General features: G+C 72.7%; 49 protein-coding genes, 2 tRNA genes and 1 pseudogene (2 of these 52 running past the window's edge). 35 read left to right on the plus strand and 17 right to left on the minus strand.

What is annotated here, in order from left to right:
* From ACQPX6_RS22130 to ACQPX6_RS22155, 6 genes are all read right to left on the minus strand, one after another.
* Positions 1-476 carry the 5' portion of a PfkB family carbohydrate kinase gene (locus ACQPX6_RS22130; protein WP_433782561.1) on the minus strand. The gene continues 964 nt to the left of window position 1, outside the view, so only the first 476 of its 1,440 coding nucleotides appear in the window; its start codon is at positions 474-476; the stop codon falls past the left edge of the window.
* Positions 473-1,105: a D-sedoheptulose-7-phosphate isomerase gene (locus ACQPX6_RS22135; RefSeq protein WP_433782562.1), complete on the minus strand. Its 633-nt coding sequence runs from the start codon at positions 1,103-1,105 to the stop codon at positions 473-475. The genes ACQPX6_RS22130 and ACQPX6_RS22135 overlap by 4 nt, the downstream gene beginning before the upstream one ends.
* Positions 1,102-2,355 carry a glycosyltransferase gene (locus tag ACQPX6_RS22140; RefSeq protein WP_433782563.1) on the minus strand — a complete coding sequence of 418 codons (1,254 nt, stop codon included), beginning with the start codon at positions 2,353-2,355 and terminating at the stop codon, positions 1,102-1,104. Before ACQPX6_RS22140 ends, ACQPX6_RS22135 begins: the two co-directional genes overlap by 4 nt.
* A gap of 105 nt (positions 2,356-2,460) precedes the next feature.
* Positions 2,461-3,549, minus strand: coding sequence for a glycosyltransferase (locus ACQPX6_RS22145; RefSeq protein ID WP_433782564.1), 1,089 nt, complete (start codon positions 3,547-3,549; stop codon positions 2,461-2,463).
* A 51-nt stretch (positions 3,550-3,600) separates the two neighbouring features.
* Entirely contained in the window at positions 3,601-4,677 is a 1,077-nt protein-coding gene (locus tag ACQPX6_RS22150; protein WP_433782565.1) for a glycosyltransferase family 9 protein, read from the minus strand.
* Positions 4,674-5,207 carry an HAD-IIIA family hydrolase gene (locus ACQPX6_RS22155; RefSeq protein WP_433782566.1) on the minus strand — a complete coding sequence of 178 codons (534 nt, stop codon included), beginning with the start codon at positions 5,205-5,207 and terminating at the stop codon, positions 4,674-4,676. Before ACQPX6_RS22155 ends, ACQPX6_RS22150 begins: the two co-directional genes overlap by 4 nt.
* A 215-nt stretch (positions 5,208-5,422) precedes the next feature.
* Between ACQPX6_RS22155 and ACQPX6_RS22160 the strand changes: the two genes are divergently transcribed.
* The 5 genes from ACQPX6_RS22160 to ACQPX6_RS22180 all read left to right on the plus strand — a co-directional run bounded on the left by ACQPX6_RS22160 (position 5,423) and on the right by ACQPX6_RS22180 (position 9,276).
* The gene (locus ACQPX6_RS22160; RefSeq protein WP_433782567.1) at positions 5,423-5,893 is read left to right on the plus strand and encodes an ATP-binding protein; all 471 of its coding nucleotides are present in this window, start codon (positions 5,423-5,425) and stop codon (positions 5,891-5,893) included.
* A 242-nt stretch (positions 5,894-6,135) separates the two neighbouring features.
* Positions 6,136-6,873 carry a SigB/SigF/SigG family RNA polymerase sigma factor gene (locus tag ACQPX6_RS22165; protein ID WP_433788325.1) on the plus strand — a complete coding sequence of 246 codons (738 nt, stop codon included), beginning with the start codon at positions 6,136-6,138 and terminating at the stop codon, positions 6,871-6,873.
* Between the two features lie 62 nt (positions 6,874-6,935).
* The gene (locus ACQPX6_RS22170; RefSeq protein ID WP_433782568.1) at positions 6,936-7,880 is read left to right on the plus strand and encodes a glycosyltransferase family 9 protein; all 945 of its coding nucleotides are present in this window, start codon (positions 6,936-6,938) and stop codon (positions 7,878-7,880) included.
* Positions 7,881-7,964: 84 nt separating this feature from the next.
* Positions 7,965-8,774: a DUF2127 domain-containing protein gene (locus ACQPX6_RS22175; RefSeq protein WP_433782569.1), complete on the plus strand. Its 810-nt coding sequence runs from the start codon at positions 7,965-7,967 to the stop codon at positions 8,772-8,774.
* A 22-nt stretch (positions 8,775-8,796) separates the two neighbouring features.
* Positions 8,797-9,276, plus strand: a complete 480-nt coding sequence (locus ACQPX6_RS22180; RefSeq protein ID WP_433782570.1) for a hypothetical protein — start codon at positions 8,797-8,799, stop codon at positions 9,274-9,276.
* Between the two features lie 61 nt (positions 9,277-9,337).
* On the opposite strand, the gene ACQPX6_RS22185 is transcribed toward ACQPX6_RS22180, so the two are convergent.
* A complete protein-coding gene (locus ACQPX6_RS22185; RefSeq protein WP_433782571.1) occupies positions 9,338-9,544 on the minus strand; it encodes a hypothetical protein in 207 nt (68 codons plus the stop codon).
* A 181-nt stretch (positions 9,545-9,725) separates the two neighbouring features.
* Between ACQPX6_RS22185 and ACQPX6_RS22190 the strand changes: the two genes are divergently transcribed.
* The 4 genes from ACQPX6_RS22190 (at position 9,726) to ACQPX6_RS22205 (ending at position 14,126) form a co-directional block, all read left to right on the plus strand.
* Positions 9,726-10,667 (plus strand): YhjD/YihY/BrkB family envelope integrity protein, encoded by a 942-nt coding sequence (locus tag ACQPX6_RS22190; protein WP_433782572.1) that lies wholly within the window; start codon positions 9,726-9,728, stop codon positions 10,665-10,667.
* A gap of 65 nt (positions 10,668-10,732) precedes the next feature.
* A complete protein-coding gene (locus ACQPX6_RS22195) occupies positions 10,733-11,500 on the plus strand; it encodes a carotenoid biosynthesis protein (RefSeq protein WP_433782573.1) in 768 nt (255 codons plus the stop codon).
* The gene (locus ACQPX6_RS22200; protein ID WP_433782574.1) at positions 11,497-12,621 is read left to right on the plus strand and encodes a glycosyltransferase; all 1,125 of its coding nucleotides are present in this window, start codon (positions 11,497-11,499) and stop codon (positions 12,619-12,621) included. The genes ACQPX6_RS22195 and ACQPX6_RS22200 overlap by 4 nt, the downstream gene beginning before the upstream one ends.
* A complete protein-coding gene (locus ACQPX6_RS22205) occupies positions 12,618-14,126 on the plus strand; it encodes a phytoene desaturase family protein (RefSeq protein ID WP_433782575.1) in 1,509 nt (502 codons plus the stop codon). The genes ACQPX6_RS22200 and ACQPX6_RS22205 overlap by 4 nt, the downstream gene beginning before the upstream one ends.
* Positions 14,127-14,150: 24 nt before the next feature.
* Here the strand turns inward: ACQPX6_RS22205 and ACQPX6_RS22210 are convergent, their stop codons facing one another.
* Positions 14,151-14,777, minus strand: a complete 627-nt coding sequence (locus ACQPX6_RS22210; protein WP_433782576.1) for a CDP-alcohol phosphatidyltransferase family protein — start codon at positions 14,775-14,777, stop codon at positions 14,151-14,153.
* Positions 14,774-15,757, minus strand: a complete 984-nt coding sequence (gene ligD, locus ACQPX6_RS22215; RefSeq protein WP_433782577.1) for a non-homologous end-joining DNA ligase — start codon at positions 15,755-15,757, stop codon at positions 14,774-14,776. The genes ACQPX6_RS22210 and ligD overlap by 4 nt, the downstream gene beginning before the upstream one ends.
* A 49-nt stretch (positions 15,758-15,806) precedes the next feature.
* On the opposite strand from ligD, the gene ACQPX6_RS22220 reads away from it, so the two are divergent.
* The 17 genes from ACQPX6_RS22220 to ACQPX6_RS22300 all read left to right on the plus strand — a co-directional run bounded on the left by ACQPX6_RS22220 (position 15,807) and on the right by ACQPX6_RS22300 (position 40,268).
* Positions 15,807-15,995, plus strand: a complete 189-nt coding sequence (locus ACQPX6_RS22220) for a hypothetical protein (RefSeq protein WP_433782578.1) — start codon at positions 15,807-15,809, stop codon at positions 15,993-15,995.
* Between the two features lie 56 nt (positions 15,996-16,051).
* Positions 16,052-18,073 carry an SDR family oxidoreductase gene (locus tag ACQPX6_RS22225; protein ID WP_433782579.1) on the plus strand — a complete coding sequence of 674 codons (2,022 nt, stop codon included), beginning with the start codon at positions 16,052-16,054 and terminating at the stop codon, positions 18,071-18,073.
* Positions 18,070-19,695: an AMP-binding protein gene (locus ACQPX6_RS22230; protein WP_433782580.1), complete on the plus strand. Its 1,626-nt coding sequence runs from the start codon at positions 18,070-18,072 to the stop codon at positions 19,693-19,695. Before ACQPX6_RS22225 ends, ACQPX6_RS22230 begins: the two co-directional genes overlap by 4 nt.
* Positions 19,696-19,753: 58 nt before the next feature.
* Entirely contained in the window at positions 19,754-20,260 is a 507-nt protein-coding gene (locus ACQPX6_RS22235; protein WP_433782581.1) for a PH domain-containing protein, read from the plus strand.
* The gene (locus tag ACQPX6_RS22240) at positions 20,257-21,738 is read left to right on the plus strand and encodes a PH domain-containing protein (RefSeq protein ID WP_433782582.1); all 1,482 of its coding nucleotides are present in this window, start codon (positions 20,257-20,259) and stop codon (positions 21,736-21,738) included. The genes ACQPX6_RS22235 and ACQPX6_RS22240 overlap by 4 nt, the downstream gene beginning before the upstream one ends.
* A 10-nt stretch (positions 21,739-21,748) precedes the next feature.
* Positions 21,749-22,423: an oligoribonuclease gene (orn, locus tag ACQPX6_RS22245; protein ID WP_433782583.1), complete on the plus strand. Its 675-nt coding sequence runs from the start codon at positions 21,749-21,751 to the stop codon at positions 22,421-22,423.
* 87 nt (positions 22,424-22,510) lie between these two features.
* A complete protein-coding gene (locus tag ACQPX6_RS22250) occupies positions 22,511-22,885 on the plus strand; it encodes a cupin domain-containing protein (protein WP_433782584.1) in 375 nt (124 codons plus the stop codon).
* Between the two features lie 76 nt (positions 22,886-22,961).
* Positions 22,962-23,034 (plus strand) — tRNA-His (locus ACQPX6_RS22255).
* A gap of 62 nt (positions 23,035-23,096) precedes the next feature.
* A tRNA-Lys gene (locus tag ACQPX6_RS22260) sits at positions 23,097-23,169 on the plus strand.
* 863 nt (positions 23,170-24,032) lie between these two features.
* A complete protein-coding gene (locus ACQPX6_RS22265) occupies positions 24,033-24,485 on the plus strand; it encodes a hypothetical protein (protein WP_433782585.1) in 453 nt (150 codons plus the stop codon).
* 1 nt (position 24,486) lies between these two features.
* Positions 24,487-25,425, plus strand: a complete 939-nt coding sequence (locus ACQPX6_RS22270) for a tyrosinase family protein (RefSeq protein ID WP_433782586.1) — start codon at positions 24,487-24,489, stop codon at positions 25,423-25,425.
* A 53-nt stretch (positions 25,426-25,478) separates the two neighbouring features.
* Positions 25,479-26,228: a DUF1326 domain-containing protein gene (locus ACQPX6_RS22275; RefSeq protein WP_433782587.1), complete on the plus strand. Its 750-nt coding sequence runs from the start codon at positions 25,479-25,481 to the stop codon at positions 26,226-26,228.
* Positions 26,225-27,037, plus strand: a complete 813-nt coding sequence (locus tag ACQPX6_RS22280; RefSeq protein ID WP_433782588.1) for a DUF2182 domain-containing protein — start codon at positions 26,225-26,227, stop codon at positions 27,035-27,037. Before ACQPX6_RS22275 ends, ACQPX6_RS22280 begins: the two co-directional genes overlap by 4 nt.
* 22 nt (positions 27,038-27,059) lie before the next feature.
* Positions 27,060-31,976, plus strand: a complete 4,917-nt coding sequence (locus ACQPX6_RS22285; protein ID WP_433782589.1) for a multicopper oxidase domain-containing protein — start codon at positions 27,060-27,062, stop codon at positions 31,974-31,976.
* Between the two features lie 1,666 nt (positions 31,977-33,642).
* Complete coding sequence (locus ACQPX6_RS22290; protein ID WP_433782590.1) at positions 33,643-35,442, plus strand: tetratricopeptide repeat protein; 1,800 nt, start codon at positions 33,643-33,645, stop codon at positions 35,440-35,442.
* Positions 35,443-37,371: 1,929 nt separating this feature from the next.
* Positions 37,372-38,958: a hypothetical protein gene (locus ACQPX6_RS22295; protein ID WP_433782591.1), complete on the plus strand. Its 1,587-nt coding sequence runs from the start codon at positions 37,372-37,374 to the stop codon at positions 38,956-38,958.
* Complete coding sequence (locus ACQPX6_RS22300) at positions 38,958-40,268, plus strand: hypothetical protein (RefSeq protein WP_433788421.1); 1,311 nt, start codon at positions 38,958-38,960, stop codon at positions 40,266-40,268. Before ACQPX6_RS22295 ends, ACQPX6_RS22300 begins: the two co-directional genes overlap by 1 nt.
* Positions 40,269-40,318: 50 nt before the next feature.
* On the opposite strand, the pseudogene ACQPX6_RS22305 reads toward ACQPX6_RS22300, so the two are convergent.
* Together ACQPX6_RS22305 and ACQPX6_RS22310 are read right to left on the minus strand one after the other, a co-directional pair.
* Positions 40,319-40,564: pseudogene (locus tag ACQPX6_RS22305) on the minus strand (RNA polymerase sigma factor); the annotation flags it as partial.
* A gap of 317 nt (positions 40,565-40,881) precedes the next feature.
* On the minus strand, positions 40,882-41,766 hold the full coding sequence (locus ACQPX6_RS22310; RefSeq protein WP_433782592.1) for a helix-turn-helix transcriptional regulator: 885 nt from the start codon (positions 41,764-41,766) through the stop codon (positions 40,882-40,884).
* Between the two features lie 188 nt (positions 41,767-41,954).
* Here ACQPX6_RS22310 and ACQPX6_RS22315 point away from each other — a divergent pair, with 188 nt between their 5' ends.
* The 4 genes from ACQPX6_RS22315 (at position 41,955) to ACQPX6_RS22330 (ending at position 44,662) form a co-directional block, all read left to right on the plus strand.
* The gene (locus ACQPX6_RS22315) at positions 41,955-42,677 is read left to right on the plus strand and encodes a DUF3159 domain-containing protein (protein ID WP_433782593.1); all 723 of its coding nucleotides are present in this window, start codon (positions 41,955-41,957) and stop codon (positions 42,675-42,677) included.
* A gap of 69 nt (positions 42,678-42,746) precedes the next feature.
* Positions 42,747-43,742 (plus strand): SDR family oxidoreductase, encoded by a 996-nt coding sequence (locus tag ACQPX6_RS22320; RefSeq protein WP_433782594.1) that lies wholly within the window; start codon positions 42,747-42,749, stop codon positions 43,740-43,742.
* 163 nt (positions 43,743-43,905) lie between these two features.
* Positions 43,906-44,127 (plus strand): SDR family NAD(P)-dependent oxidoreductase, encoded by a 222-nt coding sequence (locus tag ACQPX6_RS22325; protein ID WP_433782595.1) that lies wholly within the window; start codon positions 43,906-43,908, stop codon positions 44,125-44,127.
* Positions 44,087-44,662: an SDR family NAD(P)-dependent oxidoreductase gene (locus ACQPX6_RS22330; RefSeq protein ID WP_433782596.1), complete on the plus strand. Its 576-nt coding sequence runs from the start codon at positions 44,087-44,089 to the stop codon at positions 44,660-44,662. Before ACQPX6_RS22325 ends, ACQPX6_RS22330 begins: the two co-directional genes overlap by 41 nt.
* Before the next feature lie 684 nt (positions 44,663-45,346).
* Here the strand turns inward: ACQPX6_RS22330 and ACQPX6_RS22335 are convergent.
* The 4 genes from ACQPX6_RS22335 to ACQPX6_RS22350 form a co-directional block, all read right to left on the minus strand.
* Positions 45,347-45,946 carry a hypothetical protein gene (locus tag ACQPX6_RS22335; RefSeq protein WP_433782597.1) on the minus strand — a complete coding sequence of 200 codons (600 nt, stop codon included), beginning with the start codon at positions 45,944-45,946 and terminating at the stop codon, positions 45,347-45,349.
* 74 nt (positions 45,947-46,020) lie between these two features.
* Positions 46,021-47,097, minus strand: coding sequence for a helix-turn-helix domain-containing protein (locus ACQPX6_RS22340; protein WP_433782598.1), 1,077 nt, complete (start codon positions 47,095-47,097; stop codon positions 46,021-46,023).
* Between the two features lie 70 nt (positions 47,098-47,167).
* Entirely contained in the window at positions 47,168-48,154 is a 987-nt protein-coding gene (locus ACQPX6_RS22345) for an alpha/beta hydrolase (protein WP_433782599.1), read from the minus strand.
* A gap of 103 nt (positions 48,155-48,257) precedes the next feature.
* On the minus strand, positions 48,258-49,103 hold the full coding sequence (locus ACQPX6_RS22350) for an alpha/beta hydrolase (RefSeq protein ID WP_433782600.1): 846 nt from the start codon (positions 49,101-49,103) through the stop codon (positions 48,258-48,260).
* A 508-nt stretch (positions 49,104-49,611) separates the two neighbouring features.
* Between ACQPX6_RS22350 and ACQPX6_RS22355 the strand changes: the two genes are divergently transcribed.
* Positions 49,612-51,978: an arylsulfatase gene (locus tag ACQPX6_RS22355; protein ID WP_433782601.1), complete on the plus strand. Its 2,367-nt coding sequence runs from the start codon at positions 49,612-49,614 to the stop codon at positions 51,976-51,978.
* A gap of 29 nt (positions 51,979-52,007) precedes the next feature.
* Here ACQPX6_RS22355 and ACQPX6_RS22360 read toward each other — a convergent pair whose 3' ends face one another.
* Complete coding sequence (locus ACQPX6_RS22360) at positions 52,008-52,751, minus strand: YhjD/YihY/BrkB family envelope integrity protein (RefSeq protein ID WP_433782602.1); 744 nt, start codon at positions 52,749-52,751, stop codon at positions 52,008-52,010.
* A gap of 177 nt (positions 52,752-52,928) precedes the next feature.
* Here ACQPX6_RS22360 and ACQPX6_RS22365 point away from each other — a divergent pair, with 177 nt between their 5' ends.
* On the plus strand, positions 52,929-53,054 hold the full coding sequence (locus ACQPX6_RS22365) for a hypothetical protein (RefSeq protein ID WP_433782603.1): 126 nt from the start codon (positions 52,929-52,931) through the stop codon (positions 53,052-53,054).
* A gap of 176 nt (positions 53,055-53,230) precedes the next feature.
* A complete protein-coding gene (locus ACQPX6_RS22370) occupies positions 53,231-53,707 on the plus strand; it encodes a DUF7144 family membrane protein (protein WP_433782604.1) in 477 nt (158 codons plus the stop codon).
* Positions 53,708-53,797: 90 nt separating this feature from the next.
* Here ACQPX6_RS22370 and ACQPX6_RS22375 read toward each other — a convergent pair whose 3' ends face one another.
* A complete protein-coding gene (locus tag ACQPX6_RS22375) occupies positions 53,798-56,131 on the minus strand; it encodes an arylsulfatase (protein ID WP_433782605.1) in 2,334 nt (777 codons plus the stop codon).
* 410 nt (positions 56,132-56,541) lie between these two features.
* Here ACQPX6_RS22375 and ACQPX6_RS22380 point away from each other — a divergent pair, with 410 nt between their 5' ends.
* The gene (locus ACQPX6_RS22380) at positions 56,542-57,072 is read left to right on the plus strand and encodes a potassium channel family protein (protein WP_433782606.1); all 531 of its coding nucleotides are present in this window, start codon (positions 56,542-56,544) and stop codon (positions 57,070-57,072) included.
* A 195-nt stretch (positions 57,073-57,267) separates the two neighbouring features.
* A protein-coding gene (locus ACQPX6_RS22385) for an HdeD family acid-resistance protein (protein ID WP_433782607.1) crosses the window boundary here: on the plus strand, positions 57,268-57,671 show its 5' portion. The gene runs 208 nt beyond the window's last position; 404 of the gene's 612 nt are visible here — the first part of the coding sequence; its start codon is at positions 57,268-57,270; its stop codon lies beyond the right edge, outside the window.

Raw genomic sequence — 57,671 nt, forward strand, 5'->3', positions numbered from 1 at the left:
GCCTTCTCCAGCGCCTCGCGCACCACGGGGTCGGCGGTGAGCCCGCGGCCGTAGTCGCTGACCAGCACCACGCCGGCGGACGCGATCGCGTCGAGCAGCGGGTCGTCCGGCGCCACGATCACCGGGTCCAGGCCACCCTCGTCCACGCGCAGCAGCACGCGGTCGTCGGCGAGCATCCTGGTCTTGGCCGGCGTGGTCCCGCCGGCGGTCACGGCGACGACGTCGACGCCGGCGAGCAGCGCGCGCACCTCCGCCGCGTCCTCGCCCAGCACGGTCGCGAGCGTCACGGGGCGCGTGGTGCTGCCCGCGGCGAGCAGGGCGGTGAGGCCCGCGCCGCCGGGGCGCTCGCGGCGCCGGTCAGCGGCGAGCACGGGGGCGGGCGCGTCGGGGCACAGGCGCTCGACGGCGCCGTGCACGTCGACGTCGCGCAGGCAGTCGCCGACCACCACGATCGCGTCGCGGGTCCGGGGGCTCACGGGACGAGCTCCTCGGCCTTCGTGCGCTCCGCCGGCGCGACGACCGAGCGGCCCAGCGTCCGGTCGACCACCTCGCACAGCAGGTGCACGGTGACCAGGTGCGCCTCCTGCACCGAGGGCGTGGCCCCGGGCAGGCAGAGCGCCTCGCTGCTCGCCGCGGCCAGCGGGTTGGGCCCGGGCCCGGTGAGCGCCCAGACGGTGAGCCCGAGCGAGCGGCCAGCCTCGGCGGCGGCGACGAGGTTGGGGCTGCGCCCGCTGGTGGACAGCAGGATCAGCACGTCGCCGGGGCGGCCGTGCGCCCGCACCTGGCGGGCGAAGACCTCCTCGTAGCCGTAGTCGTTGCCCAGCGCGGTGATCGTGGAGGTGTCGGCGTGCAACGCGATCGCCGAGAGCGGCTCGCGCTCCCCGCGGTAGCGGCCGACCAGCTCGGCGGTGAGGTGCTGGGCCTCGGCCGCGCTGCCGCCGTTGCCGGCGGCGAACAGGCGCTGCCCGCGGCGCAGCCGGGTCGCGAGCTCGGTGCCCCACCGCTCGACGCGCCGGGACTCCCCGGCCAGCCCGTCGAGGGTGGCGCGCAGCCCGCCGAGGTGGGCGTGCACGACGTCCTCGATCGGCTCTCCCGCGGCGCTCACGCCGGGCTCCCCGAGGTCAGGGCCCCGACGCGGGGCGCCGCCGACGGGCCGGTGGCCGCGGCGGCCACCTCGGCGTAGACGCGCTCGTGCGCCTCGGCGACGCGTTCCCACCCGTACTCGGCGACCGCCCGGCGGCGCCCGGCGCAACCCAGCGCGCGGGCCCGGCGCGGGTCGCGGCGCAGCGCGTCGAGCGCGGCGGCGACGGCGACCGGATCGCCGGTGGGCACGTGGTGACCGGTGACGCCGTCGACGACGGTGTCGGCGAGCCCGCCCACGGCGGCGGCGACGACGGGTCGCCCGCACGCCATGGCCTCGAGCGGCACGAGGCCGAACGGCTCGTAGACCGGCACGCACGCCACGGCGTCCGCGGCGCGGTAGAGCGCGGGCAGGGCGTCCTGGCCGACCGCGCCGAGGAACGTGACGCGGTCCGCCACGCCCTCGGCCCGGGCGCGGTCGCGCAGCCGGGCGACCTCGGGGTCGTCGTCGAGGCTCGCGGCGGGCGGCCCGCCGGCGATGACCAGCTCGACGTCGCCGGGAAGGCGCCCGAGCGCCCCGATGACGGTGTCGACGCCCTTGCGGGGGACGAGCCGGCTGACGGTGAGCACGCGGAAGCGGTCGCTGCTGGACCTCGCCGGCCCGCTGGGCCGGAAGTGCCCGACGTCCACCCCGCACGGCACGACGGTGGCCTGGTCGGTGGCGACGCCGAGCGCGAGGAGCTCGTCGACCTCCTCGCGGCACGTGGCCAGCACGCGGTCGACCGAGGCACCGAGGTCGCTCTCGACGGCGACGCGGCGCGCGGGGCTGGTGTCCTCGGCGCCCTGGTGGCGGCGCTTGACCGAGCCCAGCGCGTGGAAGGTCTGCACGATCGGCAGGCCGAGGGCGCGGGCGGCGGGCAGCGCCGCCATCCCCGACATCCAGAAGTGCGCGTGCACGACGTCGGGCCGCTCGTCACGCCAGCAGGCCGCGAGCTCGTCGGAGAACGCGTCCATGTGGTCGACGAGGTCGTCCTTGGGCAGCTCGCACGGCGGGCCGGCGTCCACGTGGTCGACGACGGCGCCCGCGGCGAGCGGCACCCGGCGCGGGGTGGTCGTGTCGGTCCGGCGGGTGTGCACGACGACCTCGTGGCCGGCGTCGGCCAGGGCCAGCGCCAGCGCACGCACGGCGACGTTCTGGCCGCCCGCGTCGACGCCACCGAGACCGCTGGACGCGGCCAACGGGCTGGCGTGCTCGGACACCATGGCGATCCGCATGCGCACTCCTCCCTCGGTCCCGCGCGGGGACCGGGTGTTCTCTTCGGGCGGCGGCCGGGGGACACGCCGTCGACGCTGCGAGGGCCGGGGGTCCGGCCCGCGGCGTCAGACGGCGGGTTCCAGCCGGCCCGGGGACCGGGCGGACCCGGCGGCGGCGTCCTCGTCGACGGCGGCGCCCTCGACCGCCTCGTCGAGCAGGCGGTCCCAGTCGGCGAGGAACCGGTCCACGCCGTGTCGGGCGAGGGCCGACGCGCGACCCACGGCGCCGGCGGCGCGGGCGAGCTCGGGATCGTCACGATAGGTCCGGAGCCCGGCGCGCAGGACGTCGAGGTCGGTGGCGACGACGCCGGCCTCGGCCGGGACGTCGACGGCGGCCTCGGTGGTGGCGAGGGCCACCACCGGCATCCCCAGCATCATCGCCTCGATGAGCGAGAGCCCCAGCGACGTCCACCGCACGGGGTGCAGGTAGACGCGGTGCTGCGCCATCGCGGTGTGCAGTCGGTCCTGCGGCAGGTCGCCGCCGATCGCGATGCCGGGGTGGGTGACGGCCTCGCCGAGCCGCTCGCTGCCGATCCCGTAGACGTCGAGACCGACGTGGTCGGCGAAGCCGGCGAGCAGGTCGGTGCCGGTGACGCGCCCGCGGCGCACCGGCTCGTTGACCACGACGGCGGCCCGGTCGAGCTCGCCGGTGTAGCGCTCCCCCGGGTCGAGCACGCCGTGCTCGACCACGCGGATCGGCGCGCGGCCCGTGTCCCACATGAGGGCGTTGAAGTGGGTCACGTGCACCACCGGGATGTCGTCCCGGTCGGCCAGCGGGTGCCGGGCGTTCGGGACGTCACCCTTGGGCGTGTTGTGCTCGACGAACAGCGCGGGCACGTCGCGGCCGGGGCGTCGACCGGTCCAGCGCTCGGTGAGCTCGATCTCCTCGGGGCGCTGCAGCACCACGACGTCGATCTCGTCCGCCCGCTCCCGCAGCTGCGCGGGCGTGGCCTCCTCGGCCCGCGTGGGCCACTCCCACGCCGCCGGACGTCCGCCGCCCCACGCCCCGCCCTCGGGCAGCACCGGCAACAGGCACGTGTGCCGGCCCTGGACGAAGGCCGTGCTCCAGGAGCCGTGGACGTGCCAGTGCAGGACGGTCCGCGCCGGGCCCCGGGCTGTTCCCGGGACCGGCTGGCGGGAGGGCGGAAAGGTCACCGGCGAGGTATTGGTTGCGCGTCGAACCCATAAACTCCGCCCGGGGAACTACTACTCTCCGTACATCAATCGGGCGACGGCATCGACGATATGTGCACCCCGAACCGCATCCAGGCACGGGTGACCAGGCACGGGGCAGGTCCTGGCCCGGGTTCCGCGGCACGGGGCGTCCTGATCGCCCAGCAGAATCCGTCGCACTCCGTAGGGGGCCCACCGCTCCGGGGGCACGACGGGGGCGAACAGCGAGACCACCGGCACGCCCACCGCGGCGGCCAGGTGCGCGGGCCCCGTGTTGCCCACCACGACGACCCCCGCACCGGCGAGGACGGCCGCCAGCGCACCGAACGACGTGCGCCCGCCGAGATCGACACCACGGCCGTCCGGGACCGCCCCGGCCACCTCCGCGGTGAGCGCCCGCTCCCCCGGCGCGCCGGTCACCACCACCCGGTGGCCCGCCGCCGCGAGCGCCGCGGCGCCCTCGGCCGCGCGGTGCGGCGACCACGCCCGCGCGGGCACCGAGGCCCCGGGGTGGAGCACGACGTAGGGACCGTCCACGCCCTGTGCCGCGAGCACAGCGGTCGCCTCGTCGCGGGCGGCGGCGTCGACGGTGACGGCGAGGCGGCCGTCGTCGCCGTCGGGCAGCGCGTAGCCGGCGCGGGCCGCGACCGCGAGGGCCCGCTCGGCCTCGGGCAGGTCGTCGGGCAGGTCCACGGTCGGGTCGAGCGCCGGGTCGCCGGGGCGCAGGCGGACGTCGAGCAGGCTGCCGGCGTAGTCGACCGACGCGGCGGTGATCCGCGGCACGCCCGCCAGGCGCAGCACCAGCGCGGTCGGCAGCGGCGACTGGTGGAACGAGGTGAGCACCACCGCCTCGTCGGCGTCCAGGGCGGCGAGCGCGTCGACGAGCGCGTCGGTGTCCTCCTGCGTCACCGGGGGCGGCTCGCCGTCGACCCACGGGCAGCGCCACTCGACCACGGCGTCGACGCCCGGCAGCAGGCCGGCGGCCTGGCGTCCCTTCGGCCCGACGACGGCGACGACCTCGTCCGCACCCGCCGCCACCGCGCGGATCGCCGGGCCGGAGAGCAGGACGTCGCCGTCGCTGTCGAGCCGCACGACGAGGACGCGGGTCACGCGCCGAACCCCAGCAGCTCCACCGCGCCCAGCAGGTCGTCGGCGAGGATGCCGCGCTCCGCGGCGGCCGCGACCTCCTCGGGACGCGTCGCGGGGGTGGGCACGAGCACGGCCCGGGCGCCCGCCGCGTCCGCGGCCCCGACGTCGGCGGCGATGTCACCCACGACGGCGACGTCGGCCGGCGCGACGCCCAGCGCGGCGGCGGCGTCGAGCACCATCCCGGGCGCGGGCTTGCGGTACGCGCAGCCGTCGCCGGCGCCGTGCGGACACCACCGCCACACCGCGAACGGGCCGAGCAGCGCGTCGATGCGCGCGTTGACGGCCTCGACCTGCCCGGCGTCGAGCAGGCCCCGCGCGATCCCCGACTGGTTGCTCACGACGCCCACCGGGACACCGGCCGCGCGCACCCGGTCCAGCGCCGCCGCGGCCGTCGCGACGGGCTCCACGCGGGCCGGGTCGCCGTTGTAGGGGACGTCCACCACGAGGGTGCCGTCGCGGTCGAAGAGCACGGCGCGGGGTGGGGCGCTCACGGGCCGGAGCACACCACGGCCGCGCTCCCCCGGGCGAGCGGGGGCACCTCCCGGCGCGGGGGGCACCGGTTTGTGCCCTAGGGCCTCGGGTACACGCCGGGAGACCGGAGCCTCGCCGGTCTGTCCACTCCGCGAGTGGACGTGACCGATCGGGAGGAACCACGGTGATCCGCCCCCAGCCGCCGGAGGACCGGGGAACGGGTGCGCCGCGTGACGTGGAGGTCCGTGTCCCGGCCGTGCCGGAGGCGCTCGTCACCGTGCGCACCGTCGCCGGCGATCTCGCCCTGCGCGCCGAGTTCCCGCTCGACGCGGTGGACGACCTGCGGCTCGCCGTCGACGAGGCGTGCACCTGCCTGGCCGACCTCGCCCGCCCCGGGACGAAGCTCACCGGCACGTTCGCGGTCGACGAGCAGCGCATCTCGATGACGGCGTCGGTGTCCACCACCGGCCCGACCCGCCTGCCCACCGACACGTTCGCGTACCGGGTGCTGACGGTGCTGGCCGACGACGTCCGCGTGCTCGCCGAGACCCCGACCGCGCCGGGCGACGCGCACCGGCTGGCCCTGCGCCTCACGATGCGCCGCCCGGACACCAGCCGTCCGGGCGAGGCGCCTCCCCGCCAGGCCCCCCGCGACGTCCCCGCCGTCGCCTCGATGCACGACCGTCCCGGGACCTCCGGGTCGTGACGTCGCCCCACGCCGCCGCCCAGACCGGCGATGAGCAGGCGACGTCCGCCCCGACGGACCCGACCACCCCCGACACCACGGACGTGAGCTCCATCGACACCATGACCGAGACCGCGACGATCGACGGCCAGCAGGACGCTCCGCAGGACGGCACGACCGACGCGCCCGAGACGGCGACCGAGGGCCGTGAGCGCCGCCGCAGCGAGCGCCGCAGCTCGTCGCGGGGTGAGTACGACCACCTCATGCCGATGCTCGCCGAGCACGCCGCGCTGGAACCGGGCAGCGCGGAGCGCCAGGCCCTGCGTGACCAGCTGGTGCGCGGGCACCTGCCGGTGGCCCAGCACATCGCGCGCCGGTTCTCGCGCCGCGGGGAGCCGGAGGAGGACCTCGAGCAGGTCGCGACTCTCGGTCTGATCAACGCCGTCGACCGCTACGACCCGGCGCGCGGCACCGACTTCCTGTCCTACGCGGTGCCGACGATCACCGGCGAGGTACGGCGGCACTTCCGCGACCAGGCCTGGTCGATGCGCGTGCCGCGCCGGCTCAAGGACCTCAACGTCACCCTGTCCTCGGCGATGTCGCAGATGTCGCAGACGCTCGGGCGCGCCCCCAACGCCGCGGAGCTGGCCGAGCACCTGGGCATCGCGAAGGAGGAGGTGCTGGAGGCGCTCGAGGCCTCCAACGCCTACCGCAGCGGCTCGCTCGACGAGATGCTCGTCGACGACCCCGACTCGGGCACCGTGTCCGACCTGCTCGGCGAGGCCGACGCGGCCCTGGAGCAGGTGGAGTACCAGCAGTCGCTGGCCCCGCTGCTCGAGAAGCTGCCCCAGCGCGAGCGCACGATCATCATGCTGCGGTTCTTCAAGAACATGACGCAGTCCCAGATCGCCGAGCGCGTGGGCATCTCGCAGATGCACGTCTCGCGGCTGCTCGCCAAGACCCTGACCCAGCTGCGCGACGGTCTGGGCGACGCGCGCTGAGGCGTTGGCGCTGCGCGCTCGTGCGCGCTTGCCCGGCCCCTGACACGGGAAAGCACTCACACGTGCCCACCGCCCTCGTCCTGCGCGACCTCGGCCTGGGCGACCTGCTCGTCGCCGTCCCGGCCCTGCGGCTGCTGCGCGGGGCCCTGCCCGACCACGAGATCGCCCTCGTCGCCCCGCCCGCCCTGGCGCCCCTGGTCGAGCGGATCGAGGCGGTGGACGTCCATGTGCGTGATCTTCTGAGCTATAGCTCAGAAGATCACGCACGTACGGATGTGGCCGTCAACCTCCACGGCCGGGGCCCCGAGAGCCACGCGCGCCTCGACGCCCTCGCCCCGCGCCGGCGCGTCGGCCACGCCGCACCCGGCTGGGAGGGCCCGGCGTGGACCGACGACCCCGACCGCCCCGAGCGCCGCCGCTGGTGCGACCTGCTCGCCGCGACCGGCCTCGTCGACCCCGCCACCGCGGCCGCGCGCGCCGACGACCTGCGCCTTCCCGGTGGGCGCGCCGTCACCGGCGGGCCCGTCATCGTGCACCCCGGCGCCGCCTTCGGGTCCAAGCGCTGGCCGCCCGAGCGCTTCGCCGCCTGCGCGGTCGCCCTGCGCCGCGCCGGCCACGCCGTCGTCGTCACCGGCGGGCCCGACGAGCGCCCCCTCACCCGCGAGGTCGTCGCCCGCGCCGGCCTGCCGCCCGACGCCGACCTCGGCGGGCGCACCGACCTCGCCGGCCTGCTCGACCTCGTCGCCGCCGCCTCGCTCGTCCTCGCCGGCGACACCGGCATCAGCCACGTCGCCACCGCCTTCGCGACGCCCTCGGTGACCCTGTTCGGCCCCGTGCCCCCGACCCAGTGGGGTCCGCCGCCCGGCGGGCCGCACGTCCTGCTCGGCGACGACGCCGTCCGCCGCGGCGAGCGCTTCGCCGACGACCCCGACCCCGCCCTGCTCGCGGTCACCCCCGACGACGTCCTCGCCGCGATCCCGCACCTGCCCGGGGTCGTCCGCGCGTGACCCGCGCCGGAGATCGCAGGACAGGGCGACGGAGGAGCGCTGACGTGCGCATCTCCTGGCCGCGACGAATTAGAGTCACCTCGTGTGAAGGTCGGCTACGAGCTGCTCGGCTGTGCGCTGCACGGGCACGCGCTCGTCGGCACCGACGCGGCCACCGTCCGCGACGCGGACGCGCTCCTCGTGCGCGAGGACACCGCCGGCCTGCGCTGGCACCGGTGCCTGCGCTGCGACGCGTGGGTGCCGCGGGGAGTCCCGCCACAGCCGGCGCGGGACACCGTCCCCGGCGAGGACGAGATCGAGGTCCCCCTGCGCGGGCGCCCCCTGCGCGACCGCTACGTGCTGCGGCTCATCGCCCTCGACCGCGCGCTGCACGTCGTCGGCCTCGCCCTGCTGGGCACCGTCGTCCTGCTCTTCGCCGCCTACCGCGAGGCGTGGGGCCCCACCGCGGCCCAGATCCTCGGCATCCTGCAGGCCACGCTCGGCGGCCCGGTCGGCCACGGCGGCCCGACGCTGCTGGTCGAGGCCGAGCGGGCCTTCGAGGTCCCCGCCCGCACGCTCTACGGGCTGGCCGCCGTCCTCATCGCCTACGCCGTGCTCGAGGCGGTCGAGGCCGTCGGGCTATGGTACGCGAAGCGGTGGGCGGAGTACCTGACGTTCGTCGCCACCACCGTCCTGCTGGTGCCCGAGGTCTGGGAGCTGACCCACGGCCCGACGCCCACGAAGATCCTCGCACTGCTCGTCAACCTCGCCGTCGTCGTCTACCTGCTCGTCGCGAAGCGCCTGTTCGGGCTGCGCGGCGGCGGGCGCGCCGAGGCCGCCGAGCGGGCCCACGACACCGGCTGGGCGGCGGTGGAGCGCGCCGGTCCCGGCACCGATCGGCTGACCGCGCGCTGACGTCGGTCACACCTCACGGCAGGTGCGCGCCGCCACCGTCGGCTGCCGCTGGGTCGAGGGCCGCGGGCTGCGCTGGCGCAAGCGGATCGGCGCGCTGGCCAAGGCGCTCGGCGTCGGCGGCGTCGCCTTCCTCGGGGTGCGCTACCTGCTGCGCGACCCCGCCGACGCCGACACCCTGCGCGCCGTCACCGCCGGCGCCTTCGCGCTGCCCGGCGGACGCTCGCTCGTCCTGGCCGCCGCCGTGGTCGTGCTCGTCACGGCGATCTCCACCGCGGTGACCGGCATCCGCGCCACGTTCCTCGGTGACCTCGTCCCCGAGCGCCTCTCCCCGCGCCTGCGCCGCGTCGCGCGCTGGCTGGGCGCGGTGGGGAACCTGACACGCGCCGTCGCGTTCGGCGCCGTCGCCGTCCTCGGGCTGATCGCCGTGTGGCGCGACGACCCCGAGCAGGTCGGGGGCCTGGACATCGCCCTGCGCACCCTCGCCGACCACACCTCGGCGTGACCGTGCTCGCGGTCGTCGGCGTGGGCTTCGCCGCCTACGGCCTGTACTGCCTGGTCGACGCCTACGCCCGGCACCCCTGAGGCGCCACCGGCTCCGGGATCCGCCGTCCCGGCACGAACGCCCCCGCGACGGCGCCGGCGGCGTTGACCGTCCACTCCAGGGCCTCGACGCCGCCGCCGAGGTCTGCGCGGATGCTCGTCAGGGCGGTCGAGACCACCAGGGTGTCCAGGGCGCACATCAGCGAGGTGACCGACGCGAGCAGGAGCACCCCCCGTGCGCTGTCGCGGGCTCATGACCCGTCCTCCTCCGGCTGCCGGCGGGGCCTCTCCCCGCCCTCACGGGGTCCCGACCGGTGCCGGCGGGCGGGAATCATCGGCCGCTGTGGGATCCGTGTGCGGCGCCACCGGGGCCCTCGGTTGCCGTGCGGGGGCGACGGGTACGCAGGCCCGGTGCCGAGCCGCCGCCCCTCCTGGACGTCCGTGCCGGTGGAGCTCGCCCGCGACGTCGCGGCGACCCTGCGGGGCCGTGACCTGGCCGCCGTCGCCGCCGGACTGACCTACTTCGCCGGCCTCGGCGTCGTTCCGTGGCTGCTGCTCGCGGTGTGGGGCGCAGCGCTGATCAGCTCCCCGGCGACGGTCGCCGTCCACCTCGCCGACCTGCGCCTGCTCTTGCCCCCGGAGATGGGCGCGCGCTCGGTGTACGACGGGCTCGTGCGCGCGGGCCTCGAGCTCGGGCCCTGGGGCGCGCTGGTGACGATCTTCCCCGCGACGTTCTACGGCGAGGGTCTGCGCCGCGCGTGCCTGCGCCTCTCGCCGCGCAGCGACCGCTTCACCGGCTGGCGCGCGCGCCTGGGCCTGCTGCCGCTGGTACTCGCGGTGCCCGTGCTCGCGCTCGGGGTGTTCGCCAGCGCACCGCTGCTCGCGCACTTCGCGCGGATCGGCGGGGTCGGGGGGACCCTGGGCCAGGTGGTGGTCGCGTTCCACGTCTCCTTCGTCGCGATCGGCGTCGTGATCGCCTGGGGCTTCCGGGTCGTCGCGCCCGGCGGACCGGGGTGGGTCGCGACGCTCGTCGGCGCCTTCGGCACGTCCGCGGTGATCTCGGGCTTCCTCCAGGGCTTCCTGCTCTTCCTCGCGATCCCGATCGACGTCGGCGTGCCCTTCGGCGGGCTCGACGTCGTCGGCGCCACGGTGGCGATCGGGCTCTGGCTCTTCGTCCTGCACGTGCTGCTGCTCACCGGCTGGGCCGCCACCGACGCGCTCGACGGGCGCCTGCGGGGTCGGTCCCCCGGCCACGGCGAGCCCGTGTCCGACGTGGCGCCCGACGAGAACGGGCCGACCCCGGACGACCCGCGTCCCTCGCCCGCGGCGGTGGCCGTCGGGGCGGGACGGTGAGCCCCGCGACGCGAACCCGACCGGCGGTCCGTCCCCGCACCCCGGCTCGCGCGACGCTGCACGCGGTGCCCTGGGCGCTGGGCGCGGGCGTCGTCGGGGTGCAGATCGCGTTCCCGCTCACCGGCGGCGGCACCCCGGCGCTGACCGTGCTGGCGGTGGCGCTGTTCGCGTTCGCCTCGGTGGCCCACGCCCTGCTGACGCGCGGCCCGGCCGCGGCCGCCGGCCTCGTCCTCGTCGCCGGCGGCGGGGGTCTGCTCGTCGAGGCCGTCGGGCTCGCGACCGGCCTGCCGTTCGGCGAGTACCGCTACACCGGCTCGCTCGGCCCGGCCGTGCTCGGCGTCCCGGTGGTGGTGCCCGCGGCCTGGACGATGATGGCCTACCCGTCGCTGATCGTCGGCCGGCGTCTCGTCGCCACGCTGCGCCCGCGCCACCCGCGCCTGGTCACGATCGTGCTCGGCGCCTGGGCGCTGGCGACCTGGGACGTGTTCCTCGACCCGCAGATGGTCGAGGCCGGCCACTGGTACTGGCTCGACCCCACGCCGACCCTGCCCGGGGTGCCGGGCATCCCGGTGTCGAACTTCGCCGGCTGGCTGCTGGTCGCCCTGCTCATGATGGCCGCGCTCGACCGCGTCGTGCCCGCCCCGCACGCCGGGGACGACCGCCTGCCGCTGGCGCTGTGGGCCTGGACCTTCCTGTCCTCGACGATGGCCGCCGCCGTGTTCTTCGGGCGCCCGTCGGTGGCGCTGGTCGGCGGGCTGCTCATGGGGCTGGTCGGGGTGCCGCTGCTCGTGGTGCTGCGCCGCCACGGCTCCGGCCCGCGGGTCCCGGCGTGAGGACGCTCGTCGGTGTCGGGACGACCCTGGCGCTCGCGTCGCTGGGCCTGACCGTCGACAACCTCCGGCGCCTGCGCACCCCCGACCCCGCCGCCGCCCCGCCCGCCGAGTGCGTCGCCGTGCTCGTGCCGGCCCGCGACGAGGCCGCCGGCATCCGCGACTGCGTTCGCGCGCTGCTCGCCGCCGTCGACGGCTGGCCCGCGCCGGTCGAGGTGCTGGTCCTGGACGACGGCTCGACCGATGGCACCGGCGCGCGGGTGCGGGCGCTCGGCGATCCGCGGGTCCGGGTGCTGGACGGGGTCGCGCCCCCGGCCGGGTGGCTCGCCAAGCCCTGGGCGTGCCACCAGCTCGCCGGCGCCGCGCACCCCGACACCGGGGTGTACGTCTTCGTCGACGCCGACGTCCTCGTCACCCCGCACGGCCTCGCGGGCACCGTCGACCTGCTGCGCCGCGCCCGGCTCGACCTCGTCTCGCCGCACCCCCACCAGCTCGCCGAGGGCCCGGCCGAGCGCCTCGTGCAGCCACTGCTCGCGTGGTCGTGGCTCGCGACGCTGCCGCTCGGGCTCGCCGAGCGCTCGCCGCGCCCCACGCTCGCCGCTGCGAACGGCCAGGTGCTCGCCGTCGACGCCGCCGCGTACCGGGCGGCGGACGGGCACCCCCACGGCGAGGTCCTCGACGACATCGGCCTGCTGCGCGCGCTCAAGCGGGCCGGGCGGCGCGGGGTGGTCGCCGACGGCACCGACGTCGCGACGTGCCGGATGTACCGCGGCGCGGGCGAGCTGCGCGAGGGCTACGCGAAGTCGCTGTGGGCGGCGTTCGGCTCGCGCGGCGGGGCGGTGGGGGTGCTCGCACTGCTCGGTCTCGTGCACGTGGTGCCCGCGGTCGCGGCGCTGGGCGGGTCGCGGGTGGGCCTCGTCGGCTACCTCGCGGGCGTCGCCAGCCGGGCGCTGGCGGCGCGCCGCACGGGGATGCGGGCCGGCGACGCCGTCGCCCACCCCGTGTCCGTGCTCGCGGTGGCGGGGCTGACCGTCGACTCGTTCCGACGGCGGCGGGCGGGGACGCTGCGCTGGCGCGGGCGCCCGGTCGAGGCCGCGCCCGGGCAGCAGCCGGCCGCGGCGTGACCGACCCGCACGTCGTCGTCGTGGGCGGCGGACTCGGCGGGCTGGCCGCCGCCGCGCGGCTCGCCGCGGGCGGGCGCCGCGTGACGCTGCTCGAGCAGGCCGAGCGCGTCGGGGGCAAGCTCGGGACCGTCGAGGTCGGCGGGTTCCGCTTCGACACCGGCCCCTCGCTGGTGACCATGCCCCCGGTGCTCGAGCGGCTCTTCGCCGACACCGGCGCCCCGCTGTCCGACGTCCTCGACCTGCAGCGCCTCGACGTCGCCGCCCGCTACCGCTTCGGCGACGGGGTCGAGGTGGACGTGCCGGGAGAGCGCGCGGCGATCGGGCCGGCGCTGGACGCGGCGCTGGGCGACGGGGCCGGGGCCCAGTGGGAGGCGTTCCTGCGCCACGCCGAGCGGGCCTGGCACGCGACCCACGAGCACTTCCTGGAGTCGCCGGTGTCGCCGGCCGGGCTGGCGCGGCTCTCGCTGCGCGTGCGGGACCTGGCCGCGGTCGCGCCGTGGCGCAGCCTGCGCGGGGTCGGCGCGCGGTACCTGCGCGACGAGCGGCTGGGGATGCTGCTCGACCGCTACGCCACCTACTCCGGCTCCGACCCGCGGCGCGCGCCCGCCGCGCTGGCCGTCGTGCCGTACGTCGAGCAGGAGTTCGGGTCCTGGTACGTGCGCGGCGGGCTGCGCCGGCTCGCCGAGGCCGTCGCCGACCGGTGCCGCGCGCTGGGCGTGGAGATCCGCACCGGGACCCGGGTCACGGGCATCGACGTCGCGGGCGGGCGGGTCTCCGGGGTCCGGACGGACGACGAGGCGCTGCCGGCCGGGGACGTCGTCGCCAACGCGGACGCGGCGACGGTGTACGGCGGCGCGGGTCGGCCCGGCCTGCTGCCGCGCGGGGTCGGCGCGACGGCGCGGTGGCGGCTGGCGCGCACGACGCCCTCGTCGTCGGGGTTCGTGCTGCTGCTCGGGCTCGAGGGCCGCGACCCGGCGACCCCGCACCACCGCGTGCTCTTCCCGGCGTCGCGGGCGGCGTACGACGCGGAGTTCGACGCCTACCGGGGCTCCGCGCCGGCGGCCGCACCGACGGTCTACGTGCACGCGCCCGACGACCCCGCGCTGCGCCCCGACGAGCACAGCGAGGCGTGGTTCGTGCTGGTCACCGCGCCGCGGCACGACCCGGGGCGCGGCGTCGACTGGGACGCGCCGGGCCTGGCGGAGCGGTACGCGGACCGCATCCTGGACCTGATGGCCGAGCGCGGCGTCGACGTGCGCCACCGGATCCGGCACCGCGTCGTGCGCACCCCCGCCGACCTCGAGCGCGAGACCCTCTCCCCCGGCGGGTCGATCTACGGGACCTCGTCCGACGGCGCGCTGGCCGCGTTCCTGCGCCCCGCCAACCGCTCCCCGGTGTCCGGGCTGCACCTCGTCGGCGGCTCCTCCCACCCCGGCGGAGGACTCCCCCTGGTCACCCTGTCCGCCGAGATCACCGCGCGCCTGGTCCTGTCCCCACGTGCGTGATCTTCTGAGCCATAGCTCAGAAGATCACGCACGTAGGCGGCGGTAGACCGTCACGGTCACCTGGACGAAGCCCACCACCGCGAGCACCGCGGCGACGGCCACCGCGATCGTCGCCACCGGCAGCCTCGGCGTCACCGCCGTCCCGAGCAGGCCCAGCGACACCACGATCACGCGTGACGGCCGCTCCCACACGCTCACGACGCCGACGTCGGGCAGGCGTGCCGACGCCCGCACCGACTCCTGGAGCAGCGTCAGCACGCCCACCCCGACCGCGAGCCACCCCGGCGCCCCGGCCAGCACCAGGGCCACGAGGAACGCGACGTCGCCGACGCGGTCGACGAGCGGGTCGAGCACCCGCCCCCACGCCGACGCGGTGTCGGTGAGCACGGCGACCGCGCCGTCGAGCCCGTCCAGGAGCGCGCACCCGACCGCCAGCACCGCCCCGGTCAGCGCGCCCCAGCGCCCGGCCAGCACCGCGAGCGGCACCGCGACCCCGCAGACCCCCGACGCCGTGGTCAGCACCCACGGCGGCACGCGCCGGCGCGCCAGCGGGTGGGCCACGACGTGCACGATCCGCAGCCACCCGAGCACGACCCCGCGCGGCTCGATGCCCCCGTGCGCCGCGGACCAGCGGGCGAGGAAGTCCTTCACTGCTCGCGCACGACGTCCGCGGGGTCCTTGTCCTCGCGCAGACCCTGGTAGCGCGGGTGCCGCAGCCGGCCGTCGGTGGTCCACTCGCTGAACCCGACCTCGCACACCAGCTCCGGGCGCACCCAGTGCTGCCCGGACTCCCGCACCCGGTCGGCGAAGGGCGAGCCCTCCGCCGCCAGCGGGTCCAGCCGCGCGCGCAGCATCGTCAGCGCCGCCGCGTCGTACCCCGTGCCGACCTTGCCCGCGTACCGCAAAGCCCCGGACCCGTCGTGGTGCCCGACGAGCAGCGCGCCGAGCCCGCGCCGCGAGCCCGACGGGTCGGTCCAGCCGCCGATGACGAACTCCTGGTCGCGCACGCACTTGAGCTTGAGCCAGTCGCGGCTGCGCCCGCCGAGCACGTACGGGGCGTCGGAGCGCTTGGCGATCAGCCCCTCCCAGCCGTCGGCGCACGCCTGGGTGAGCAGCGCCGACGGATCGCCCGCGAGCGCCGGCGACCGGAACAGCGGCGCGTCGAAGGCCACGGCGTCGTCGAGGAGCCGGTGCCGCGCCGACTGCGGCAGCGCGGTGACGTCGGAATCGTCGACCACGAGCAGGTCGAACAGGTGCGCCTCGACCTCGACGCCGGTGCGCCGCGCCCGCTCGGCGTCGGCCACGTGCATGCGCGCCTGCAGGCTCGAGAACGTGCCGTCGGCGGCCACGATCTCGCCGTCGAGCACGAACCGCTCCGGGCCCTGGGCGGCGAGCGCCTCGACGATCTCGGGATAGCTCGCGTCCATCGGCTTCTCGTTGCGCGACCACAGCCGCGGCGCCTGGCCTCGCTCGCGCGTGGCGATCACGCGCACGCCGTCGAGCTTGCGCTCGAACACCCACCCCTCGCCCGGCGGGTGCTCCTTCGACAGCGTCGCGAGCATCGGCGCGCGGAACCCCGCCCCGTCAGCCCGGCGCAGCGCACGCTGCAGCTCGGAGGGGAGGTCACGCATCCCGTCCTCCTACCCGGCCCGGCCCGCGGCGATGCCCTACCGTCGCCCCATGAGCGAGCAGCGCGAGGACGCAGCGGACATCCAGCAGCGCTACGTCGCCGAGTACGACGAGGACCAGGCGCTGGTCGAGGGCCTCGACCCGGCGCAGCCCCGCGAGCAGAAGACGACCGACCAGGTGGCGGCCCAGGGCGACCACGTCGACGAGGACGTCGAGGAGATGGCCGACCCCGAGCGGTGACCGGCGGGTAACCGAGACGTGGCGACCTGACCGACGCTGTGCCACGATCCTCCGCCATGCGGTATCTGGTGACCGGCGGTACCGGGTTCCTCGGACGCAAGGTCCTGACCCGATTGCTCGCCCGCGACGACTGCGAAGCGGTGTACGCGCTGGTGCGCGCGGGCTCACGCGACCGGCTGCTGCGGCGCCTCGCGGACGCCGAGGGCCACGAGAAGGTCGTCCCCGTCGTCGGCGACCTCACCCAGCCCCGCCTGGGCCTGCACGACGCGGAGATCGACGGGCTCGCGGGCCGCGTCGACCACGTCCTGCACCTCGGCGCGATCTACGACATCACCGCCGACGACGAGGCCAACCGCGCGGCGAACGTCGACGGCACGCGTGGGGTGGTGGAGGTGGCCGGGAAGATCGGCGCCACCTGCCTGCACCACGTGTCGTCGGTCGCAGTGGCCGGGGAGTACGAGGGCACCTTCACCGAGGACGACCTCGACGTCGGGCAGACCTTCGGCAACCCGTACCACGAGACCAAGTACGCCGCGGAGCGCATCGTCCGCGAGGAATCGTCGGTGCCGTGGCGCGTCTACCGCCCCGCGGTCGTCGTCGGCGACGCGCAGACCGGCGAGATGGACAAGGTCGACGGGCCGTACTACCTGCTCACGGCGATCTCCTTGCTCGGGCGGTTGCCGAGCGCGCTGCGCTTCGCGGTGCCCGAGCTCGGCGCCACCAACGTCGTCCCGGTCGACGTGGTGGCCGACGCGATGGTCCACCTGCTCCACCAGCCCGGCCTGGACCACCGCGCGTTCCACCTCGTGCACCCGCGCCCCCAGCCGCTCTCGGAGGTCTACAACGCCTTCGCCGCGGCCCTCGGCGCCCCGCAGCTGCAGGCGACGATGCCCGAGGCGGTCGGCGCGCTCGTGCGCCGCGGCGCCGCCGCCGCCCAGCAGTTCACGCCGGTCGCGGCGGCGCGGGACATCGCGCTCGCCGAGCTCGACATCCCGCCCGAGGTGCTCCCCCACCTCACGTTCAGCGCCCGCTTCACCAACGACGAGACCCGCCGCGCCCTCGAGGGCAGCGGCGTCTCCTTCCCCGAGATCGGCGACTACGCCGGCGTGCTCGTCGCGTACTGGCGCGAGCACCTCGACCCCAACCGCCACCGACGCGACCGCGAGGGCGGGCCGCTGCAGGGCCGCCGCGTGGTCATCACCGGCGCCTCGTCGGGCATCGGGCGCGAGACCGCGTTCAAGGTCGCGCGCGCCGGCGGCGTCCCGCTGCTGGTCGCGCGGCGCACCGAGGAGCTCGAGGAGGTCCGGGCCCAGATCGAGCGCGACGGCGGCCAGGCCTGGGTGTACTCGTGCGACATCACCGACGGCGAGTCGGTGGACGCGCTGGTCAAGGCGATGATCAACGATCACGCGGGGCCGGACACCGGCATCGACATGCTGGTCAACAACGCCGGGCGCTCGATCCGCCGCGGCGTGCGCCTCGAGCTCGAGCGCTTCCACGACTTCGAGCGCACGATGGCGATCAACTACTTCGGCGCGGTCCGGCTGACCCTCGCGCTGCTCCCCCACATGCTGGAGCGCCGCTTCGGGCACATCGTCGACATCTCGTCGATCGGGGTGCAGACCGGCCCGCCCCGGTTCTCGGCCTACGTCGCGAGCAAGGCCGCGATGGACGCGTGGGCCGAGATCGTGGCCACCGAGGTGCTCGGGGAGGGCGTCACGTTCACCACCGTGCACATGCCGCTGGTGCGCACGCCCATGATCGCCCCGACGCGCATGTACGACGCCTTCCCCACCGACTCCCCCGAGGAGGCGGCGGACAAGGTGCTGCACGCGCTGATCGACCGGCCCAAGCACGTCGGCACGCTCCTGGGCACGTTCGGCGCCGTCTCGGCCGCGCTGACGCCGCGCCTGAAGGACGCCGTCATGCACATCGCCTACCGGGTGTTCCCGGAATCGGCGGCGGCGCGCGAGGGTAGTTCGTCCTCGGACCACGACGACGCACGGATGCTCGAGACGGGCCCGCTCTCCCGCGGCGCCCAGGCCATGGCCCGACTTCTCCCTGGAGTGCACTGGTGAAGACCCCGTTCGGCACCCCCACCGAGCTCGCCACCGGGCTGCGGCTGCTGACCGGAGCCGGCGTCGTCGCCCCGGTGCCGCCGCACCGGCTGGCCATGTTCCCCACGGCGCTCTACCGCTACGGCTTCACGCCCACGACGGCGTACGTCGTCTCGCGCTGGCGCCACCCGGACCGCGTCGCGATCATCGACGACCGCGGCACGGTGACCTTCCGCGAGATCCACGACCGCACCGACCGGCTGGCGCGCGCGCTCGCCGACCGCCGCGTCGGCCCCGGCTCGCGCGTCGCGGTGCTCTGCCGCAACCACCGCGGCCCGATCGAGACGATGCTCGCGACGAGCAAGCTCGGCGCCGACGTCGTCCTGCTCAACACCGGGCTCTCGCCGTCGCAGATGAAGGGCGTCGCCGAGGAGCAGGAGATCACCACGGTGGTCGCCGACGCCGACCTCGCCGACCGCCTCGAGGAGGTGCCCGAGAACGTCCAGCGCGTCTGGGCGTGGACCGAGGGCAGCGGCTGCTGGGGCGACGACTCGCTCGAGGGCCTCATCGCGGCGGACGGCTCGCAGGACCTGCCCACCAAGCCGCCGATCGGCAAGACGATCGTGCTGACCTCGGGCACCACCGGGACGCCGAAGGGCGCGGAGCGGCCCTCGATCAGCGGGATCGGGCCGGTCAACGCGATCCTCTCGCGCATCCCGCTCGCCGCCCGCGAGCCGGCGCTGGTGTCGGCGCCGCTGTTCCACACCTGGGGGTTCGCGGCGTTCCAGATCGGCTCGCTGATGGGCTCGACGCTGGTGCTGCGCCGCAAGTTCGACCCCGAGGACGCCCTCGCCGCGATCGCCCACCACCGCTGCACGTCGATGTTCGCGGTGCCGGTGATGCTGCAGCGCATCCTCGAGCTCGACGACGACGTCAAGGCGAAGTACGACGTGTCGTCGCTGGCCACGGTCACCGCCACCGGCTCGGCGATGCCGCCCGCGAAGGTCACCGAGTTCCTCGACACCTTCGGCGACAAGCTCTACATGCTCTACGGGTCCACGGAGGTCTCGTGGGCGTCGATCGCCAAGCCCGAGGAGCTGCGCAGCGAGCCCGGCACCGCGGGGCGCCCGCCGGCCGGCACCGTCGTCAAGATCCTCGGCGACGACGACCAGGAGGTGTCCACCGGCGAGACCGGCCGCATCTTCGTGGGCAACGAGATGCTGTTCACCGGCTACACGGGCGGCCGCGGGGAGACCGAGGAGGTCGACGGCATGCTCGGCACCGGCGACCTCGGGCACTACGACCGCCACGGCCTGCTGTTCATCTCCGGGCGCGCCGACGACATGATCGTCTCGGGCGGCGAGAACATCCACGCCGGCGAGGTCGAGAACCTGCTCGCCGACATGGACGGGGTCAAGGAGGCCGCGGTCGTCGGCGTCGACGACGACGAGTACGGCCAGCGCCTCGCGGCGTACCTGGTGCTCGAGTCGGGAGCGTCGGTCGACGCGGACAAGGTCCGCGACCACGTCAAGAACAACCTCGCGCGCTTCGCCAGCCCCCGCGACGTCGAGTTCCTCGACGAGCTCCCGCGCAACAACACCGGCAAGGTGCTGAAGTCGGAGCTTGGGCCTTCGGCCTCGTGAGCGCTTGCCCGTGCCTGAGCACGGGCAAGCACGCACACCTCGCAGGCAGACTGGGCACGTGACGACGCCGGAGCCGGGCACGCAGCGCCTGCGTGCCCCGGCGCACCGCGTCAGCCGGCGCGCGCGCTCGTGGTGGGCGCTGCGCTCGGGCGTCGGCACCGTCGTCCTGCTCGTCCCCCAGGCCGTCGCCGCGTTCTTCCTGCCCGAGGTGGCCGACGTCCTGCTCGTCACGGGCGTCGTGACGCTCGTCGCCGGCGTCGTCCACCTGCTCGCCGTCCCCCGCGTCCGCTACGCGCTGCACCGCTGGGAGGTCACCGACGACGCGGTGCACACGCTCTCGGGGTGGCTGCGGCTCGAGTGGCGCATCGCCCCGATCTCGCGCATCCAGACCGTCGACACCGACCGCGGCCCCCTGCAGCGCCTGTTCGGCCTGTCGTCGGTGACGGTGACGACGGCGTCGTCCAGCGGCGCGCTGGCCATCGACGGCCTCGACGCCGACGACGCGGTGGACCTGGCTGACCGGCTCACCCGCGTCACCGAGACCCTCGGCGGGGACGCCACGTGACCACGGCGGGCCCCGACTGGCAGCACCTCGACCGGCGCATGCTCGTCGTGCACCCCGTCGTCGACCTGGTCAAGCTCGTCCCGGTCCTGCTCGTCATCGCGATCACCGGCGGCTCGACCGACGACCGCTGGCGGCTCTGGGGCGGGCTCGTGCTCGCCGCCGCCGTGCTGGCGTTCGGGGTCTCGCGCTGGTTCACCACCACCTACCGCGTCGGCGGCGACCGCGTCGAGCTGCGCACGGGCCTGCTGCGCCGCCACCACCGCAGTGTGCACCGCGACCGCATCCGCACCGCCGACCTCACCGCCAACCCCGCGCACCGCCTCTTCGGCCTCGCCGTCGTGCGCGTCGGCACCGGGCGGCGCGAGGGCGGCGACGACGCCGAGCTGACCTTGGACGCCGTGCGCCGCGGCGAGGCCGAGCGGCTGCGCGCGCTGCTGCTGGGCGGCGCCACCCCGGACGACCCCGACGCCGTCGCGGTCCCCGAGCTCGCGCGCCTGCGCTGGACCTGGGTGCGCTTCGCCCCGCTGACCTTCTCCGCGCTCGCCGTCGTCGGCGCCGTGTGGGTCGGGCTCTTCCGGCTCGCCGAGGAGTTCTCGCTGCGGGTGCCCGACGCGGAGATCCTGCGCGAGAGCGCCGGGCGCGCCCCGATCTGGCTCGGCGCGGTCGCGCTGCTGGTCACGGCGGTGGTCGGCGCGGCCGTCGTGTTCGTCGAGGGCTGGTGGGGCTACCGCCTCACGCGCGCCGACGACGGCGGCCTCGTCCTGCGCCGCGGGCTGCTGACGCGCCGCACCCTGTCGCTGGAGGGCCGCCGCATCCGCGGCGTCGAGCTCGACGAGCCGCTGCTCGTGCGCCTGGGCCGCGGCGCTCGCCCGCTGGCGCTGACGACCGGGTTGCGCGCCGACGGGCAGGGCGAGCACGTCGGCGCCGTCGGCCCCGCCATGCCGCGCAGGGAGGCCCACCGCGTCGCCGCGGGCGTGCTCGGCGTGCCGCCCGCCGCCGGGACCCGGGTGCCGCTGGTCCGCCACCCGCGCGCGGCGGTGCTGCGGCGCGTGACCCGCGGGTTCGCGCCGGCCGTCGTCGTCGCCGCGGTCCTGCTCGCCCGTCCCGAGGCACCCGGCGACGCCGTCGTGGTGCCCGTGCTCCTGGTCCTCGCGGCGCTGCTCACCGTCGACCGCATCCGCTCGCTGGGCCACGCGCTCACACCGTCGCACCTCGTGACCCGACAGGGCGCCTGGGTGCGCCGCACCGTCGTCCTGCGCCGCGGCGGGGTGATCGGCTGGCGCCTGACGCAGACGTTCACCCAGCGGCGAGCCGGGCTGCTCACCCTGCACGCCGTCACCGCAGCCGGGCGCGGGCGCTACGAGGTGCTCGACGTGGGCGTCGACCGGGGCCTCGAGCTCGTCGGCGACGTCACCCCCGGGCTGCTGACGCCCTTCCTGACCGACGGCCGGGCGGCCGGTCGGCTGGTGCGCCGTTAGGGTCAGTCGGGTGAACGCGCGCCTCGTGTGGATCGACTGCGAGATGACCGGCCTCGACCTGGGTCACGACGCCCTGATCGAGATCGCCGCGCTGGTGACGGACGCCGACCTCGTGCCCTTCGGCGAGGGCGTCGACGTCGTCATCCACGCGACGGACGAGGCCCTCGACGCCATGCCCGACGTCGTGCGCGACATGCACGCCAAGTCGGGGCTCACCGACGAGGTGCGGCAGTCGACGGTGACGATGGCCGAGGCCGAGAAGCTCGTCCTCGACTACATCCGCACCCACGTGCCCGAGGGCCGGTCGGCGCCGCTGTGCGGCAACTCGATCGCCACGGACCGCGGCTTCATCGCCCGCGACATGCCCGAGCTCGACGGTCACCTGCACTACCGCATGGTCGACGTCAGCTCGATCAAGGAGCTGTGCCGGCGCTGGTTCCCGCGGGTCTACTACGCCCAGCCGGAGAAGGGCCTGGCCCACCGCGCGCTGGCCGACGTCCGCGAGTCCATCCGCGAGCTCGAGTACTACCGCCGCACCGCCTTCGTCGCCCAGCCCGGGCCCACGTCGGAGGAAGCCCAGGCCGCGGCCGCCTCGGTGGTCGCCGACGACCGCGCCGGGGTCGTCGCCGCCGAGTCCACGGGGTCCGGCCCCGCGGGCGGCCAGGCTCCGCCGCCGGGGATGTAGCGGTTTCGGCCGGGGTCGCCGCCGGCCACCCTGCCCCGTTCCGCCTCGAGCCCGGGGGCGCTCCGCCCCCACGCCCGAGGAGATTCGATGCCGCTCGTGACCACCGTCGCGCACCAGCAGTGGGAGACCTGGGACGACCCCGTCCGCGGCCGCCTGCGCTGGTGCCTGCTCGACGACGGCACCGACGCCGTCACCACCGGCGTCTTCGAGCTCGCCGACGGCGGCTGGATGGGCCGCCACCGCCACGCCGCGGCGGAGGTCTACTACGTCCTGTCCGGGCAGGCCGTGGTGGCGCTGGACGGCGAGGAGGTGACCGTCGACGCCGGGTCGTTCGTCCGCCTCCCGCCCGACGTCGAGCACGGGATCCACGCTCTCGGCGGGCCGGTGCGGGTCCTGTTCGTCTTCCCGACGAGCGCCTTCGGCGACGTCGTCTACCGCTTCAGCGCGGAGACCGCCGCCTGACGGGCCGGTGCGAACGCGCTCGCGCCCGGCTTGTACGCTGGTCCACGGCTCGCCGGAGTGCACCCGGGGGACCATGGTGGGTGTAGCTCAGTTGGCAGAGCACTGGGTTGTGATCCCAGGTGTCGCGGGTTCAAGTCCCGTCACTCACCCGGACGGCAGCGGACCACCCGCTGTCGGATCGAGATCACTGGCTTGCTAGAGTCTCGATCACGCGCCGTTAGCTCAATGGGCAGAGCAAGTGACTCTTAATCACTGGGTTCGGGGTTCGAGTCCCTGACGGCGCACTCTTTTCGGCTGGTCACAGCCCTGCAGGGCGATCTTCGATGTGACTCCGGACCCTTCTCACCGGCCGTTAACTCTAGCCGACGACGAGGTTGGAGATCATCTACGCGGCCACCTCCGCAATGGTCGACAGACTGAGCCAGTACCCGCGCGGGCTCTCGATGGGCGCTGGATGCGCTCTGCTGATCGCCCCGCGCATCCGCCTGCCGGGCTGCAAATCGCGGGAGGTGCGAGTCGACAACGAAGGCGCCGGCGCGATGATCGAGTCGCGCACATGGCGCTGGCGAATCGCCTCGATGGGCATGGCGGACCCGGACGGAGCATGGACGGGTCCTGGGACCGATCCAGCGCCCGGCCACTCGCGGGCGATGCGGTGCGGATAGCCGACGCTGCATCGTGGAGTCGTCGATGGGGCCGACGAGCTCGGACAGGGGCGTGGACTTTCCCGCAGCGGCTGCCTCGGCGAGGAGTCGCCCGGCGCCATGTTCGAGGACGGACGTCCTGTGAGCACGGGGAGCACGGTGCAGGGGTCAGGCGACTGATCGACCTCGGCTTCTTTCTGGTCCACATCACCGACCTCGCATCCGCAAGAGGCGGGTGCTCACGGACCTGGCTGGAGAGCTGGCCCTCCGGGGGAAGGCAGGCCCACCGTGGCCGACCCCCTAGGGTCGCCTCCCGCCGTCGACCGGCCGGCCGAACCTAGCGACCTCCATCCGGACATCGGACCATCCATGTGGACGAATATTGCTCCGATGGATACCGCTACGAAGAGCGACAGATCGAGTGCACTGCGCCGACAATTTTCGATCAATGACACCCGGAAATCCTACGCTTTACTGGTTCCATCGGGTGAGCCACCTTTCCCGTGACCGCTGAGATGAGGAAACTGGACGAAACTCGGCTTGGGGGGGAAATGCTGGGACCACGGGAGTTGCGCGCTTCGGTCGAGCCGGAACGCGTTCTGACCTCTCTCGCGGAAGCGCAGGAAGACTTGCGATCGGCCGGTTCTCCGCACGTCCATCAGCCCCTTACGGATATCCGTACTGCGAACCACCGGGGCCATGAGATCATCGTGCGCACTTCGTACGAGATCGAGGTCGACGGATCGCCCTTCGACGTGGCGCTCATCGTCGGCGACGACGGCCACGTGCACTACCACGGACTCCCCACCCAGAATTTCTCCTCCGCGATCGACCTCGTGCGCGCGGCCATCGACGTATTCGGCGCGGAAGACCTCGTCGGGGGCGGGCACGCCGGGCACGGCCACGGCGAGGACGACCACGGCGGGCACGCTGCCGGCCACGGGGCGGGGGCGTGACATGGGCGTTCGTCGCGAGATCATGTCGGACCCCGAGGCGCGGAAGGCCTTCGTCGACGGCGTCCTGGCGTTGAAGGAGGAGAACTCGGGCATCACGACGGCGCAGCTCGGGATCCCGGGCTCGGCGGACGCGGTCTCGACCTACGACCTGTTCATCGTCTGGCACCACCTGGCGATGGGCCGCATGACGCCGCCCGGACAGGCCGATCGGAACGCCGCGCACAGCGGCCCGGCCTTCCTGCCGTGGCACCGCCTGATGCTGCTGCTGTTGGAGATGCAGGTGCAGCGGGTGCTCGGGTCGCCCGACTTCGGTGTGCCCTATTGGGACTGGGCGGCGGACGGGGAGCTCGCGCCCGGGGAGCAGCCGCAGACCCCACTGTGGAGCGACGCCGGCATCGGGGGCAGCGGGGACACCGTGGGCGACGGCCCGTTCCGGGGCGGCGAGTTCGAGGTCCGTCTGGTGAGTGATGGGGTGGTCCGGCTGGTGAAGGCCGGCCGCCCGCTCACACGGCGGCTGGGCGTCTCCCCCATGGCACCGACGCTGCCCACCGTGGCCGACGTGGCCACGACCCTGGGTCTGGACGAGTACGACGCCTTCCCGTGGAACTCGTCGTCGGGCGAGTTCCGCAATGTGCTCGAGGGCTGGCCGAACGGGCCGAGCCTGCACAACCGGGTGCACGTCTGGATCGGTGGCGACATGGGGATCGCTTCCTCCCCGAACGACCCGGTGTTCTTCCTCAACCACGCGAACGTCGACCGGATATGGCAGGCGTGGATGCGTGATCACGGTGAGGAGTACCTCCCCGATTCAGCGGCCCCGACCACCCTGCTCGGACACCGCCGCGATGATCCGTTGTATTCGATCCTCATCTCGGAAGTGGTCACGCCCACGGACGTCCTCGACGTCGGCGCGTTCTACGCCTACGACGACCTTCCCTGACTCGGCGAGCGCCTCGCATCTTCCCGTCCAACGGAACAGGAATGGGTCAACCCATGCCCGACACCCTCAGCGGCTGGTTCATCGAGTCGTGCGACTGCGAATCGCTTTGCCCGTGCTGGATCGACGACGAACCCGACGACAACCACTGCACCGGACTCTTCGCGTGGGCCGTTCAGGAGGGGTCCCTCGGCGGCGTGGACGTCTCCGGCGCGCGGATCGCGAGCGTGTCCACCCACAACGGTCGGCGTCGCGCCCCTGAGGGTGGGCGCTATTCGATCCTGTTCATCGACATCGGATCCGTCGAGGACGGTGAGGCGGCCTTTCCGGCGCTGGAAGGCGCGTTCCGGGCTCCGGAGGGTGGGGTCCTGGCCGAGCTGGCCGAGGTCAACGGCGTCGTCCTCGCCGCGCGCGCGGCGCGTGTCGAGATCGAGGGCGAGCCCGGCGGGCCCTCGAACTGGTGCGTGCGGATCCACCCCGCGGCCCACGGCAACGGTGCCGCCCCCGCCGACGTCCGGGCACTCGAGGCGCACGGCGGCCTCCTGGCCTTCGACACCGACGACGCAGCCGGCGCCGGCGTCGCACCGCTGACCCTGAACCACACGGCGCTCGACAAGGAACTGGCCGTCGTCGGCGAGGGCGTGGAAGCGCTGGTCGCGTCCCGGTTCCGGGTCAACCTCCCGTCGCTGCCGGGCGGGTACGTGGACCGCTCGAACCGCTCCGGGATGCGCGGACTGTTCGACTACGGGCGACGGCGGCAGGCGGGGCAGCAGCCGCGCCGCGAGCCCGCGCACCCGGGTCGGTGACCGCCACGCCGACCCGGACAGGCGGGCCACGCGCCTCGACCCCGCGGGCGACACTCCTACTCGGCCTCGTCCTGGGCGTCGCCGCCCTCGCCTGGGTCGCGATGGTGCGGTTCCACGCCTCGGCGGGCGACCCCGGCGGCCACCACGCCCACGATCACGGAACGGCGGCGAGCCCGGCCAGCACATCGTTCCTCGCCCTCCTCGGCGGCTGGCTCGTGATGGTCCTCGCCATGATGCTGCCGACCGCGCTGCCCTTCCTGCGCATGCTCGCCGGCTTGGTCCGCCGCCGACCGCGGGCCCATCTCCTCGTGGCCGCCGGCGTCGGCGCGTACGTCGCCGTCTGGGTCGGCGTCGGGGCCGTCCTCGTCGGGGCGTCGGCCGGGATCGCTCGGGTGGCGGCGGCCGCGCCGTGGCTCCGCGACCGACCCCAGGTCCTCGCGGTCGGCGCACTGCTCCTGGCCGGGGCGTACCAGTTCTCCCCGCTGAAGAACGCGTGTCTGCGCGCGTGCCGCAGCCCCCGCAGCTTCGCGTTCGCTCACTGGCGCGGGGTCCACCCGCCGCTCGTCGAGAGCTCGCGCATGGGCACGGCCTACGGGCTGAGCTGCGTGGGGTGCTGCTGGGCGCTGATGGCACTCGGTGTCCTCGCCGGCGCCGCTGGCCTCGTCACGATGGCGGTGCTCACCCTCGTGATGGTCGGTGAGCGCCTCGCACGCCGCGGCCTGCGTCTCGTCCGCCCCGTTGGGGTCCTGCTGCTCGCCCTCGCCGTGCTCGTCGGCACCGGCGCCCTGCCCGCCGCCCCGTTCGTCTGACCGCACCGCCCCGGGAGGAACCATGGCCCTGCGCCGGTACAGCATCGTCGCCCTGCAGATGCCGATCGTCTACACGATCGACGGCGACCACGACCGCGACGGGCTGATGTTCGCGATGCGCGGCCACCTCCCGCTGCTCGAATGGCTGCGCGCGCGTTGGGAGGACGAGGACCGCTACCTCCCGCGACTGCAGCTGCGCCGCCAGCACATCCAGGTGCTCGTCGACGACCTCGACCACTACCTGCTCGTGCACGAGCGACTCGAGGCGATGGTCCAGGAGGCCGGTGGCGAGCGGCAGCGGCTGCTACGCGAACTCCGCGACTACGCAGGCGACTCGCGGGCGGAGCGCCCCGAGGACGATGCCCAGCGCCGGCGCCTCGATCCCGAGGTCGGCGCGATCGAGCACAACGTCCGGCACGTCGTCGACCAGATCGCCCTCCTGTTCGACATTCTCACTGACGGACGGCAGCGCAGCCTGCCCACCCGCCACGGGCGGATCGACGTCGCGGAGCTCGAACGGCGCCGGAAGGAGTGGCAGGTCGCCCTCGAGGACGCCCACGAGGGCATCGAGGCCTGGTTCCGCCGCGTCGAATCCGACCCCCGACGGCGCTACGACCGGGCTCGCCTCGCCCGGGAGACCGGGCTGACCCCGGAGCAGGTTGACCGGCTGCTCCTCAACGATCGGTGGCCGGCCGACGCCGCCGGGGTGGCCGCCGCCTTACGCGAGGGCCGGCCAGCGGCGAACCACTACACGCGCGTCGACCCGATGAAGCCCGTACCCCTGGTGCGGCCGCTGGTCCTCCGGGCGCACCAGGGCGACACGATCCGCCTCGAGTTCGAGAACCAGATCCGTGGGCGGGACGTCGGCGTCCATCTCCAGGGGGACGGCATCTCCACCGATGGGGCACGGGGCGTCGAGGTCGACGACGGCGCCGCGGTCGGCCGCAACCCGACGAGCCTCGTCCCCGCCGGAGAGCGACGTCGCTACCTCTGGCACGCCCACCGGGAAGGCGTCTGGGTCTTCAACGACCTCGGGGACCTGCGAGGCACCGAACGGGGCACGAACGCCCACGGGCTGTTCGGCGCGTTGATGGTCGAGCCCCCGGGCGTGCACTGGAAGGACCCGGAGACCGGCGACGACCTCACCTGGTCGCCCTTCGGCTCCGGTCCCGACGTCGACATCCACGTGCCCGGTGAGAAGCCGTACCCGACGATCGACCAGCGGGACGAGCCGGGCGCGGAGGAGTACGTCGACCTGAGCCGGCGACTCGTGAGCCACCGCGAGTTCACGGTGGTGTTCCACGACGAGCCCGAGGTCCACAGCGGCTTCCACGTCGGCGACGTCGAGCACACCGTGATGCCTCTGAACTACCGGGCGGAGCCCATGCCGAACCGGCTGCCCCACCGTATGCGGCGGCTCGTCGACGGTACGGCCGAGCAGCCGGCGGGAGGTGTCGAGAGGCAGGCGTTCCATCGGGAGCTCGACGCCCAGCTGGGCGAGGTCTTCCGGACCGCGCGCCGCGGGGACGACTGGCTCGAGTACGTCGCCGGCGAGGAGCAGCACCACAGCTCCTGGCTGTTTGGCGATCCGCAGACCCCGATTCCGCGGGCCTACCGCGGGGACCCCGCGCGCGTCCGCCTGATCCACGCCGGGGTCAAGGAGACCCACGTCTTCCATCTGCACGTCCACCAGTGGCGGGCGATCCAGGACCCGGACGACACCCCAGGGGTCGCGCGGGGGTCGCAGCTGCTTGACTCGATCACCATCGGTCCCCAGACCGCGGTGACGATCGAACCGCTCTACGGGTCCGGCAGCCGGCAGCACGCCTTCGGCGACATCATCTGGCACTGCCACCTCTATCCCCACTTCCACCACGGCATGTGGGGCCTGTGGCGGAGCTTCGACGTCGAGGTCGACGGCACGAGACCCCACCCCGACGGCTCCGTGTGCCACCCGCTACGCCCGCTGCCGCACCGCCCGCCCGAGCGCGGCCGCGTCGGTTTCCCGTGGTTCGTCGACGCCGTGTACCCGCAGAAGTCGCCACCGCCGCCGGCGCTCGACGAGGCACACGCCGTCGGTCGGCGACGTCTCGTGTACGAGGGCACGCTGGCCTCCGCCGACGAGCTCGCGGCGGTGCCGGCGACGGTGGCGGCGGACCCACAGCCGGGCGCCGTGTTCGTCGATCTCGACGGCGACGCTGCGCGGTGGAACAGCCGGGAGCCAACGCGACTGGTGCACTACGAGGTCACGGTCCGCTCCAAGTGCGTGCCCTACAACCGGTGGGGCTGGCGCGACGACCGCGGGCACTTCTACGAGGTCACCGCCGCCTCCGTCGACGACGTCCCGATCGATCTCCCGCAGCCCGACGGCGGCGAGCCGGTCACCCGCGCGCCCCTGTTCGCCCGGGCCAACCACGGCGACCTCGTCGAGCTCACCCTGACCAACGAGCTGGGTAGGGACCATGAAGGCGGGATCTTCCCGCCGGACGCCTTCGACCTCGCCCAGCTGCCGGTCGAGTGCGGCCTACACGTCCACCTGGTGAAGTTCGACGTCCTGGCGGCCGACGGCTCCTCGACGGGATGGAACTACCTGTCGGGCGCCAGCTGCCCCGCGCCGATGGAGGAGCTCGCCGGCCATGGCCTGGCGGCGAACACGAGCTTCCACCGCTGGGTGGTGGACGAGGAGTTCGGGCCATGCTTCTTCCACGACCACCTGCTGGCCAACTTCCGCCAGAAGCACGGACTGTTCGCCGCGCTGGTCGCCGAGCCCCGCGGGTCGCGCTGGGTCACGCCCGAGTCCTACGGCAGGGACCAGGAGACGACGGCGACGGTCGGTGTCGAGGCCGTCGTCCACGGCGACGGGACCACGCCGTTCCGCGAGGCGTGCCTGGCCGTCGGCGACTTCGTGCCCCTCACCGCCCCCGACGGCGAGGGCCGCCGGCCCCTCAACCCGCCCGGCACGCTCGGCGGGGACGACGACCCGGGCGCTATGGCCGTCAACTACCGCTGCGCGCCGCTGACCAAGCGGGGCGACGACCCCTCCCGCTGGTTCAGCAGCAGCCCCCACGACGACCCGGACGCCGGCGACGATGACGGTGACGAGCGCGTCGAACCGCTGCCGCCCGCGGCCGGCCGGCCGGAGGACCTCGAGCGGCGAGACCCGGACACCCCCGTCTTCCGGACCCATCCCGGCGAGCGCCTGCGCATCCGGCTGATCCAGGGCTCCCACGAGGAGCAGCACAGCTTCCTCGTCCACGGCATGCGATGGCGGCGGGACTGGCTCGAACGCTCGTCGACCCTTGTCGACCAGCAGACCCTCGGGATCTCCGAGGCGTTCACCCTTGAGGTGCCGGCACTCTCGCGTCCGGGTCAGCAGGTCCCCGACTCCTACGGGCCCGGCGACCACCTGTGGGCCTTCGCCGCGATGGACGATCTCTGGCTCGGCTGCTGGGGGTTGATCCGCTCCCTGCCGGCGAAACCGGGCGACAGCAGGAAGCCCCTGGCGCCGGAGCCGGCCGCCCGACCGCTCGGGCGGGACTTCCCGCCGCGGCCGGTGGCCCGCGACGACGGCACCTACGACCCGGAGAACCTCCGGCAGTACGTCGTGGTCGCCCGGCGCCACGAGCACCGCTACAGCGGCGACGCGCTCACCGACCCCTGGGGGCTGGTCTACGAGGAGGCCGAGGGCTCGGTGCCTGTGCCCGTGGACGAACCGGGTGGTCGTCGTGGTGACCGTCGCGCCCGCGGCGTGCACCACACCGGCGAGCCGCTCGTCCTCCGTGCCCGGGCCGGCGAGTGGGTCCGCGTGGTGCTCATCAACGAGCTCCTCCGACCCGAGGACGAGGTCGGCACCCGCCAGCAGCGCTTCGGCCCCGAGCCCTCACCTCCACCCCTTCCGCTCGACGAGAACGTCCGCGTCGTCAGCCCCCGGGTGTCCCTGCACCCGTCGCTGCTGCGGTATGACGTCATCAGCGACGACGGGGCCAACGTCGGCTTGAACCGCGACAGCACCGTGCCGCCGCTCCTGACCGATGGCGGCGACGAGCACGACGCGGCCCACGCCGACGAGCAGGGGCTGGTCGCCCACCGCCCCGACCACGCCGCCGACGGCGACCCGAACTGGCGCGAGTACTGGTGGTACGCGGACCCCGAGCTCGCCCGGGGCAGCCACCACCTGCAGGACATCGGCCAAGTTTGCTACCTGCAGGACATGGCCGACGTGCGCAACCACCGGCACCACGGCCTCGTGGGCGCTCTCGTCGTCGAGCCGCCCGGGGTCCGGGCCGTAGACCCCACCACCGGCGACGAGCGCTGGACCGGGACCCACGTCCACCTCCTAGACGGGGACGGCGCACGGGTCGCCGACGAGATGGTGCTCGTCGTCCAGGACGGGCTGCGCCTGTTCGTGGCCGGCAATCCGACCGCACCCCTACCCGACGTCGAGCCGGGCGACGACCCCGAGGACGCCGGCCAGAAGGGCATCAACTACCGCACCCACCTGATCCACCACGAGACCGGCATGGCCGTCGAGCATCCTCACACGCCCGTCTGGTCCGCCACGGTCGGCGACTCGCTCTGGTTGCGGCTCGTGTACGCCGCCGACAAACCGCGCAACCACACCTTCACGCTGCACGGCACGTCGTGGCCCCTCGCCCCGTGGCACCCCCGCAGCCCATGGATCGGATCGGCCTCCGGTCTCAGTACCGCGACCGTGCACGACATCGCGATCGAGGCCCGGCGGCCGGGAGACCACGCCTACCGCACGGGCGTCCTCAAGTGGGCCCTCGAACAGGGGCTGTGGGGCCTGCTGCGCATCGAGGGTCGTCCCGGCGCCGCTCCGGCAGCGCTGCAACGCGCAGCCGACGCCCTAGGCCTCGGCGGTATTGGTCATCAGGTCGCCGCTGCGCTGGAGGAGGTGCGCCGAAGGACCGGATTATGACGTCTGTGCTCCATCGGAGAGGTTGGTGCCACATGATGCAACCAGAAGCACGACAGTCCCGGCCAGCGGAGTTGCGGTCCGACGAAACTTCCAAAAAGAGTACGAGGCGTCTCGAGGGCCAGAGTGCGGCGTTCGTTATAGCCGAAGTCAACCGCTACTTAGCTTACAGTGAGACCCGGCTACACATCGCCCCGCTCGACCGGGTCGTCAAGAGTGGGCCACACATCTGCCTTATCAACTCTACGGACTACTGCAACTAACGGTACACGGTCTAGTCTAGCCCGTACGGGTGGTCACACTGTCCACATGGCACATACTTCCCCTTGACGGCATCACGCATCACACAAGTGAACAGACTTAGGGAGGTGAGCAGTGGCCAGAGGCCATTCGTCGCCGTTCGACTCGGCTAAATCCAGCACCGGCGGGCGCAGCCTTCTAGCAGGTCAGTGGTGGAGAAGGCCGCTAACTTGGGCCTTGCTGGCGGCCGTGTGCCTCGGCGCCCTCATAAGTTGTGGACGTCAAGCGCCAGATACACGCATAGCCACAGCGCAAACTCCGGAGCAGGGCCTGCCGAATGCAGATCCGGCTAGTAGGAAGCTGGAGCTCGAGTTGAGAAAACTCGAGCAGGAGACGAGTACGGCCGCTATCGCGCGAAGTTGGGTTCCAGCCGCTAGCGGCGCTGCAGCGCTGATCGCTGTCGGCTTCGGAGCATTTCAATACTTCCGCGACCGGCACCGAGACCGTGAGGTTAGGATTCAGGATCAATTCGCAACGGGCCTGAGTCAAGTAGCAAGTTTCGTCTTGGAGGACCGCAGGACCAGCGCGGGCCTTCTTGCTGCCTTAGAAAGCCTCCGTCAAGTCGTTGCGCTGCCCGACGCGCCGTCGCGTTCGACAGACAGAGTGTCCGAAGTGATCGGAAAGGAAAGCTTGAACGATATCGACTTCTGCGACCCAGAGCAGGTCCGCTTTGACCCGACATGCCTCGATGAGTGGCCCGACTACACAAGGTGGTTGCGCGATCATCCTAACGAGCAAACGTTCATCTTGTATCGGTATCAAGAGGCCGGACGAGAACTCGCCCGTCGGCATCCTGACTATTTCAGCAAAATCCGGCTCAGCCGAAACGGCGAGATCGTGGCTCCAGTCCAGATCCCCGACAAGGACTTCCTTCACTTTCAGCAGCTACTCCGGGGTTATCGGTCGCACTTCGAGAGTCAGCCACGAGACTCAAGAACAAGGAGCATCGAGCTGTTCGGTGAGGCAATAGGCAACCCGGATTTTGCGGAAGCGACATTTAGACGCAGTAACGTCGAAACGCATAGTAGTCTGACATAGCGCCGTTCTTGGGCCCGCAGCGGTTGCACGTTTGAAGGAAGGTAGTGTGGTGCAAGAATCATCCGGATCGCGGTGGCTTGTCCCCCTGCTAGATGCTTCCGTACAAGCGAGCTCTGCCGTGCAAGACGAGCCGTTAGCTTCACCGCGGGACGTCTCTGCGCGGGCTACGGCCCTGTTGCCGGCTCGGCCGTTCGTTCGTGGGCGAGTGCGTGAGATAGGGTTGCTCGCAAGGCGAACTTGCGCGAAGCGGCCCCGACCGGTCGCAGTCTTGGGCAGTCCAGGCATCGGGAAGAGCGCCGTGTGTATTGCCACTTTGCATCGGCCGACGGTCGTGAACAAGTACGGCGGGCGCCGGTACTTCATCTACTGCAACGCGGCCACCTCAGCTGTAGCTGTGACGAATGCTATCGCCAGTGCACTCGGCCTGTTCGCGGGCTCGACAAACGCGTTGCCTCAGGTGCTCGCGGAGCTGTCGAGAGCGCCGGCCGTACTCGTACTCGACAACGTGGAGACCCCCTGGGAGAGCGACGAACTCGGGACCGTCAATCTGCTTCTCGCTCTTTCGGCCGTACCAGGGCTTGCCCTAGTGAGTTCCATACGTGGTCACCACCGCCCGCGAGACGTCCCGTGGAACAGTTCGATTCGCGTCTCCCCGTTGCCAATCGAGCACGCAAAGAAGCTTTTTCTCGACGTAGCTGGGGACGAGTTGCGGGATGATCCTCATGTAGATGCTCTCCTTGAGATGCAGGACGGCGTCCCTCTCGCAATCAGGCTCCTTGGGACGCTTGCCGAAGGCCAGCCCAGCCTCGCCGGACTGTGGGCTGAGTGGATAGCTGGGCGAGAGACCAGTCGTAAGCTCGGGCTCAGCGATCTGACTTCCGCTGAGATGACATACGAAGTCTCCTTCGCCAGTCGGCGCACTGGCGCGGACGGTCGGCGACTACTTAGTCTCTTATCGATTCTGCCGAACGGCGTCGATTGGGCTGCGCTGGACGTGCTTCTGCCGAACAGAGGGATAGGTGCGGCGTCCAACCTTTGTAGGGTTGGGTTAGCATTCGACGAGCGACATCGACTAAGGGCACTTCAGCCAATTCGGAGTTACGTTCGACGGTCTCATCCGCCCTCTCTCGATGACGTACAGACGACCTCGAACTACTACCTGCGGCTCGGGGAGGAGCTTGGCCGCCAGGCCGGAGAGCCCGGAGGTGCGGATGCAATAGATCGCCTGGCCAATGAGATCGGCAACGTAAATACTTTGTTGAAGATGGGCTTCGACAGCCCGGACCCGACCCGGGCGATAGATGCCGCCGTCGCAATCAGCTCGTTCATTCGCTTCTCCGGCCTCGGCTCGACGCTCATGCTCGATGACGCACGCTCCTCCGCCGCACGCATCAACGACGCAGGACGAGAAGCGCATGCCCTCCTAGGCATAGGCGCCATCGCTTTCGTGCGCGCACAGTATGAAAGAGCCAATCGCAGCTACAGTGATGGGCGAATTCTATTTGAGTCACTCGACGACCAGATGGGCACAGCCGACTGCATCAAGGGCTTGGCTCACGTGGCGCGCGCAGAGGGAAAACTGGATCACGCGCGCGCGGCTTACCGTGAAGCCCGCGATATCTATGCTGAGATCAAGCACGGCGTCGGGATTGCCGATTCTGTAGCGGGCCTGGCGGACCTCGACTTCGACCAAGGGGACATGGCCTCCGCCGAGAGCAGGTATGCGGAGGCGCGTGCATATTATGAGGCGTCACATATGCGGGGCGTTGCAAACTGCCTGGCCGCATTGGGCGAGATTTCACTAAGGCGAGCACAGCACGACCTAGCCCACGAACGGTTTCTCAACGCCCGACCGCTCTACGCTCAAGTCGGGCACGTGCACGGCGTGGCAAAGTGCGAACTCGGGCTCGGCAGGGTTGCTTTCGCGCGAGGGAACTTCGAACAAGCCTTGTCGTTGTATGAGGCGGCCGAGGAGCTCTATCTACGTGTCGGAGCCAGACGCGAGCAAGCGGAAGCTATACTCGGTTACGCAGATGCGGTTGGTAGGTTGGGCCAGGGAGAGCGGTCGCGAGCTCATTATGAACGAGCATCCAGCGTACTGGCGACGGTGTCGACCTCCAGTCAGCCGTAGTAAGTCGCCCGCTGCGGGAGCCACGGTTGGCTCGCTGGTCGCGGGGTTCGGGGATGGTGTGGGCGATGCTGCGGCGGCGCGGCACCCGCTATTGCCTCGTGAGCTGTCGCTCTTGTCGCCCAACAGTAGCCCGGGCGAGTCCGTGGCCGGCCCGGTCCGGCGGGAGCGACCCGTAGCCCGGGCACGAGCTCGGGGAACGTCGGGCAGTCGTTGATGTTGCCCGCGCTTGTTGGTCAGCCCACCGCGAGAACGGCCGATGGCGTGGTCGTCGGGCTCGGCCCAGCAAGCCCCCTCCCCCGAGAACCCGCCTGGCAACCGGTTCGGATCTAGCGCTGGCCGCCCGTGTCGGGCCCAGGCTCGCCGTGGACGTGCTCCACAGCCGCAGCGGTCGTGCCATGCCGTGCCGGTCTCAGACATGCCCCGACGGCGAGGGCTTCGAAGGCATCAGCGGCGGTTGAGTCCCAGGGGGGCGGTCGGCGAGCTCCTCGCTGGCAATCGGATCGGCGTCGAGGGCGGCGGCGATGAGCCGACCCACGTAGCCGCGACACCGCGCGGCGCTGGAGCTGCGGGCGCTGCACCCGCCGGCCGGGCACCCGTCCGTGTGTAAATGAGGGCGGACTCGGCGCTTCCAGTACGGGTACACAGAGAGAACGGACCGTCGCAGCGTACTTTCTTGAGCCCAGCTTCTGGCGTGCTCTGCTACACGCCGCTCATCTTTGGCAGGACTAGAGCCAACCCCCCGCCTCTCCCCTGACCGAGTCATCGGCCCCGGCCACGATGGCTCCCCTGCACGCAGGGAGACGTCCGCCCCACAGAGATCTCGCCCCGCCATGGTTGAACAAGATCGCGCAGGCCGACCGCTTAGGTGTCCGCTTACGTCACACCACAGCTTCACTCGACGGTCCATCGCAAATGATCGACACTCGTCCACACGGTTGCTGACCAGCACAAACGAGCACCACACATCACCCGGATCAACGTGACTCCCGTCCACTGGGTTCGGGGTTCGAGTCCCTGACGGCGCACTCTTCCCGCAGGTCAGCGACTCGGCGAGCGATCTTCAGGCTGATCCCACCTCGGGTCACCGGCCGCTTACTACCTCTGCTCACCCGCACGGGAAAGATCGTCCAGGGCCGAACCCGCCGACCGAACTCCCCCACCAGGACGACGGCCGCGGCCCGGACTCATCCTCGGTCCCCCCGCTGCGCACTGTCGTGTCCCCGCTCGCTCCGTCCTCGGGTCGGACGTGGCCGGGCCCCCGCGCCGTGCGAGGGAGGACGCGTCCCAACGTCGCCGGATCTCATCGGCCCGCCCGATCTCGGTGTCGATTGCGGTGAGGACAGGGTGACCTCCTGCGCCCACGCCGCGTTCCGTGCCGACAGCGAGGCCGCGTCGTCGGCCGGCCTCCGGTGGCCCGGCCGACCTCGTGTGGAGCACGGCCCCATCCGCAAACGCCCAGACCGCGAGCGCGCCGGCGGCGACCACATGGCGCGACGAGGGGCTCGAGGCGAGGCCTTGTCGATCGGGTCCGACGGGCGGACCCGTCGACGCTCTCCGGTAGGTACCGCGCCAACCCGGCATCTCGTGCCGACCACGATGAGCAGGCATGCCCTGTCGGACCTTCCCCGGATCAGACGGCGGCGTCACCTACCCCTCAGCTCCGCGGCGGGGAAGTCCGCAGACGAATCTCGAACGGCTTCTTCAAATCACGAAAACATCACGGCACCTGCATGAACGCGCACTCGGCAATCGGCTGTAGGTCCGCGCACTCCGCGCCGCGGTGATCCGGACATCGATGAGGCGGATCGTCGCGACCGAGGCCGGGGATCACCTCGAGCCGCGGCGCGTTCAGCACGTCCGGACAACCGGTCGTCGTCTACCGCGTGGGCACCGAGGGCGAGACCGGCGCCGCCGGGCACGATGTGCGCGGTGGCGACCACGACGGGCACGGACGGACAGTGCGGTCCGGCCGGGTGGCGCCGGACCGCGCTCGCCGGCAGCGCGGGCATCGGCGCGGCCCTGGTCGTCGTCCTCACGCTCGGCCTGCCCACGGGTCGGACGTTCGGGGTGGAGGACAACGGCGACGGCTACCGACTCTACTGCGGTATCGGACTGATCCCGCGCACTGTCGACCGGCTCGCCGCATGGAAGGCCGGTGTCGTCACGAACTTCACGGTAGGCACGCCGAGCTGCGGCGCGTCGACGCCCTCGTCGGCGGGACTGGTGCTGCGGGCCGCCGGCCTGGGCGGCGACGGCTCGCTGGAGCTCGACAGCGTGGGCTGGTGGTACGCGGCGCTCGTCGGGCTGGTGGTGGCCGCCGCGGCGTGGGCGGCCTCGGCCTCGGGACCGTGGCGCGCGGCGGTGCTGGTCGTGCCGGTCGCACCGCTCGCACTCCCCCTCTTGACGCGGTTCTTCGTCTCCACCTACGCCGAGCCGGCCGGGCTGCTGGGCACCCTCGCGCTGGCGTGCGGCGTCGCCGCGCTGATGGTCACCGGGCCCGAGCAGCGCGGCGCGCGCACCACGGCGCTGATCCTGGTCGCGCTCGGGGGTGGTGTCGCCGCGACGGCGAAGGTGGCCTACCTGCCGGTGCTCGTCGTCGCCGTGGGGGTGTGCGCGGTGACCGCGGTGGGCCGATCCCGGCCACGGCGGGTCGGGCCCGTGATCGCCGGGGTGACAGCACTGGCGGTCATCGTGCCCATCGGCGCCGCGGCTGGCTTCCAGGACTCGGTCTACGAGGGCGCGAACGTCCACGACATCGTGTTCACCCTCGCGCTGCCCGAGTTCGGACCCGACGCCACCGCCGAGCTCGGCCTGCCTCCGGAGGCCGCCGCCTTCGCCGGCAACGGGTACTTCAACGGACCGCCGCATCCGACCGGGGGCTGGTGGAGCCGGGCGATCCGCGACGAGCCCGACGTCACCCGCTCCGCCGCCTACGCGGCGCTGGTCCGTCATCCCGGCGTCCTGCTCCGCGCGGTGGGCGTGGGCCTGCAGGCCACGATGCGCGCCGACCTGCCGTACCTTGCGTCGGGTCCGGCCGACCCCGCCCGGCCCTCCCCACCCGGGGGCGACCCCGGTTGGTCTGGAGCCCGGCAGCCCGACCTCCGCACGGTCCTCGACGCAGGCCCGCACCCGCCGTGGTATCCCACCGCACTCGTGGCGTTCGCCCTCGTCGCGGCGGCGAGCTCCGTGGCCTGGCGACACCGGGCGCCCGCGGTCGCGCGCTGGTGCCTCGCCGCCGGACTGGGCGCGGTGACGGCCCTCGGACTCGTCGCACTCGCCGTGCTGGGGGACGGCTACTTCGAGGTGTTCAAGCACGTGTGGCTCGCGGCGTACGTGCTCGTCCTGACCGGGCTGTGCCTGCTCGGGGCGGTCGCCGCGGGGGTCGGGCACCTAGGTCGGGCCCGCGGGATCGTCGGTCGTCGCCCGGGTGTGTGGGCACCTGCTGCGCACGCCGACCTCGCCGATCTCCCGCCCGCACCGCCACGGGGTCCCGCTCGTGCGACGGCTCGCCGGTGATGGCGACGGGCTGGGCACGTCGACGGGGATGGTTCGTCGGGGGCTGGGCCGGGCGCCTCGCGCGTCCCGCTCCTGCACAGCTCGCCCTGCTCCTCGCCGTGGTCTCGTGGCACACCGCGACGAACCTCGGCGGAACGGCCGCCGCCGTGGGCTACGGCATCGTCGTGACGGCGTCGATGTCGGTGCTCGTGCCGTGGGGGACCGACCTGCTCCAGCGCGCCCCCACCTGGGTCCTCCCGGCACTGGCCGCCGGCTGCGTCGCCCTGCTCGTCGTGGCGTTCGTGATGGGCCTCCCTGACGCATACGGCTTCGCCCTGGGCGTCGGCAGCGATCGGGCCAATGCGCTCGACGTCGCGCTCGCCCAGCTCGCCGACGGTCGCTACCCGTACACCGCCACGACTTACGTGGGGAACCCGATCACACCGCTGCCGGGGGCGCTCCTCCTGGCCGCCCCGTTCTGGTGGGTCGCCGGAACCGCCGCGTGGCAGAACCTCGCGTGGGTCTTCCTCCTGCTCCCGGTGCTGAACGGGGGCTGGCGACTACGTTCCCGACCGACGGTGCTGTGGGCGCTGACCGCCCTTGGTGGGCTCGAGGTGCTGCGGGAGTTCGTCATTGGCGACGACCTGGTGTCGAGCGCGATCCCGGCGGTCGCCGCGGTCGCATGGACCCTGCGCGCCGCGAGGGGACGGGCCACGTGGGTGCTCGCGGGGGCCTCGATCCTCCTGGGGGTGGCGACGTGCACGCGGCCGCACATGCTGCTGGTCGTCGTGATCGCGGTCGCGGCCGTCGGGATGGCGGCGGGCGCGCGGCGGGCCCTCCTGGTGGGCGTCGGCGCGACTCTGGTGTGGGTCGCCCTGGTCGTCCCGTTTCTGCGCGGCGGCGTCGCCCGCTTCTCGCCGTTGCACACCGTCGCGAAGGTGACCGGGGACCGGGCACTCACGGTCGGGATGATCGCGATCGCGCTCGGCGCGACCGCGCTCGTGGTCGTGGTGCTGGCGGTGACCCGGCCGTCCGGCGCCACGGGCGTCGGCTGGCTGTGCGCGGCTGCGCTGTTCGCGCCCTCGGTGCTGTCCCTTGTCCAACGGCTGCTCGTCGGTCCGTCGGCCGAGCTGGACCTCACCCTGGGGGCAGCAGCCGTGCCGTTCGCGGTGTGGGCGACGGCCTCGCCGCTGCTCAGGCCTCCGTCGGCTCGACCGGCATCCCCCAGAGCTGGTCGCACGGTATCGGCCTCGCGACCGATGGCGGCGGCACCCGCCGACTCCGAGCCACGTGCCGATGACTTCCGCCGCAGACGGGGGTCTACCAACTGACCACACGTCGACACGGGACGAGAGGCCGCGGACGATGAACGAGCTGACGCGTCGATCGCGGCGTTGTGCGCGATGCGGTAGAGCCACGTGGCGACGGCGGCAGCGCCCCGGTAGCTCGCGGCGCTGGTCGCGACCTTGATCCTCGCGGACTGCACCGCGTCGTCGACCTCTCCCCCGGCGGCCACGACTCGTCGGGCCGTGCCGATCATCACGTCCTGGTGCCGGGTGGCCAGGACGGCGAGCGCCGCGCGGTCCCCGTGCTCGATGTCGGCGCGCCAGCAGGTCCCGGTCGTCACGGTCGTCGTCGTGTGGCAGGTGTCCCCACTGCGCCCAGCTGCTCAACGCCCCGAGCGCGCCCCTCGTCCGCCCCGACGTCGTGGCCTCCCCGCAGGCGGTCCAGCCGCGGCGCCCGGCACGGCGCAGCGGCCGGCACGGCGCAGCCGACCCCGCCCCGCCAGCGCGCCGGTCGAGGTTCCGCGACCGCACGCTGCTCCCCGGCGTAGAGATCACCACCGCTGCGTGCGGGCGGTGGTCGTCGAAGGCGTCGGGAACGTGCAGGTGGGCGGCCAGGTCGATCCGCTCCTTGGGATCGACGACGGGATCACCGTCGACATCAGGGCTCCTCGGTCTGGAGGTGCGCCGGCTCGCCGTGCTGGGACCAGGTGGCGGAGGGAGCCCCGATGACCGAGAGCAGCTGTAGCTTCTCGTGGCTCTCGCTGCCAGGGACGGCGGTGTACACCAGCAGGAGGTGGGACTGCTCGGGGTCGAGCAAGGTCTGGCAGTGCAGCTCCAGCGCGCCGATCTCGGGGTGGACGAGGCGCTTGAGGCCGTCCGGGCGGACGCCGATCTCGTGGGTCTCCCACAGCGTGCGGAACTCCTCGCTCTGCGGCAGGAGCAGCCCGGCGAGGTGCGCGGCCCGGGAGCCGGGGCCCCGCAGCGCGACGATCGCTCGCAGGCCGGAGACGTAGCGCCGGGAGAGCAGCGAGTGGTCCTCGGGCGGGAAGAGGTCCCGGCTGGCGGGGTCGGTGAACCAGCGGTAGCCGATGCTGCGCGCGGGGCCGGTGTGGCGGGTGGTGTCGCCGGTGAGCGCGACGCCCAGCGGGCTCTGGCGCAGCGTCTCCCCCAGCTCGGTCACGATCTCGGCCGGGGTGTCGGCGAGCCGATCGAGGATGCGCAGCAGGCCTGGGCTGATGTGCTCGCTGGCCGCGCCGCGGGCGGGCGGGTGCTGCCCGGCCAGCCGGAACAGGTGGTCGCGCTCGTCGAGCGAGAGATGCAGCCCCTGGGCGACCGAGGCGATCATCTGCTCCGAGGGCTGCGGGCCGCGCTCGCGCTCGAGGCGCGCGTAGTAGTCGGTCGACATGTGGCACAGTGCCGCGACCTCCTCGCGGCGCAGCCCGCTCGTCCGGCGGCGCTGACCGCGCGGCAGGCCCACGTCCTCGGGCTGCAGCGCCTCGCGACGTCGCCGCAGGAACGCCGCCAGCCCGGCTCGGTCGATCATGGTTCAGCCTCTCCTCGGTGCTGCCCTCGTTCCTACCGGTGTCGTGCACCGCGCAGCCACGGACTGTCGATCCACCCCACAGGCGAACGAAGGGGGGTCCGCTCAGCCACGGATCGGCAGGCCGTGGTTGTTCGCCCACCAACCCGCGAACGTCATCGGCACACAGCCACCGACCCGCGGAGCTCCCCGTGCCGAACGACCTCAGCCCCACCGCGTCACTCGACCCCACCGTGCCCGTCCCGCTCGACCGCTCGACGGACCGCCCCGCCGACGAGCCGGCCGGCGGTGAGGAGGCGACAACGCTCTCGGCGGCGATGCGCGGCAGCCTGGCCCGCTCCGGGGGCGTCACGGGGATCCTCGTCGCCGCCGCACCCGCCATCGCCTTCGTCGTCGCCGACGCCGCCGGCGGACTGACCTGGGCGTTCATCGCCCTCGCCGTCGCTGCTCCCGCGGCCTTCGGTGTGCAGCTGGTCCGCCGGGAGCCGCTGCGGGGCGCGCTTGTCGGCCTGGCCGTGGCCGGTGTCTGCGCCGGTATCGCCGCGTTCTCCGGCGAGGCCCGGGCGTTCTTCCTGCTCCCCACCCTGATCCCCGCCGCGCTGGGGGTGCTGTTCCTGGGCTCGGTGCTCGTGCGCCGGCCGGTGACCGGGATGCTGTTCAACCGCGTGGTCGGCGGCCCCGCCGACTGGCGCGAGCACCCCCGGCTGCTGCGCATCTACACCCTCACCACGCTGGCCGGCGTCGCGCTCCACGCGGTCAACCTCGTCCTGCGGGGCGTGGCCTACCTCGCGAACCAACCCGCGGTCCTGGCCGCCCTCGGCGTCGCCGCCGCACCGGTGTTCGCCGCCCTCGCCGCGGTCACCGTCGTCGCCGCCCGCCGCGCGATCACGACCAGCGCCCCCGCCGTCGCCTGACCCCCGTCGCCTGACCTCCGCCGCTCGATCGCCGGCCCCAGACCCGAACACCTCACCCCAGGAGCAACCATGTCCCACACCCCTGACATCGCCGTCCCCGACCTCACCGGCAAGCGCGCCGTGATCACCGGCGCCAGCGACGGCATCGGGCTCAGGATTGCCACCCGGCTCGCCGCAGCCGGCGCCGAGGTCGTCCTGCCCGTCCGCAACCCCCGCAAGGGCCAGGCCGCGATCGCGGCGATCCGCGAGCAGACCCCCGGCGCGACCGTGTCGCTGCGTGAACTCGACCTGTCCAGCCTCGCCTCCGTCGCCACACTCGGCGCCACCCTGCGCGACGAAGGCCGCCCGATCCACCTCCTGATCAACAACGCCGGCGTCATGACCCCACCCGAGCGCAAGACCACCGTGGATGGTTTCGAGCTGCAGTTCGGCACCAACCACCTCGGCCACGTCGCCCTCGTCGCGCACCTGCTGCCGCTGCTGCGCGCGGGCCGCGCGCGAGTGACCTCCCAGCTCAGCGTCGCCGCGCGCAGCGGGCGCATCAACTGGGACGACCTGCAGTGGCAGAACTCCTACGCCGGCGGGATGGCCGCGTACTCCCAATCGAAGATCGCGCTCGGGCTGTTCACCCTCGAGCTCGACCGGCGCAGCCACGCCGAGGGCTGGGGCATCACCAGCAACATCTCCCACCCGGGGATCGCCCCGACCAGCCTGCTCGCCCCCCGCGCCGAGCTCGGACGCGACCAGCCGACCCGGGGACGGCGGTTCATCGGTGCCCTGTCCGCCCGCGGCATCCTGGTCGGAACCCCCGACAGCGCCGGACTCCCCGCCCTCTACGCCGCGGCCTCTCCGCAGGCCCGCGGTGGGCACTTCTACGGGCCCGGCGGTCTCGGCAACTTCGGCGGCGCCCCCGCCGAGCAGCGCCTCTACCGCCCGCTGCGCAGCACCGACGACGCCGCACGCATCTGGCAGGTCTCCGAGGAGCTCGCTGGCGTCCCCGTCGGCAGCGCCGCCCCCACCGCGGCCGACGACGCGCCCGCGCCTCGCGGCGTCCGACAGCACTGAGCCTCGCACCGAGCCGCGCGCGACGCCTCGAGATTGGAGGCGTCGCGCGCGAGCCGGAGGTCGCCCCGCACGGCGCCATCGCCGGCGACGACCCCACCCCTCGTCAGCAGCGGCGGAGGGCGTTCGTCCTCACCTTCACCAACACCGAAACAGGAGAACCATCGTGGGAACCCACCGCATCGCCCTGGTCACCGGAGCCAACCAGGGCATGGGCAAGCAACTCGCCACAGAGCTGGTCTCCGACGGGACCACTGTGTTCGTCGGGGCCCGCAACCTTGATCGTGGCGAGGCAGCGGCCGCCGAGATCGGCGACGGTGCCACCGCGCTCCACCTCGACGTCACCGATGCGACCTCGATCCGCGGCGGCCGCCCAACGCATCCGTGAGGACGCTGGCCGGCTCGACCTCCTCGTCAACAACGCGGGCGCCGCCACGATCGGCACCGACGTCCGCGACCTGGCCGAGTTCCGCGCCGTCTCGAAGGCGAGCACGGTGCCCCTCGAGGAGGTGCGGGCCGTCTGGGAGGTCAACGTCTTCGGGCCCCTGGCGGTGTACCAGGCCATGCTGCCGCTGCTCCGCGCATCGTCGGACGCGCGAATCGTGAACGTGACCAGCGCCCTCGGCTCCCTGGCCACGGTCGCTGACCCGGCCTCCGTCTACCACTGGACGTTCGACCCGACCTACGCCGCATCGAAGGCCGCGCTGAACGCCCTCACGCTGTCGATGATGATCGAGCTGGAAGCCAGCGACATCAAGGTCAACCTGGTCTCGCCAGGCTTCGCGAACACCGCGCTGGTCAACTTCGAGGGGACGGACACGGTCGAGGACGCGATCCGTGAAGTGGTGCGGGTCGCCCGGTTCGGACCGCACGAGCCGTCCGGCACCTTCACGAGCTGGGAGGGCGCAGTCCTTCCGTGGTAACACTCGGCGCGGGTGGGAGACTCATGACCTCAGGAACGACCTTCCGAGCCGAAGAGATCGTCCGTCTCGTCATCCAGTCCTGGTGCACACCTGGTCAGTGGGAGGGCGGGGAGACACGACAGTGGACACCGTCGAGACGGGCCGCACCCACGACCACACCGGACCCGAGGGCGTCGCTGCGGCTTGGAGCGGCTGCACTTCGACCGGCCGCTTCAGCGCATTCAATGACTGAGGATCACCGGCCGCATAGGTGGCCGCTGACGTCACACCACAGCCGCCGGTAGCCGTACACCGCCGATGATCGGCGGCCAGCTGCACCGTTGCTGACCAGCACGAACGCTAACCGCAGCACACGGCGGCAGACATGACTCTCGTCCACTGGGTTCGGGGTTCGAGTCCCTGACGGCGCACTCTTTCCGCAGGTCACAGACGTGCGGAGCGATCTTCAAGGTGACTCCAGATCATTCCCGGGCACGCTTACTCAGATGGATCGTGCAGCTGGAGATCGTTTCAGCGCCGCCAACGACCGCGCGCGGGCCCGCTCGTCGGTGTCTGCCGCGTTTCCCCAACGCGGAGGGCACGAGACCTCGTTCCCTGCGCCGTACCGCCACGTCGAACCCGTGGTGAGAGCTGAGGCGGGGGCTCCCTCAGTGCGCCTCGGACCTCAGTCAGGATCGGCGTCCGCTACGGCGCATCGGCGTTCTCGTCCGTCGAGCGGGTCGAGGCGGCCGTGAGCACCAGGGCACGAACGAGCTCGAGGGTCGCTCGGCCGAGGGCCGGCGAACCCGCATCGGATCCGAGTCGAGTCACGTCGGCGTTGACCCGCTGTACGTGATCCGTCACGAGGTCTCGTAACGGGCTCGCCGCCAGCTGGTGTCCGGCGCGACGGACGAGCTCCACCGGCAGCCCGAGGGCGTCCAGCGGGATACCGAGCGACGTGGCGCCGCCGTCCCCGTGCCACTGGTAGTCGTAGGCCGAGGTGTGATCGATCAGGAACAGCTCTCCGGGCTGGAGCATTCGTTGCCGCTGGTGCTGGAGGAGCACGCCGGGTCGGCGCCCCTGCACGGCGACGGCGACGACCTCCGGTGCGGACCTGGCCTGCCGCCTACTCTGGACCATGCGCAGCCCGGAGCCCGCATAGGTGAAAGCCGAGACGGCACCGAGTGCTTCCGCCTCGAGCCGAGCGTGCACGGAGGTGTCGACGCGCTCGTGGTGCAGCGTGCAATGGAGGTCGAGCTCGCCGATCAGGCCGGCGATCGCGTCGACCCGCTCGTCGGCGGCCACGTGAGAGGTGTCCCACCGCATCATTGCCCCCTCCCGGCGGCCCACCAGGCTCACGGTGGTGGCCGGACACGATGCTAGAGCGGTCCGGTCCCGCGCCCGGCTGATCGCGACGAATCGTGCAGGTTCAGCACGGGATGGACGGCGGCCGCTCCCCCAGCTCGGCGCCACTGCGCCGGGGGCATGCCGTAGGCGGCTCGGAACCGCCGGCTGAAGTGCGTGGGGTCGGGGAAGCCCCAACGCCGGGCCGTGGCGGCCACCGTGGTCGCAGCGCTCGGCCCGGTCGCCTCCAACTCGCGGCGCGCGCCTTCGAGGCGTTCGTGCATGACCCACTCCATGACGCTCGTTCCCCGGGTGGACCAGACGTTGTAGAGCGTTCGCACCGAGATGTGGTGGGTCCGTGCGATGAGTTCCGGGGACAGGTGGCTGTCCGCGAGGTGCTGCCTGATGTAGGCCTCGATCCGGGTGGCGAGGGTCTCGTGCAGGACGCCCCGCGCGGTCCGGTCCTCGGCGGCGGAGACCAGCAACCCGCGGACCAGCTCGACGGTCGACTCGGCCACCGCGGTGGCGGCCGTCCCCTCGGCGGTGGTCTCGGCGCATCGGTCGACCTGGACGAGGTGGTGGCGCACGAGGTCGTACATCGGGCTGGTCCGCAGCCGGTGCATCGCTCGCCGCCCCAGGTCGACGCCGACACCCAGGTCCCGGTACGCGATGTAGGTCGCGAGCGACGCAAGGCCCGTGTCCGACTCGTAGGTCCCCGTCAGGTCCGCCACCACCAAGTCGCCCGCTGTTGTCACCTGGTCACGGCCGCCCTGTCGATGCACGGATCGTCCCCGCAGCTGGACGATGAGTGACAGGACCTCGGGGGCTTCCTGGCGCACGTGGCGGGCGGTGCGCCGTAGCCGCACCGCCCGACCGTCGTTGCGCAGAGCGCTGACAGGACCGAGCTGCCAGACGTCCATGCGGGTGTCGGCCCCGTCCGGCCCCAGCAACGACACGTCGGTCGGCACGCTCATGTGTTCGATGACGGCGCGGGTCGCGTCGTCACGCTCGACGGCGGGAACCGCAGCGGTGTTCAGCAGCAGAGTCATCGGCGATGGACCATTCGAGGCACGCACAGGATCGAGGATTCGGCCGCGGGCGGGGCGACTCACGGTACGTAGTCGAAACCGCCGGGATCAAGCTCCGCACCGAACCGATGTCGACGACTCGCGGGGCGTCCTGTCACGCGCTGCTGCCCGTGCGCAGGACGCGGGTGAGGAAGCCCGTGGCCTGGGTGATCGCGCCCTCGGCGCCGTGGGTCTCGCGCAGGGCATTCAGCATGACGAAGTCGTGGATGACGCCGAGGTAGCGCGTGGCGGTGACGGGCACCCCGGCGGCGCGCAGCTTGGCGGCGTAGGCCTCGCCCTCGTCGCGCAGGACGTCGGCCTCGGCGGTGATGACCAGCGTCTCGGGCAGCCCGGTGACCTGCTCGGTGCTCGCCCGCAGCGGCGAGGCGGTGATCTCGGCGCGCTGGTCGGCGTCGGTCGTGTACTGGTCCCAGAACCAGCGCATGCCCTCGCGCTGCAGGAAGTAGCCGGTGGCGAACTGCTCGTAGGAGCCGGTGTCGAAGGCGGCGTCGGTGACCGGGTAGAAGAGCAGCTGGCCGACCAAGGAGACGTCGCCGCGCTGCTTGGCGAGCAGCGCCAGCGCGGTGGCCATGTTGCCGCCGACGGAGTCGCCGGCCACGGCGATGCGCTCGGCGTCCAAGCCTTTCGCGGCGCCGTCGGTCATCACCCATCGAGCCGCGGTGTAGGCCTGCTCGAGGGCGGTCGGGTAGCGGGCTTCCGGCGAGCGGTCGTACTCGGGGAACACCACCGCGGCTCGGGCGCCGACGGCGAGCTCGCGGACCAGACGGTCGTGGGTCGCGGCGTCGCCGAAGACCCAGCCGGCGCCGTGGACGTAGAGGACCACCGGGAGCACACCGCTCGCCGCGGCCGGGCGCACGATACGGACCGCCACGCTGCCGGTGGGGCCTCCCTCGAGGGTGAGCCACTCGTCGTCGACGTCGGGCTTGGCGATCTCGCCCGACTGCACGTCGTCGACGGCGGCGCGGCCGTCAGCGGGTGGCAGTTCGAACAGGAACGGGGGCTCGGCGGTGGCCTCAGTGAACGCCAGGGCAGCGGGCTCGAGGACGGGAACCGGCGGGAGGACCCGATGGGGCGTGCTCATGGTGACTCCAGGTCGACGGGCTGCTTCGAGCGAAGGCGGGTGATGACGCGTCACGGGCGGCGCACTGTTGGAGGGCCCGGGTGAAGCAATTCAGTGAGGTCGCTCAAACGAACCGCTGGACGAAGGTCAGGGCGGTCTCGGCGACCTCAGGCCAGCCGTGGTCGATGGTCAGCGAGTGGCCTCGGTCGGGCATCTCGGCGATCTCGGTGGTGGCGGGGTTCTCCGCGTACTGTTGGTACGCCGCATGCGCGAGTGCCCACGGGATCGTGTGGTCCTTCTCCCCGGAGATGATCAGCAACGGACCACGGTCGGGGTTGTCGACGTCGACGGCGGCCTCGGTGCGCGGGTTGAGGTTCGACGCCGCGGACTGCCACAGCGGCAGGCCGGGGGCGGGTACGGCAAACTCCTCGTGGAGCGCCTTCGCCTCGTCCTCGTCGACAGCGTTGGCGAAGGCGTAGCGGAACTGGTCGTAGGTCAGCGGCACCGCACGGTGGCGGCTCGTCGGGTGCCCGAGGATGGGGCTGCCCGAGCGCAGCGCCGAGATCGGCAGGGGGAGCACGCCGCGGAAGGGCGCGGGATCGATGGCGACCGTGGCGGCGGAGAGGCCCTTGCCGGCGAGGATCTGGACGAACAGCCCGCCGAAGGAGTGCCCGATCACCGCCGGCGGGTGGTCGAGCATCTCGATCAGCGCCGTGTAGTGCTCGACGACCTCGCCGATGCTCTTGTCCGCGAGCACCTCGGGATGCTCGTTGGCCTCGGTCACTGTCTCGGGATCGCCAGGCCAGCCCGGGGCGATCGGCGCGTACCCGGCGTCGCGGAACACCGCCAGCCACCGGTCCCAGCTCGAGGGCAGCAACCACAGCCCGTGAACGAACACCACCGGCCGCCGCCCCGTGGCGTTGGCCTTCTCCACCAATGCACGGTCGTGCTCCATCAGCTCCGTGTCCATCCGGGCCTCCCCGTGCTCGTCGGTGGGCCCAGCGTGATTGGTTCCGTTCCCGGGAGGGATGGATCAGCGTGCAGAGGTCTTGGCCGCCCGCGCGGAGTCCCGACCACCCGGCATGTTGAGCGCGCTGACCGCCATCCGCTGAGGACGCCACACGTCGTCATGCGGCCGCCCCTCTCAGCGAGCGCTCCGGTCGACGTCGGTACCGGACGCGCCGAGCGACCACGACATCCCGCGACCCGCTGCGCACCAACGCGGAGCAGATCGTCGCCTGGCACGGTGGGTGACGATCCGTGGCCGAGTCGACGACGTGCGCCGGTCAATAATGCCGGTCAGCAGCCTCGGAGCGGGCGAACCGTCAAGCCCGAGCACTCGAGCTTGACCCGCAGCCGCCGCCGGGGCCGCACGCCTCACCCTGCGCGGGTGGTCCCACCGAGACGGCGTTGATCACAAGCTTGTGGCTGGCGCGCTCGGCGCCGACGGGTCCACCCGCGAGGCGAGGAGCTGCTGGATGAGCGACGACACGAGGGGCCGGCAGCTGTTGCCGATCCCCGACGCCCAGCACGTCGGGGTGACGACCTACGACGCGAAGGACCCGGACACGTCGTTCCCGCCGATCACGCCGCTGCGTCCGCCGAAGGGGGCTCCGAACGTCCTGGTGGTGCTGCTCGACGACGCCGGGTTCGGGTCGTCGTCGACGTTCGGTGGACCGATCGACACCCCGAACTTCGACCGTCTCGCGCGGGGAGGGCTGCGCTACACCCGGTTCCACACCACGGCACTGTGCTCGCCGACCCGGCAGGCTCTGCTGACCGGTCGCAACCACCACTCGGTGGGGATGGGTGGCATCACGGAGATCGCCACGTCTGCTCCCGGTTACAGCTCGGTGCGGCCCAAGGACAAGGCGCCGTTGGCGGAGGTCCTGAAGCTCAACGGCTACTCGACGGCCCAGTTCGGCAAGTGCCACGAGGTACCGGTGTGGGAGACCAGTCCCCTCGGCCCCTTCGACGCGTGGCCGACCGGAGGCGGCGGTTTCGAGCACTTCTACGGCTTCATCGGCGCCGAGACCAACCAGTACGCCCCCGCGATCTACCGCGACACCGTCCCGGTCGAGCCGGACCGGACGCCGGAGGAGGGCTACCACTTCACCGAGGACATGACGGACCGGGCGATCGAGTGGATCTCGCAGCAGAAGGCGCTGACGCCGGACAAGCCGTTCTTCACCTACTTCGCGCCGGGCGCCACGCACGCGCCCCATCACGTACCCGCGGAGTGGTCGGACCGCTACGCCGGTCGGTTCGACGCGGGCTGGGACGCGTTGCGCGACGAGACCGTCGCCCGGCAACGCGCCCTCGGCATCATCCCGGGCGACGCGGAGCTGACCGCGAGGCCGGCCGAGATCCCGGCCTGGGACCAGATGCCCGATGACCTCAAGCCCGTCCTGGCCCGGGAGATGGAGGTCTACGCCGGCTTCCTCGAGCACACCGACCACCACGTGGGGCGGCTCGTCGACGCCCTGGCCGAGCTCGGCGTCCTGGACGACACGCTGGTCTACGTCATCATCGGGGACAACGGGGCGTCGGCCGAGGGCACGCTGACCGGGACGTTCAACGAGGCGATCACCCTGAACGGCGCGAGTGCGCTGGAGACCGTGGAGTTCCTGACCAGCCGGATCCACGAGTTCGGGACCCCGGCGGCGAACAACCACTACGCCGTCGGCTGGGCCCACGCCATGAACTCCCCGTACCAGTGGACCAAGCAGGTCGCCTCGCACTGGGGCGGAACACGCAACGGCACGATCGTGCACTGGCCGGCCGGCATCAGCGCCCAGGGCGAGATGCGCAGGCAGTTCGCCCACGTCATCGACGTGGCGCCGACCGTCCTCGAGGCCGCACACCTGCCGGCCCCGACAGCCGTGCACGGGATCCAGCAGGCGCCCCTCGAGGGCGTCAGCATGCTCTACGCCTTCGACGACCCGTCCGCCGCCGAACGCCACACCACGCAGTACTTCGAGATCTTCGTGAACCGGGGCATCTACCACCAGGGCTGGACCGCCGTCACCCGCCACTCGACACCGTGGCTGTCCGGCGAAGCCCTGCCGGCCCTGGACGACGACGTCTGGGAGCTCTACGCGCCCGACGACTGGACGCAGTCCCGCGACGTGGCCGCCGACCATCCCGAGCGGTTGCGTCACCTGCAGCGGCTGTTCCTCATCGAGGCCGCCAAGTACAACGTGCTCCCGCTGGACGACCGCAAGTTCGAGAGGTTCAACTCCGACCTCGCCGGTCGCCCCCAGCTCATCACCGGCAACACCCAGGTCCTGTTCGGCGGCATGGGCCGCCTCTCGGAGAACAGCGTCATCAACCTCAAGAACAAGTCCTTCGCCGTCACCGCCGACGTCTCGGTGCCCGACGCCGGAGCGAACGGCGTCATCGTGGCGCAGGGAGGCCGCTTCGGCGGCTGGTCGCTCTACCTCCACGAGCATCGGCCGGCCTTCTGCTACAACCTCTACGGCGTGCAGCAGCACAAGATCCACGCCGACACCGAGGTCCCGGCCGGAGACCACCAGGTGCGCATGGAGTTCGACTACGACGGCGGCGGACTCGCGAAGGGCGGCTCCGTCACCCTCTACGTCGACGGCGACCCGGTCGGCCGCGGCCGCGTCGACGCCACCCAGCCGATGATCTTCTCCGGGGACGAGACCACCGACGTCGGCCGCGACTGCGCCACCCCCGTCAGCGACGACTACACCTTCGACGCTGGCAGGTTCAGTGGTCGGGTTCACCGCGTCCACCTCAGCATCGGGGACGACGCCCACGACGCCGACCACCTCATCACCCCGGAAGAGCGCTACCGGGTCGCCGTCGGCATCCAGTAGAGGCCTGGTCGACCCCGTCGGCTCCGTGCTCAGTCGTCGGCGCCGGCGGGGTCCCGGCTCTCGTCGAGAGCCAGCTCGGCACTCAGGAGGGCCGAGAGCACGAGGAGCAGGCCGAGGACGACGAGCCACGACACCAGGACGACCGCGACGCCCAGCAGGCCGTACTTCGCGGCCTCCCGTGTCATCGCCACGGGCAGCAAGCGGCGCGACACGACGACGACCACGGCCTGACCGACGCCGGTCAGGACGGCCCCGGGCAGCAGGGCCCGCCACGGGACGCGGGTTCCGAGCAGGAGCCGTTGGACCGGCCACCACAGCAGGGTCGCCGTGCCCGCGTGGACTCCCAGCTCGACGACGGGGTGGGCGCCGGTCCGGGGCAGGACCGCCGCCAGGAGGATCACGCCGGCGAAACCGCTGATGAGCGCCGCCGCGGCGAGCAGCCCCTGGCCCACACCGCTCAGGCCGGTGGAGGGGAGGCGCCACGCCGCGAGGTAGGTCCTCTGCAGTGCCCGGGTGAAGCCCAGCAACGACACCACGAGCAGCACGGAGCCGACGACGGCGGACGTCGGACCGGCCGACGACTGCTCGACGGGCATCGCCCACGTGGCCGGCGCGTCCGCGGGCAGCCCCAGACCGGTGTTCAGCGCCGCCTCGCCGGTCCGCAGGGCACCGGGGGGAGCGAGGGTGGACACGACCACGACCGCCGGGACCAGTCCCACGAACGCCTGGGCCGACAGCGCCAGCGCCCGGTCGTAGCCGTGGATGGCGATCATGCGCCGGAACACGCGCAGGGGCAGGTCCTCCCGGTGCCGCTCGAGGAGGTGCCCGACCCCGGCGACGCAGCCGGCAACGCCTCGGCGGAGGCTCCCGCGGGCGGGCTGCGGGCCTGCCGGGCTCAGATCCGTGCCCGGCGACCGAGGAGGAGACCGATCAGGGCGCCGACGGGAAGCATGGCGGCGAGCGCGGCCCACATCCCGGTGAACCACGACGTCCCCGGTGTGCTCGTCGGTCTCGGCGTCGCCATGACCTGCACGCTAGGCGGCCGGGACCTGCTGAAGATCGCCCCCGACGGGTGACTCAAGGACGCGCCCCGCACGCCTGTTTCGAGCAGCTTCGCCCCGCATCCCGCTCCCGCGCGATCGATCCGCCGGTCGGCGGGCGGCCGATCACCTGGCGTGGATGAGGGTGGCGCCGCGCGGGGCGCGCACGGTGTCCACCTCGGAAGGATCCGGGGAGGCGTCGAGGAGGAACGATGACCGAGCAGCAGGTCCCGCTGAGGGAAGGCGCAGCGGTACCCCATCAGCGCACGAACGACGGGCGGCCGAGGACGGCGTCCTCGTCGGGCGGTACGGGTTGGCTCCGCTTCGGCGGCGTGGTGATGACCGTCATCGGCGCCTTCGCGGTGCTCGAGGGCTTCGTCGCCCTCTTCTCGCCGACGTACTTCGTCGCCGTGAACCAGACGGTGCTGGCCGTGGACTTCACGGGGTGGGGCTGGATCCACCTCCTGCTCGGTGTCCTCGTCCTGGCCACCGGACTGAGCTTGCTCGGCAGCGCACCGCCCTGGGCTCGCGGAGTCGGGATCGGCCTGGTCGCGATCAACATGGTCGTCCAGATGGCGTTCCTGTCGGCGTACCCGATCTGGTCGATCATCGTGATCGCGCTGGACGTGCTCGTCCTCTACGCCCTCGTGGTGACGAGCGATGCGGACGTGCGAGGCGCGCGAGCGTGACCCGGTGATGGTGGAGGCCCCGCCCGGCTGTTGGTGCCGGGCGGGGCCTTCCCCGCTCCCGAGCGGCGTCGAGACGTCGCTCCGGGCGAGCTACTGACGAGCGATGGCGATGCGGAGCCTCTCGTCCGGGTCGAGGTAGTGGTCGTCGTCGCCGAGGTCGAGCTGCACCCAGTGGAGGCGGCCCGTGAACCGGCTCGTGGCGGCCGTGTAGTCGGGACTCACCGGGGTGCCGCTCTCGTAGCCGACGTCGGTGGTCTCGTCCGCCGAGAAGATGGCGGGCTGCGTGACGTCGACCCGGCCGGAGCCGACCCGCGTGCCGTCGTGGTAGAGGGTCACGTCCCCGCCCTTGGCGAGGCCGCCGCCGTCGTAGGCGAACTCCATCCGCAGTTGGTGGCGGCCCTCGGGGAGCGGGACGTCGGCGAGAGTCGTGAAGTGCTGGATGCCGAGCACGTTGTAGCAGAACGCGGCGCACCCCTCCGTGGCGTAGAGCGCCCAGCCCCCGAACCGTCCGCCCTGCGCGATCACGACGCCCGCAGCACCGCGAGCGGGCACCTCGAGCTCGGCGGTCACCGTGAACGACTTGTTCTTGATGCTGACCACGCTGTTCTCGGAAAGCCGGCCCATGCCTGGGAAGAACAGCTGTGATCGGCCCTGCACGAGGGTGGGCCGCCCTGCCATGGACGGCTCGATGCGCTCGCTCGTGCGGTCGTCGAGCGGCAGCACGCCGTACTTGGTGGCCTCGATGAGCCACAGGCGCTGGAGCCCGGCGAGGATCTCTGGCTTCTCCTCGGCGAGGTCGTGGGCCTGGCTGTAGTCGCTTCCGCCGTCGTAGAGCTCCCACACGTCCTCGTCGAACGGAGGCACCCGACCGCCCATCATGATCCACGGGGTGCGGTGCTTGGTCACCGCGCTCCACCCCCGGTGGTAGATACCGCGGTTGCCGAACATCTCGAAGTACTGCAGGTCATGGCGCTCCGGCGCGGCGGCGTCGTCGAAGCTGTAGAGCATGCTCGTCCCCTCCATCGGGGACTGCTGGACGCCGTTGACCATCGTCGGCTCGGGCAGTCCGGCCGCCTCGAGCACGGTGGGGGCGAGGTCGATGACGTGGGTGAACTGGGAGCGCAGCCCGCCGTGCCCGCCGATCCCCCGGGGCCACTGCACGATGGTCCCGTTGCGGGTGCCACCCCAGTGCGAGGCCACCTGCTTGGTCCACTGGAACGGCGCGCACATCGCCCACGCCCAGCCCACCGAGTAGTGGTTGTAGGACTCCGGCCCGCCGAGCTCATCGAGCTTCGAGCGCAAGAACTCGGTCGTCTCGAGCGCGGCCATCCCGTTGAAGTTGGCCATCTCGTTGAAGGCGCCGTTCATGGTGCCCTCGGCGGACGCGCCGTTGTCGCCGATGATGTAGTAGATCAGCGTGTCGTCGGTGATCCCCAGCTCGTCGAGGGTATCGACGAGGCGGCCGACCTGGTGGTCGGTGTGCTCCAGGAACCCGGCGTAGACCTCCATCTGACGGGCGAGGACGGGCTTGAGGTCGTCGGGCATGTCGTCCCAGGACGAGATCTCGTCGTGGCGCGCCGGGAGGTCCGCGTCGGCGGGAACGAGGCCGGCCTCCTTCTGGCGGGTGAAGGTGCGCTCGCGCGCGGCGTCCCAACCGTCGTCGAACTCCCCGGCGTACCGATCGGCCCACTCCTTCGGCACGTGGTGGGGCGCGTGGGTCGCGCCCGGCGCGAAGTAGACGAAGAATGGCCGATCCGGCATGAGCGCCTTCTGCTGGCGCATCCAGGCATTCGCCCGGTCCGCGAGGTCCTCGGTGAGGTGGTAGCCCTCCTCCGCCGTCGCCGGCGGCTCCACCGGGGTCGTCCCCTCGTACAGCGCAGGTTCCCACTGGTTGTTCTCGCCGCCGATGAACCCGTAGAACGTCTCGAAGCCGCCACCGCCCGTGGGCCAGGCGTCGAACGGCCCCATGGGGGACGTCTGCCAGACCGGGACCTCGTGACACTTCCCGAATTGGGCAGTCGAGTAGCCGTTGAGCTTCAGGGTCATCGGCAGCGGCGCCTTCGTGTTCGGGCGCAGCGAGCAGTAGCCCGGGGACGACGTCGCGGTCTCGGTGATGCTGCCCATCCCCACCGAGTGGTGATTCCGACCGGTCAGCAGCGCCTGGCGCGTCGGCGCGCACAGCGCGGTCGTGTGGAATCGGTTGTACCGCAGTCCGCCGGCGGCGAGCCGCTCCGCGGTCGGGGTGCGGCACGGCCCGCCGAAGGCGCTGGAGGCCCCGAAACCGACGTCGTCGAGCAGCACCACCAGCACGTTCGGCGCACCCCTGGGCGGGAGCAGCGGCTCGATGGGCGGGAACGTCGTGTCCGGATCCTTCGCGTCGTAGGTCGTGAGGCCCGGCGCCGGGCGGTCGGGAATGGGCAACATCGCACGCGCATGGCGGTCTGGCGAGCTCATCGTCACGTCTCCCTGGGTCCCGGGCGGGTCGTCGACCCGACCCTCGTGGACCGTCGCCCGGGTCCACCCCCAGAACGTCATCCCACGCGGGTGAACAAACACGTTCCCGGACCAGGGACTGAACCCGGAAAGGGTGATCACCCTGCGTGGGCGATGTGCCCAGCCGTGGGTGGTCGCACCGTCGGATCGTGACCACAGCGCTGGGGGCGTGAGTCACGCCGACGGCCTGCACGTCCCTTCCCGATATCGGCTTCGTCTTGTCTGCGTGCTCGACGTCGTCACGACGCAGGAGGAGCTGACCCGATGATGCCCGCAGGTCTCGCCGCGACCCCGCAGCGGCGATCGATCGAGCCTCCCGCCCCTCACCGGGCTGGCTCGCGATGACCGCACCCGATGCACCGTCACGCGTGCGGCTCGTGCTGGTCCTGACGCGAGCGCTGGTCGTCGCCGTTCTGATCGTGGTCCTGTACTACGTGCTGCCCCTGCGCACTTCGGTCGACCTCGGCACGGTCATCCGTCTCGCCGTCGGCCTCGTGGCGCTGGGCCTACTGGTCGCCTGGCAGCTCCGGGGGATCGCCCGGTCCCCGTACCCGGCGTTGCGGGCGATCGAGACCCTCGCGGTGGTCATCCCCTTGTTCCTGCTGCTGTTCGCAGCGGCCTACACCCTGATGTCCCAAGCGCAACCGGCGTCCTTCAGCGAGGAGATGTCGCGGACCGACGCGGTGTACTTCAGCGTGACCGTGTTCGCCACCGTGGGGTTCGGCGACATCTCGCCCGTCTCGGATCCAGCTCGGGTCGTGGTGACCATCCAGATGATCGCCGACCTGCTCGTGCTCGGGTTCGTGCTGCAGGCGGTGGTCGACGCCGTGAGCCGCGGCCGAGCGCGCCTCAACGAATCACGACCGACGTGAGTGCCGCGCCGGGACGCGTCAATGCTGCCTGAATCGCTCAGGCGGCAGAGCCGCCGGCGGGCGCCGGTGACCGCGACGAGTTCTGCGGTGAAGGACGGGAGGGACGCCTTGTCACCCGCTCCGGATGACGTCGGCCCCGGCCGTTCGACTCGTGGTGCTGGGGCACGGTCAGGACGAGTTGTCCAAGGAGCACCCATGTCGGCTCGGACCACGCCCGGAGGACTCGCCCCGAGGACGTCCCCGCAGTGGGGATGGGTCGCCGCCTCCGGAGTCATCGGCATCCTCATCGGCGTCCTGGCCCTGTTCTTCCCCGGTGTCACGATCCTGGCGGCGGCCGTCTTCCTCGGGATCGGCCTCGTCGTCCAGGGCATCGTCGAGATCACCGCCGCGATCCGCGGCGGAACGGGAGCGACCGGTCGTGGATGGCTCGTCGCGTTCGGCGTGCTCGCCCTCGTCGCCGGCGTCCTGGTCCTGTTCGTGCCCGGCACCGGTGTGCTGGTGCTGGTCTGGGGCCTCATCCTGTGGTTCGCCGTCGCGGGTGTGAACGACCTCGTCGCTGCGGCCTCGACGCGGGAGCACCGGGGCTGGAACATCGCGAT

This window comes from Actinomycetospora sp. CA-101289 (assembly GCF_050955895.1).
Classification (GTDB): Bacteria; Actinomycetota; Actinomycetes; order Mycobacteriales; family Pseudonocardiaceae; genus Actinomycetospora.

Coding starts and splice junctions, on each gene's coding strand:
- ACQPX6_RS22225 (WP_433782579.1), top strand. CDS start 16,052: ATGCGGTATCTGGTGACCGGCGGTACCGGGTTCCTCGGACGCAAGGTC.
- ACQPX6_RS22375 (WP_433782605.1), bottom strand. CDS start 56,131: ATGTTGCCCATTCCCGACCGCCCGGCGCCGGGCCTCACGACCTACGAC.
- ACQPX6_RS22370 (WP_433782604.1), top strand. CDS start 53,231: ATGACCGAGCAGCAGGTCCCGCTGAGGGAAGGCGCAGCGGTACCCCAT.
- ligD (WP_433782577.1), bottom strand. CDS start 15,757: ATGCGTGACCTCCCCTCCGAGCTGCAGCGTGCGCTGCGCCGGGCTGAC.
- ACQPX6_RS22345 (WP_433782599.1), bottom strand. CDS start 48,154: ATGAGCACGCCCCATCGGGTCCTCCCGCCGGTTCCCGTCCTCGAGCCC.
- ACQPX6_RS22140 (WP_433782563.1), bottom strand. CDS start 2,355: ATGCGGATCGCCATGGTGTCCGAGCACGCCAGCCCGTTGGCCGCGTCC.
- ACQPX6_RS22360 (WP_433782602.1), bottom strand. CDS start 52,751: ATGATCGCCATCCACGGCTACGACCGGGCGCTGGCGCTGTCGGCCCAG.
- ACQPX6_RS22300 (WP_433788421.1), top strand. CDS start 38,958: ATGGCGACGGGCTGGGCACGTCGACGGGGATGGTTCGTCGGGGGCTGG.
- ACQPX6_RS22310 (WP_433782592.1), bottom strand. CDS start 41,766: ATGATCGACCGAGCCGGGCTGGCGGCGTTCCTGCGGCGACGTCGCGAG.
- ACQPX6_RS22270 (WP_433782586.1), top strand. CDS start 24,487: ATGGGCGTTCGTCGCGAGATCATGTCGGACCCCGAGGCGCGGAAGGCC.
- ACQPX6_RS22320 (WP_433782594.1), top strand. CDS start 42,747: ATGTCCCACACCCCTGACATCGCCGTCCCCGACCTCACCGGCAAGCGC.
- ACQPX6_RS22285 (WP_433782589.1), top strand. CDS start 27,060: ATGGCCCTGCGCCGGTACAGCATCGTCGCCCTGCAGATGCCGATCGTC.
- ACQPX6_RS22165 (WP_433788325.1), top strand. CDS start 6,136: ATGCCGATGCTCGCCGAGCACGCCGCGCTGGAACCGGGCAGCGCGGAG.
- ACQPX6_RS22355 (WP_433782601.1), top strand. CDS start 49,612: ATGAGCGACGACACGAGGGGCCGGCAGCTGTTGCCGATCCCCGACGCC.
- ACQPX6_RS22350 (WP_433782600.1), bottom strand. CDS start 49,103: ATGGACACGGAGCTGATGGAGCACGACCGTGCATTGGTGGAGAAGGCC.
- ACQPX6_RS22330 (WP_433782596.1), top strand. CDS start 44,087: ATGCGACCTCGATCCGCGGCGGCCGCCCAACGCATCCGTGAGGACGCT.
- ACQPX6_RS22380 (WP_433782606.1), top strand. CDS start 56,542: ATGACCGCACCCGATGCACCGTCACGCGTGCGGCTCGTGCTGGTCCTG.
- ACQPX6_RS22220 (WP_433782578.1), top strand. CDS start 15,807: ATGAGCGAGCAGCGCGAGGACGCAGCGGACATCCAGCAGCGCTACGTC.
- ACQPX6_RS22250 (WP_433782584.1), top strand. CDS start 22,511: ATGCCGCTCGTGACCACCGTCGCGCACCAGCAGTGGGAGACCTGGGAC.
- ACQPX6_RS22365 (WP_433782603.1), top strand. CDS start 52,929: ATGGCGGCGAGCGCGGCCCACATCCCGGTGAACCACGACGTCCCCGGT.
- ACQPX6_RS22275 (WP_433782587.1), top strand. CDS start 25,479: ATGCCCGACACCCTCAGCGGCTGGTTCATCGAGTCGTGCGACTGCGAA.